Source organism: Anaeromyxobacter sp. Red801 (assembly GCF_049201065.2).
GTDB lineage: Bacteria > Myxococcota > Myxococcia > Myxococcales > Anaeromyxobacteraceae > Anaeromyxobacter.
In genome coordinates, this window is the sequence record NZ_CM181236.1 from 1631078 (window position 1) to 1685000 (window position 53923).

50 protein-coding genes and 1 pseudogene (1 of these 51 only partly in view) are annotated in these 53923 nt (G+C 76.2%); 39 read left to right on the forward strand and 12 right to left on the reverse strand.

Annotated elements, in window-relative coordinates:
- Together ACOQFB_RS07370 and ACOQFB_RS07375 are read left to right on the forward strand one after the other, a co-directional pair.
- Positions 1 to 403, forward strand: the 3' end of a protein-coding gene (locus ACOQFB_RS07370) for an aminotransferase class IV (protein ID WP_421609683.1). Its footprint begins 521 nt before the window's first position; only the last 403 of its 924 coding nucleotides appear in the window; its start codon lies off the left edge, out of view; its stop codon occupies positions 401 to 403.
- Between the two features lie 59 nt (positions 404 to 462).
- Positions 463 to 2292, forward strand: coding sequence for a SpoIID/LytB domain-containing protein (locus ACOQFB_RS07375; protein ID WP_421609682.1), 1830 nt, complete (start codon positions 463 to 465; stop codon positions 2290 to 2292).
- A 7-nt stretch (positions 2293 to 2299) separates the two neighbouring features.
- Here ACOQFB_RS07375 and ACOQFB_RS07380 read toward each other — a convergent pair whose 3' ends face one another.
- Together ACOQFB_RS07380 and ACOQFB_RS07385 are read right to left on the reverse strand one after the other, a co-directional pair.
- Positions 2300 to 2686 carry a rhodanese-like domain-containing protein gene (locus tag ACOQFB_RS07380; RefSeq protein WP_421609681.1) on the reverse strand — a complete coding sequence of 129 codons (387 nt, stop codon included), beginning with the start codon at positions 2684 to 2686 and terminating at the stop codon, positions 2300 to 2302.
- 83 nt (positions 2687 to 2769) lie between these two features.
- The gene (locus ACOQFB_RS07385; protein ID WP_421609680.1) at positions 2770 to 3027 is read right to left on the reverse strand and encodes a hypothetical protein; all 258 of its coding nucleotides are present in this window, start codon (positions 3025 to 3027) and stop codon (positions 2770 to 2772) included.
- A gap of 133 nt (positions 3028 to 3160) precedes the next feature.
- Here ACOQFB_RS07385 and ACOQFB_RS07390 point away from each other — a divergent pair, with 133 nt between their 5' ends.
- On the forward strand, positions 3161 to 4615 hold the full coding sequence (locus ACOQFB_RS07390) for a sigma-54-dependent transcriptional regulator (protein WP_059438187.1): 1455 nt from the start codon (positions 3161 to 3163) through the stop codon (positions 4613 to 4615).
- 58 nt (positions 4616 to 4673) lie between these two features.
- On the opposite strand, the gene ACOQFB_RS07395 is transcribed toward ACOQFB_RS07390, so the two are convergent.
- Positions 4674 to 4865 carry a hypothetical protein gene (locus ACOQFB_RS07395; RefSeq protein WP_059438188.1) on the reverse strand — a complete coding sequence of 64 codons (192 nt, stop codon included), beginning with the start codon at positions 4863 to 4865 and terminating at the stop codon, positions 4674 to 4676.
- Positions 4866 to 5156: 291 nt separating this feature from the next.
- On the opposite strand from ACOQFB_RS07395, the gene ACOQFB_RS07400 reads away from it, so the two are divergent.
- The 14 genes from ACOQFB_RS07400 to ACOQFB_RS07465 all read left to right on the forward strand — a co-directional run bounded on the left by ACOQFB_RS07400 (position 5157) and on the right by ACOQFB_RS07465 (position 20129).
- On the forward strand, positions 5157 to 5735 hold the full coding sequence (locus ACOQFB_RS07400) for a polysaccharide biosynthesis/export family protein (protein ID WP_059438189.1): 579 nt from the start codon (positions 5157 to 5159) through the stop codon (positions 5733 to 5735).
- A 40-nt stretch (positions 5736 to 5775) separates the two neighbouring features.
- Positions 5776 to 6900 (forward strand): hypothetical protein, encoded by a 1125-nt coding sequence (locus ACOQFB_RS07405; protein WP_059438190.1) that lies wholly within the window; start codon positions 5776 to 5778, stop codon positions 6898 to 6900.
- A 13-nt stretch (positions 6901 to 6913) separates the two neighbouring features.
- Positions 6914 to 8284 (forward strand): GumC family protein, encoded by a 1371-nt coding sequence (locus ACOQFB_RS07410; protein WP_059438191.1) that lies wholly within the window; start codon positions 6914 to 6916, stop codon positions 8282 to 8284.
- 23 nt (positions 8285 to 8307) lie between these two features.
- Positions 8308 to 9060 carry a CpsD/CapB family tyrosine-protein kinase gene (locus ACOQFB_RS07415; protein ID WP_059438192.1) on the forward strand — a complete coding sequence of 251 codons (753 nt, stop codon included), beginning with the start codon at positions 8308 to 8310 and terminating at the stop codon, positions 9058 to 9060.
- Positions 9057 to 9218 carry a hypothetical protein gene (locus ACOQFB_RS07420; RefSeq protein WP_237757976.1) on the forward strand — a complete coding sequence of 54 codons (162 nt, stop codon included), beginning with the start codon at positions 9057 to 9059 and terminating at the stop codon, positions 9216 to 9218. Before ACOQFB_RS07415 ends, ACOQFB_RS07420 begins: the two co-directional genes overlap by 4 nt.
- 84 nt (positions 9219 to 9302) lie before the next feature.
- Positions 9303 to 10694, forward strand: coding sequence for a sugar transferase (locus ACOQFB_RS07425; RefSeq protein WP_059438193.1), 1392 nt, complete (start codon positions 9303 to 9305; stop codon positions 10692 to 10694).
- Positions 10694 to 11704 (forward strand): gluconeogenesis factor YvcK family protein, encoded by a 1011-nt coding sequence (locus tag ACOQFB_RS07430; protein ID WP_421609679.1) that lies wholly within the window; start codon positions 10694 to 10696, stop codon positions 11702 to 11704. Before ACOQFB_RS07425 ends, ACOQFB_RS07430 begins: the two co-directional genes overlap by 1 nt.
- A 7-nt stretch (positions 11705 to 11711) precedes the next feature.
- A complete protein-coding gene (locus ACOQFB_RS07435) occupies positions 11712 to 12842 on the forward strand; it encodes a GNAT family N-acetyltransferase (RefSeq protein WP_421609678.1) in 1131 nt (376 codons plus the stop codon).
- Positions 12833 to 14023, forward strand: a complete 1191-nt coding sequence (locus ACOQFB_RS07440; RefSeq protein ID WP_059438197.1) for a DegT/DnrJ/EryC1/StrS family aminotransferase — start codon at positions 12833 to 12835, stop codon at positions 14021 to 14023. The genes ACOQFB_RS07435 and ACOQFB_RS07440 overlap by 10 nt, the downstream gene beginning before the upstream one ends.
- Positions 14020 to 15195, forward strand: a complete 1176-nt coding sequence (locus tag ACOQFB_RS07445; RefSeq protein ID WP_421609677.1) for a GNAT family N-acetyltransferase — start codon at positions 14020 to 14022, stop codon at positions 15193 to 15195. Before ACOQFB_RS07440 ends, ACOQFB_RS07445 begins: the two co-directional genes overlap by 4 nt.
- 18 nt (positions 15196 to 15213) lie before the next feature.
- Entirely contained in the window at positions 15214 to 16416 is a 1203-nt protein-coding gene (locus ACOQFB_RS07450) for a polysaccharide deacetylase family protein (protein ID WP_421609676.1), read from the forward strand.
- 80 nt (positions 16417 to 16496) lie between these two features.
- Positions 16497 to 17675: a glycosyltransferase gene (locus ACOQFB_RS07455; protein WP_421609675.1), complete on the forward strand. Its 1179-nt coding sequence runs from the start codon at positions 16497 to 16499 to the stop codon at positions 17673 to 17675.
- Between the two features lie 8 nt (positions 17676 to 17683).
- Positions 17684 to 18982: an O-antigen ligase family protein gene (locus ACOQFB_RS07460; RefSeq protein WP_059436745.1), complete on the forward strand. Its 1299-nt coding sequence runs from the start codon at positions 17684 to 17686 to the stop codon at positions 18980 to 18982.
- Between the two features lie 4 nt (positions 18983 to 18986).
- Positions 18987 to 20129, forward strand: a complete 1143-nt coding sequence (locus ACOQFB_RS07465; protein WP_421609674.1) for a glycosyltransferase — start codon at positions 18987 to 18989, stop codon at positions 20127 to 20129.
- A 9-nt stretch (positions 20130 to 20138) separates the two neighbouring features.
- On the opposite strand, the gene ACOQFB_RS07470 is transcribed toward ACOQFB_RS07465, so the two are convergent.
- The 6 genes from ACOQFB_RS07470 to ACOQFB_RS07495 all read right to left on the reverse strand — a co-directional run bounded on the left by ACOQFB_RS07470 (position 20139) and on the right by ACOQFB_RS07495 (position 26553).
- Positions 20139 to 20996, reverse strand: a complete 858-nt coding sequence (locus ACOQFB_RS07470) for a succinate dehydrogenase/fumarate reductase iron-sulfur subunit (protein WP_421609673.1) — start codon at positions 20994 to 20996, stop codon at positions 20139 to 20141.
- 7 nt (positions 20997 to 21003) lie between these two features.
- Positions 21004 to 22914 (reverse strand): fumarate reductase/succinate dehydrogenase flavoprotein subunit, encoded by a 1911-nt coding sequence (locus tag ACOQFB_RS07475; protein ID WP_059436748.1) that lies wholly within the window; start codon positions 22912 to 22914, stop codon positions 21004 to 21006.
- A 6-nt stretch (positions 22915 to 22920) separates the two neighbouring features.
- Entirely contained in the window at positions 22921 to 23586 is a 666-nt protein-coding gene (locus ACOQFB_RS07480) for a succinate dehydrogenase cytochrome b subunit (protein ID WP_421609672.1), read from the reverse strand.
- 129 nt (positions 23587 to 23715) lie between these two features.
- Positions 23716 to 24111: a response regulator transcription factor gene (locus ACOQFB_RS07485; RefSeq protein WP_421609671.1), complete on the reverse strand. Its 396-nt coding sequence runs from the start codon at positions 24109 to 24111 to the stop codon at positions 23716 to 23718.
- The gene (locus ACOQFB_RS07490; RefSeq protein WP_237757845.1) at positions 24108 to 25463 is read right to left on the reverse strand and encodes a sensor histidine kinase; all 1356 of its coding nucleotides are present in this window, start codon (positions 25461 to 25463) and stop codon (positions 24108 to 24110) included. Before ACOQFB_RS07490 ends, ACOQFB_RS07485 begins: the two co-directional genes overlap by 4 nt.
- A 58-nt stretch (positions 25464 to 25521) precedes the next feature.
- Complete coding sequence (locus tag ACOQFB_RS07495; RefSeq protein WP_421609670.1) at positions 25522 to 26553, reverse strand: PA0069 family radical SAM protein; 1032 nt, start codon at positions 26551 to 26553, stop codon at positions 25522 to 25524.
- Between the two features lie 216 nt (positions 26554 to 26769).
- On the opposite strand from ACOQFB_RS07495, the gene ACOQFB_RS07500 reads away from it, so the two are divergent.
- The 6 genes from ACOQFB_RS07500 (at position 26770) to ACOQFB_RS07525 (ending at position 32686) form a co-directional block, all read left to right on the forward strand.
- Positions 26770 to 28989, forward strand: a complete 2220-nt coding sequence (locus ACOQFB_RS07500; RefSeq protein ID WP_421609669.1) for a molybdopterin-containing oxidoreductase family protein — start codon at positions 26770 to 26772, stop codon at positions 28987 to 28989.
- On the forward strand, positions 28989 to 30464 hold the full coding sequence (locus ACOQFB_RS07505) for a cytochrome b/b6 domain-containing protein (RefSeq protein ID WP_421609668.1): 1476 nt from the start codon (positions 28989 to 28991) through the stop codon (positions 30462 to 30464). Before ACOQFB_RS07500 ends, ACOQFB_RS07505 begins: the two co-directional genes overlap by 1 nt.
- A 1-nt stretch (position 30465) precedes the next feature.
- Complete coding sequence (locus tag ACOQFB_RS07510; protein WP_059436754.1) at positions 30466 to 30981, forward strand: YeeE/YedE thiosulfate transporter family protein; 516 nt, start codon at positions 30466 to 30468, stop codon at positions 30979 to 30981.
- Positions 30982 to 30991: 10 nt separating this feature from the next.
- Positions 30992 to 31648: a YeeE/YedE thiosulfate transporter family protein gene (locus ACOQFB_RS07515; protein WP_059436755.1), complete on the forward strand. Its 657-nt coding sequence runs from the start codon at positions 30992 to 30994 to the stop codon at positions 31646 to 31648.
- The gene (locus ACOQFB_RS07520) at positions 31645 to 32301 is read left to right on the forward strand and encodes a rhodanese-like domain-containing protein (protein WP_059436756.1); all 657 of its coding nucleotides are present in this window, start codon (positions 31645 to 31647) and stop codon (positions 32299 to 32301) included. Before ACOQFB_RS07515 ends, ACOQFB_RS07520 begins: the two co-directional genes overlap by 4 nt.
- Positions 32302 to 32377: 76 nt before the next feature.
- On the forward strand, positions 32378 to 32686 hold the full coding sequence (locus ACOQFB_RS07525) for an ArsR/SmtB family transcription factor (protein ID WP_059436757.1): 309 nt from the start codon (positions 32378 to 32380) through the stop codon (positions 32684 to 32686).
- Between the two features lie 24 nt (positions 32687 to 32710).
- Here ACOQFB_RS07525 and ACOQFB_RS07530 read toward each other — a convergent pair whose 3' ends face one another.
- Complete coding sequence (locus tag ACOQFB_RS07530; protein WP_059436758.1) at positions 32711 to 33163, reverse strand: hypothetical protein; 453 nt, start codon at positions 33161 to 33163, stop codon at positions 32711 to 32713.
- 53 nt (positions 33164 to 33216) lie between these two features.
- Here ACOQFB_RS07530 and lpxB point away from each other — a divergent pair, with 53 nt between their 5' ends.
- From lpxB to serC, 4 genes are read left to right on the forward strand one after another with little or no spacing between them, the layout of a single operon-like run.
- Entirely contained in the window at positions 33217 to 34368 is a 1152-nt protein-coding gene (gene lpxB, locus ACOQFB_RS07535; RefSeq protein WP_059436759.1) for a lipid-A-disaccharide synthase, read from the forward strand.
- Entirely contained in the window at positions 34365 to 35114 is a 750-nt protein-coding gene (locus ACOQFB_RS07540) for a polyprenol monophosphomannose synthase (protein ID WP_059436760.1), read from the forward strand. Before lpxB ends, ACOQFB_RS07540 begins: the two co-directional genes overlap by 4 nt.
- A 57-nt stretch (positions 35115 to 35171) precedes the next feature.
- Positions 35172 to 35825, forward strand: coding sequence for a MarC family protein (locus ACOQFB_RS07545; RefSeq protein ID WP_012633898.1), 654 nt, complete (start codon positions 35172 to 35174; stop codon positions 35823 to 35825).
- A gap of 32 nt (positions 35826 to 35857) precedes the next feature.
- Entirely contained in the window at positions 35858 to 36985 is a 1128-nt protein-coding gene (serC, locus tag ACOQFB_RS07550) for a 3-phosphoserine/phosphohydroxythreonine transaminase (protein WP_421609667.1), read from the forward strand.
- A 64-nt stretch (positions 36986 to 37049) separates the two neighbouring features.
- Here the strand turns inward: serC and ACOQFB_RS07555 are convergent, their stop codons facing one another.
- Together ACOQFB_RS07555 and ACOQFB_RS07560 are read right to left on the reverse strand one after the other, a co-directional pair.
- Positions 37050 to 38150: an SO2930 family diheme c-type cytochrome gene (locus tag ACOQFB_RS07555; protein ID WP_421609666.1), complete on the reverse strand. Its 1101-nt coding sequence runs from the start codon at positions 38148 to 38150 to the stop codon at positions 37050 to 37052.
- Entirely contained in the window at positions 38147 to 39388 is a 1242-nt protein-coding gene (locus tag ACOQFB_RS07560; RefSeq protein ID WP_421609665.1) for a parallel beta-helix domain-containing protein, read from the reverse strand. Before ACOQFB_RS07560 ends, ACOQFB_RS07555 begins: the two co-directional genes overlap by 4 nt.
- Before the next feature lie 190 nt (positions 39389 to 39578).
- On the opposite strand from ACOQFB_RS07560, the gene ACOQFB_RS07565 reads away from it, so the two are divergent.
- The 12 genes and pseudogenes from ACOQFB_RS07565 to ACOQFB_RS07620 all read left to right on the forward strand — a co-directional run bounded on the left by ACOQFB_RS07565 (position 39579) and on the right by ACOQFB_RS07620 (position 53899).
- Positions 39579 to 41285: an AMP-binding protein gene (locus ACOQFB_RS07565; protein WP_059436763.1), complete on the forward strand. Its 1707-nt coding sequence runs from the start codon at positions 39579 to 39581 to the stop codon at positions 41283 to 41285.
- 224 nt (positions 41286 to 41509) lie between these two features.
- Positions 41510 to 43591, forward strand: a complete 2082-nt coding sequence (locus tag ACOQFB_RS07570; protein ID WP_421609664.1) for an elongation factor G — start codon at positions 41510 to 41512, stop codon at positions 43589 to 43591.
- Positions 43592 to 43658: 67 nt separating this feature from the next.
- A complete protein-coding gene (locus ACOQFB_RS07575; protein WP_421609663.1) occupies positions 43659 to 45494 on the forward strand; it encodes an ABC transporter ATP-binding protein in 1836 nt (611 codons plus the stop codon).
- Between the two features lie 3 nt (positions 45495 to 45497).
- Entirely contained in the window at positions 45498 to 46613 is a 1116-nt protein-coding gene (locus tag ACOQFB_RS07580; RefSeq protein WP_421609662.1) for a PHP domain-containing protein, read from the forward strand.
- Positions 46614 to 46626: 13 nt separating this feature from the next.
- Positions 46627 to 47916 carry a 3-deoxy-D-manno-octulosonic acid transferase gene (locus ACOQFB_RS07585; RefSeq protein ID WP_059436766.1) on the forward strand — a complete coding sequence of 430 codons (1290 nt, stop codon included), beginning with the start codon at positions 46627 to 46629 and terminating at the stop codon, positions 47914 to 47916.
- A complete protein-coding gene (gene waaF, locus ACOQFB_RS07590) occupies positions 47913 to 48911 on the forward strand; it encodes a lipopolysaccharide heptosyltransferase II (RefSeq protein WP_059436767.1) in 999 nt (332 codons plus the stop codon). Before ACOQFB_RS07585 ends, waaF begins: the two co-directional genes overlap by 4 nt.
- Positions 48908 to 50041: a tetraacyldisaccharide 4'-kinase gene (lpxK, locus tag ACOQFB_RS07595; RefSeq protein ID WP_421609661.1), complete on the forward strand. Its 1134-nt coding sequence runs from the start codon at positions 48908 to 48910 to the stop codon at positions 50039 to 50041. Before waaF ends, lpxK begins: the two co-directional genes overlap by 4 nt.
- A gap of 2 nt (positions 50042 to 50043) precedes the next feature.
- On the forward strand, positions 50044 to 50931 hold the full coding sequence (locus tag ACOQFB_RS07600) for a lysophospholipid acyltransferase family protein (protein WP_059436769.1): 888 nt from the start codon (positions 50044 to 50046) through the stop codon (positions 50929 to 50931).
- Positions 50932 to 51049: 118 nt separating this feature from the next.
- Positions 51050 to 52060, forward strand: a complete 1011-nt coding sequence (locus ACOQFB_RS07605; protein ID WP_059436770.1) for a bifunctional heptose 7-phosphate kinase/heptose 1-phosphate adenyltransferase — start codon at positions 51050 to 51052, stop codon at positions 52058 to 52060.
- Positions 52057 to 52548, forward strand: a complete 492-nt coding sequence (locus ACOQFB_RS07610) for an adenylyltransferase/cytidyltransferase family protein (protein WP_059436771.1) — start codon at positions 52057 to 52059, stop codon at positions 52546 to 52548. Before ACOQFB_RS07605 ends, ACOQFB_RS07610 begins: the two co-directional genes overlap by 4 nt.
- A gap of 83 nt (positions 52549 to 52631) precedes the next feature.
- A pseudogene (locus ACOQFB_RS07615) lies at positions 52632 to 53551 on the forward strand (glycosyltransferase family 4 protein); the annotation flags it as partial.
- 177 nt (positions 53552 to 53728) lie between these two features.
- Entirely contained in the window at positions 53729 to 53899 is a 171-nt protein-coding gene (locus ACOQFB_RS07620) for a Trm112 family protein (protein ID WP_011421660.1), read from the forward strand.
- Positions 53900 to 53923 lie beyond the last annotated feature (24 nt).

Genomic DNA, 53923 nt, shown 5'->3' on the forward strand with positions numbered 1-53923 from the left:
GCTCGCGGTGCGCGAGGCGCGCGCCGCGGGCGCGCACGAGGCGCTCCTGCTCGACGACGCCGGGATGGTGACGGAGGGCTCGTCGTCGAACGTGTTCGCGATCTCCGGCGGGCGGCTCCGGACCCCGCCGCTCGCGGCCGGGATCCTGGAGGGCGTGACGCGCGGGGTGGTGCTCCGGCTCGCGCGCGAGCTGGGCGTGCCGGCCGAGGAGGCGCCGCTCCGCGTGGACGCGCTGGAGGCGGCGGACGAGGCGTTCCTCACCTCGACGATGCGCGAGATCCTGCCGGTGGTGCGGGTGGGGGCGAGGTCGATCGGGGCCGGGCGCCCCGGCCCGGTCACGGAGCGGCTGCACCGGGCCTTCCGCCGGCTCGCGGGCGGGCCTGCCGGGCTCGGCCCGGGGTGAACGTCCCGTCGCCGAGGGGATCGCGCGCCGCGCCCGGCTCGGCGTAAGCTGGCCCGCTCATGGGCCGACTCCTCGCCGTGCTCCTCGCCGTCGCGCTCGCCGCCGACGCGGCCCCGACGGCGGTGGAGGCGCCGGAGCCGATCGCGCCGGTGGAGCCTCCCGCGGTGCCGGCGGCGGAGCCCTCCGCGGCGCCGGCGGCGGCCGCGCCGCCCGCGGAGCCCGCCTCCGCGGCGACCCCCGCCGCGCCGCAGCCGGAGCCGGCCCTGCCGCTCCCGCTCCCGCCGCCCGACGCCACCGTGCTCGCGCCGCCGCCGGCCGCCGACCTCGCCGATCCGCTCGACCTGCTCTGGGGGCACCGGCTGGAGTTCGCGCCGGGCGGCGAGCCGCTCGTCACCATCCGGCTCATGGAGGGCCAGCGCGAGATCGCGTTCCGCCCGCTCGCCCCGGCGCGCGTGCTCCTGCGCGGGGGCGGCGAGCTCCGGGTCGAGGCCGGCACGCGGCTGCGGGTCGTCGCGCGCGAGGCCGTCCCGGCGGTGCTGGCGTGGCGCGCCCTGCTCGAGGAGGCGCCGCTCGCCGATCGCGCGCGCCTCGAGGCGCAGGCGCAGGCCTGGCGGGTCCGCGGCGTGCGCGCCGAGACGCGCGTGGCGGGCGCGGTGTACGGCATCGCCGGGCGCGTGGTGGACAACCGCCGCGCGCTGCTGCTGGTCGACGGCGACGGCACGCAGGCGGGGGCGCGCGCGGTCGTGGAGACGCTCCGGGCCGCGCACGGCACGCGGGCCACGCTGCACGCCACGCTGGTGGGCCGGCCGTCCGGGCGGCTCGAGCTGCGCGGGGAGGGTGGGGCGCCGCTGGGCGAGGCGGACGCCGCGCTCACGCTCGCGGTCGAGGGCGAGGCGGGGTTCCTGGTGGAGGGCGTCGAGCACGAGCACGGGCGCGCCGGCCGGGCCCGCGAGGACCGCACCTACCGCGGCCGCCTGTACCTCACGCTCGACGCGGGCGGCGCGCTCGCGGCCGTGCACGGCGTGCCGCTCGAGGAGCTGCTGCGGGGGCTGGTGCCGAGCGAGATGCCGGCCTCGTCGCCGCGCGCGGCGCTGGAGGCGCAGGCGGTGACCGCCCGCTCCAACGTGCTGGCGCAGATCGGCACGCGCCACCTGACCGATCCGTTCATGCTCTGCGCCGAGGTGCACTGCCAGGCGTACCGCGGCGACGGGGCCCGCACCGGCCGCACCGACGCGGCGGTGCTCGCGACGCGCGGCGAGGCGCTGTTCGGCCGCGCCGACCGCACCCTGGTGAACGCGGTCTACTCGGCGATGTGCGGCGGCCACGGCGAGCACAACGACGCGGTGTGGGACGGCACGCCGGACCCGAGCCTGCGCGGGCGGCCCGATCTCCCGCCCGGCGCGGCGGCGCGCTGGCCGGTGGGCCTGGGCACCGACGCGCTGCTGCGCCGGTTCCTGGTGGCGGGCTCCGAGGCCTACTGCGCGCGCGCCACGGGCGCGAGCCGCGGCCGCTTCCGCTGGACGCGCCGGCTGGATGCGGCGGCGCTGGCGCGGGTGGGCGCCGAGCTCGGGATCGGTCCGGTGACCGCGCTGCGCGTGACGGCGCGGGGCGTGTCCGGCCGCGCGCGCGAGCTGGAGGTGACGGGCGCGGCGGGGCGGGCCGAGGTCCGCGGAGAGCTGCGCATCCGCCGGCTGCTCGGGGACCTCCCCTCGGCGATGTTCCTGGTCGAGCCGGAGCCGGGCGGCGCGCTGTCGCTGCGCGGGGGCGGCTGGGGACACGGCGCCGGGATGTGCCAGTGGGGCGCGGTGGGGCGCGCCGAGGCCGGGCAGGACCACCGCGAGATCCTCCGCGCCTACTACTCGGGCGCCGAGGTCTCCCGCATCTACTGACTGTAATCTACCGGGTGGACTCGAGCGGCCCCGGCCACGCGTCGGCGCGCTGGAGGTCGTGGAGCCGCGAGTAGCCGAGCTCGCGGAGCGCCTTCGCCGCGATGGCGCTCCGGCGGCCGCTCCGGCAGTAGAGCACGAGGGTGGCGTCGCGGTCCGGGAGCTCGCCGGGCGCGCGGCGCGCGATCTCGTCGTACGGGATGTTGACCGCCCCCGGCGCGTGGCCGGCCGCGAACTCCTGCGGCGTGCGCACGTCCACCAGCCGGGCGCCGCCGTCCACCAGCGCCTTCGCCGCGGGACCGTCCACCACCGGGGCGGCGGGCGGGCCGGCGGGCGCGCGGCTGCAGGCGGTCAGGGCGGCGACGACGAGGGCGGCGGCGAGGCGGGCTCCGGACATGGCGTGGGCTCCGAGGATGGGTGGCTGCAGGGCGAGAGCCGCGGTGGGGCGCGGAGGTTCGCCGCGCCACCGCAGGGGGCCGCTCAGCGCCGATCGAGGTCGTCGAGGTGGAGGGTGTGGGTGCGGCGGCGGCGGCGCAGCGACAGCAGCGCGAGGCCCGCCGCCACCAGCGCGAGCACGCCCACCAGGGCCTCCACCAGCGCGATGCGCTGCAGCAGCACCGGGTCGCCGCCCGGCGTGCGGGCGCCGTCCCAGGCCTGCCACGCCCTCACCAGCATGAACGCCCCGCCCACGAGGAGCAGCACCGCGCGGAGCAGGACCCTCGGTCGCGACAGTCGCACGCGGGAGGTATCGCACGGAAGCCGCGCGCGCGCACGCTCGCTCGGCCGCCGCCGCGATCGGGCCGGTGCCGGGCGTCGGAGGTGGCGCCAGCTTCTCCTCGGCGGCACTCCGCCGCCACTGAACGGAAACCGGATGGACAACGACTGCACCGTGCTCGTCATCGAGGACGACGACGAGGCCCGGGCACCCCTGTGCGAGTTCCTCGGCGCGGCCGGCTACCGCGTGCGCGCCGCCCGCGGCGGCGGCGAGGCGCTGGCCGAGCTGGGCGCCGCGCCGGCGGGGGCGGTGCTGCTCGACCTGGTGATGCCCGAGCCCGACGGCTTCGAGGTGCTGCGCCGGGTGCGCGAGCGGGACCCGGCGCTGCCGGTCATCGTGCTGTCGGCCCTGTCGCAGACCGAGGACGTGGTGCGCGCCATGAAGCTCGGCGCCACCGACTACCTGCCGAAGCCGTTCGATCCCGCCGAGCTGGAGCTGGTGCTGCGGCGCGCGCTGGACGGGCGCGGGCGGGCGCGCGCGGACGCGGCGCGGAGCGGGGCCGTGGCCGAGGCGCCGGACCCCGGCGCCATCCCGCTGCTCTCCGGCGCGATGGACCGCGTCCGCGAGCTGGTGGAGCGGATCGCGGACACCGACGTGCCGGTGCTGCTGGTCGGCGAGAGCGGCGTGGGCAAGGACGTCATCGCGCGGCGCATCCACGCGGAGAGCCGGCGCGCCGCGCGGCCCTTCGTGAAGATCAACTGCGCCGCGCTGCCGGGCGAGCTGCTCGAGAGCGAGCTGTTCGGCCACGAGAAGGGGGCGTTCACCGGCGCGCACGCGGAGAAGCCCGGCAAGTTCGAGCTGGCGCACGAGGGGACCATCTTCCTCGACGAGATCGGCGAGATGGACCCGCGGCTGCAGGCCAAGCTGCTCCAGGTGCTGCAGGACGAGGAGTTCTACCGGGTGGGCGGGAAGCGGCCGGTGCGGGTGGACGCGCGCGTGGTCGTCGCCACCAACCGGAACCTCGAGCTGGCCATCCGGCAGGGCAGCTTCCGCGAGGACCTCTTCTACCGCCTCAACGTGGTGACCGTCCGCGTGCCGCCGCTGCGCGAGCGCAAGGAGGAGATCGGGCCGCTGGTCCGGCACTTCGTGCGGAAGTACCGCGAGCGCTACCAGGGCGGGCTGGAGGAGGTGCCGCCGGAGGTGATGGAGCGCTTCCACGCGTACGACTGGCCGGGCAACGTCCGCGAGCTGGAGAACCTGGTGCGGCGGCTGGTGGTGCTGCGCGATCCGGCCATGGTGCTCGGGGAGCTGGGCGCGCCGCGGGCCGCGGCGGCCGGGCCGGCGCCGGTGAACGTGGCCGCGAACCACGTGCGGCCCGGCGCCCCCGCGCTCCACGCCGCGCTCCCGGAGGACGCGCCGCTGAAGGACGTGGCTCGCCGGGCGGCGCGGATCGCCGAGCGCGAGGCGATCCTGCGCGCGCTCATGCGCACCGGCTGGAACAAGCGGAAGGCCGCGAAGCGGCTGCAGGTGAGCTACAAGGCGCTGCTCTACAAGATCAAGGACTGCGGGATCGTGGACCCGCGCGACGCCGCCACCGTGGACGAGGCCTGACGCGGGCGCCGGGACCGCGCCGCCCCCGGCTCGCGCGGCCGCGCGCGGCGCCGCGCCGCTATGCGGCCGCCTCCTTCGTCGCGATGGCGCGGGTGCGCCGCGGCCGGGGCCCCGTCCGCGCGCTCACCGCGAGGAAGCCGAAGCCCAGCCCGATCAGCACCGCCGGCTCGATCCAGGGCAGCGGGAACAGCCTGCAGATCATCATCCCGGCCCCGAACAGGCCGATCGTCCACGCCGCCGCCCTCAGCATCGGTCCCCTCCGGCGCGCGCTGGCCGACTGCCGCCGCCGCGTCCTCCCGAACGTTCGGGCGTCCAGGCGCGCGCGGCAACGCGGGCACGGCGGTTCCGCGCGCGAGGAAAAACATTCGCCTGCGCCGCCCGCGCCGTTCCGCGACGGCGGGCGCCCGGCCGCGCGGCCCGGCCCGGACCGCCCGCCGAGCGCCGGTTCTCGCCGGCCGTCGCGCCGCGGGCGGGCCGGTGGCATGCGCCGTGCTCGGTGCGAGCGCGTCCGATTGGCGGAGAGCCGCACCGGGGGAACGGAATGGCGCGTGGCAACGTGGCGATGACGGCGGTCCTGCTCCTGTCGGCGGCGTGCGCGGGGAAGAGCGCGTCCGAACGGGCCGGCACACGCCCCGATGCGGGCGAGTACCGCATCGGGCGCGAGGACGTGCTCGAGGTGGTGGTGTGGCACGAACCGGAGCTGACCCGGGTGGTGCCGGTGCGCCCCGACGGGCGCATCTCGCTCCCGCTCGCCGGCGAGGTCGAGGCGGCGGGCAAGACGCCGGCGGAGCTGCAGACCGGCCTGAGCAAGGCGCTCGGGACGTACATCAAGGACCCCGCGGTGGCGGTGCTGGTGCGCGAGATCAACGCCGCGCGCGTGTTCGTGCTGGGCGAGGTGGCGCGGCCGGGCGGGTTCCCGCTGCGCGGCCCGATGTCGGTGGTCCAGGCCATCGCGCTGGCCGGGGGGCGCACGCCCTACGGCGGCGACGAGGTGGTGTGGCTCCGGCAGAAGCCGGACGGCGGCGCCGATCGCGTGCGGCTGTCCTTCGACGACCTGGTGAAGGGGGAGGCGGCGGGTGCGCTCTGGCTCAAGGGCGGTGACGTCCTGTACGTGCCGTAGGGCGGCGCGGCCTCCGGCGGAGCGCGGGCGAGGACGGGCGATGGGTGCGCGGCGCGGGCTCGGGGTCGCGGTGCTGTGGGCCGCGCTCCTGGCGCCGGCCGCGCGGGTGGCGGCGGTGACGGTGGCGGAACCCATCGCCCGTCTGTCCCTGGAGGGCGGCTACGACTCCAACGCGCTCTACCTGGGGCAGGGCGGGGATCGCACCGGGCGCATCTCGCCCGACGTGGGCTTCCGGCTGCTCGACCACCTGTTCAAGCTCACCGCCACCTACGGCGGCGACTGGCTGGTGTACGAGCGGCTCGCGTCGCACGGGATCTGGAACCACCGCGGCGCGCTCGACCTGGAGGCGGCCCCCACGCGCCGGTCGCGGGTGACCGCGACGGCGCGCGGCGGCTATGCCTTCGACCCGGTCGGCCTGGCGCAGATGGGCATCTTCCGCACGGGCCAGCGCTCCGCGTGGACGGTGCAGGGCCGGGGCCGCGCGGAGTGGGACGCGTCGCGGCGGCTCGAGCTGGCGCTGACCGCGACGGAGCGGACGGTGGTGTTCTCCGACCGGAGCGGCGGCGCGATGCACGCCCCCGGCGCGGAGGCGCTGTGGCACGCGAGCGAGCGGCTCGCGGTGGGCGCGGCCTACGCGGCGGGGCTGTTCCAGGGCTTCGACCCGGCCGGCGACTCGCTGGCGTGGTCGCAGGGACTCCGCGCCAGGGCCCGCTACCGGATCACCCGCATGCTGGAGGTGGACGGGTACGCGGGGCCGGCCATGTGGATCGGGACGCGCGACCACGCGCTCGTGCCCGAGGCGGGGGCGGAGCTCCGGCTGGCGCGGCGCGAGCTGGACCTGCGCGTGGCGGTGGCGCACGGCCTGGGGATCGGATCCACCGCGCGCCCCGGCCTGGTGGACTCGGCGGAGGTCGGCGTGGTGCGCAGGTTCGGTCTGCGCTTCGACGTGCGGGGCGACGGCGGGCTCTGGCACTCCGGGGAGGTCCCGAGCGGGCGGAACTCGACGCTCGGGTACGCGGCCTCGGGGGAGGCCGGGATGATGCTGGGGGGCGGGGTCCGCGTCGCCCTCGGCGTGACGCACTTCGCGCGGATCGACGATCCGTCGGCGGACCTTCGGAGGACCACCGTGGGCATCCGGCTCGGGTGGACGCTGCCGGCGCGGTGAGGGGATACGGGACATGGAGCGGACCTACACGATTCACGACCTGTTCGCGGCGCTCCGGCGGCGGAAGGTGATCGCGCTGGTGGTGTCGGTCATCGTGCTCGCGACGGGGGCGGCGCTCGCGCTGCTCACGCCGGCGGAGTACACGGCGTCCTCCACCGTGCAGATCGAGCCGCGCCGGCTCCCGGTGGACTTCTTCCCGGCCCAGGGCGTCGCGCCCTTCGAGGACCGGATGCGGACCATCAAGCACGGCATCCTGGCGCGGCCGGTCCTGGAGAAGGTCGTGAGGGAGACCGACTTCTTCCCGGACCTGCGCGGCGACCTCGACCGGGCGGTCGAGAAGCTGCGGCGCCAGGTCGAGGTCCGGCTCGAGGGCGAGGTGCCCGGCGGCCCGCCCGCGCTGCTCTTCGTGGTGGAGGTGCGCGGCGCCGATCCACGCAAGGTGAAGGCCGCGGCGGAGCTGCTCCCGCGCTCCTACGAGGAGATGACCCGCGAGGTCCTGGCCAGCCAGGCGCGCGCGCTGCGCGAGACGCTCGACGCGCAGGCGACCGAGATGTCGAAGGCGCTCGCCGACCACGAGCGCAAGATCCTCGGCTTCAAGCTGGAGCACGCCGCCGAGCTGCCGGAGATGATCGACACGAACGCGCGCGCCGCCGCGCGCGCCCAGGCGCTGGTGGAGATGCACCTCTCCGCGATCGCCGACGCCCGGCGCCGCCGCAACACGGTGCTGGCGTCGATCCCGGAGGGCCCGAGCGCGCCCGGCATGAGCGAGGCCGCGCTCGACGCCGCGACGCGGCGGGTGCAGGCGGCCGAGGCGGCCTACGGGCCGGAGCACCCCGACGTGCGCCGCGCGCGGCGCGAGCTGCAGGAGGCGCAGGCGCGCCGCGACGAGGAGCTCGACGGCTACCGCAAGGGCCGGGTCTCGGAGCAGCTGGCGCGCCTCGACGAGGAGGTCGCGGAGCACCAGCAGGCGCTGACCGGGCTCCAGGCCGAGCTCGCCTCCTACCAGAAGCGCGTCGAGGCCGCGCCGCGCTGGGGCCAGGAGCTGGCGGCGCGCTCGCGGGACTACGAGGTGCTCCGCGCGAAGTACGTCTCGACCGTCTCCCGGCGCGCCGACGCGGCCGCCGCCGAGCAGCTCCTCGCGGCCGACGGCCAGGCGCTGTTCCGCGTGATCGAGCCGGCGCTCGCGCCCACGCGCCCGTCGGCGCCGGATCGCGGCCGCATGCTCCTGCTCGCGCTGCTCGCGAGCGTCGCCGCCGGCCTGGCCGCGGCCGGCCTGGCGGAGTGGCTCGACGGCTCCATGCGCGGTCCCGAGGACGCGGCCGCGCTGGGGGTGCCGGTCCTCGCCGCCATCCCGCGCATCGGGCCCCGCAGCCACGCGTCGTGAACCCGTCACCCGGAGCGAACGCCATGATCCCCGCCGAGACGCTGAACGCCGCCTTCCCGACCCTCGCGCCGGAGAGCCGCCTGGTCGCGCTGGACGCGCCGGACTCGCCGGCCGCGGAGCAGTACCGCGTCCTGTACCAGCGCGTGCTCCGCCTCGCCGCCCGCCGCCCCATGCGCGTCCTGGCCATCACCTCCGCCGGCCGCGGCGAGGGGCGCACCACCACCGCCGCCAACCTGGCGCTGACCGCCGCGCAGGAGGGGCGGGCGACGATCCTGGTCGAGGCCGACCTGCGCCGGCCGGTGCTGGCCGCGCGCTTCGGGCTCGCGCCGCGGGCCGGCCTGGCCGAGGTGCTGGAGGGCGCGGCCGAGCTGGCGCAGGCGGTGGTGCGGGTGGGCCCGCTGGCGGTGCTGTGCGCCGGCGACCCGCGGGACCCGGCCCAGGCGCTCCGCAGCCCGCGCGCCATGGCGGTGATGGACCAGCTCCGCGCCGCCTACGAGCACGTCATCCTCGACGCGCCGCCGGCGCTGGCGGGCGCGGACGGCGACCGGCTCGCGCAGGCGGCGGACGCGGCCCTGCTGGTGGTGCGCTCGGGGACGACCCCGCGCCAGGTGGTGCGGCTCGCGCTGGACGCGCTGGGTGAGCGCGCGGCCGGCGTGGTGCTGAACGGGGTGGACGCCGGGACCGTGGCGCACGGGCGCTGGATCTACGGCGACCCGGCGGCGGTCGCGCCGCCGCCGCCCGCGGTGCCCGACGCCCGGCGCGTCGAGCCGCTGTGAGCGCGGTCGCGCTCGTCGCGGTGGATCGCGAGGTGGGGGGCGGCGCCGGTCCGGCGTTCGCGGGCGGCTTCGCGCTCGCGCTCGCGCTGGCGGCTGCCGCCGTCGCCGTGGCGCGCCTGCTCGCGCGCCGTCGGGGCACCGGGTCGGAGCGGCGATGAGGAGGGCTTCTCGCGGGTGATGTGCGGAACGCGGGCAGATCCCAGCTTTCCGTGGGGCCGCGGGGGCGGTCGGGGGGAGGGTGGGTGGTCCGGGTCTTCAACCATTGGTTCTCGCCGCGCAAGGCGTTCTACTTCTTCGCGGAGGAGACCGTGCTCGTGGTGGCGCTGCTCGCGGGCGCGTCGCTGGGACCGGTCGCCGCGCAGGCCACCGGCGCCGCCGCGCCCATCGCGCCGGCGGTGCTGCGCGCCGGCCTCGCCTCGCTGTTCTTCGCGGGCGCGCTCTACCTCGGCGATCTCTACGACCTGCACGCGGCGGTGCGCGACCGCGCCGACGGGCGGCGGCTGCTCCGGGCGCTCGGGGTCGCGACCATCGCGCTCGCCGTCGCCGACCTCTCGCTCGACCTGGTGCTCCCGGGCTGGATGCTGCACCGCTCGGTGGTGCTCGCCGCGGCGGGCGGCGCGCTCGGCGTGATCGGGGCGCGCGCGCTGATGCCCGCGGTGGTGGGGGCGCCCACCCGCGTGCTGTTCCTGGGCGCCGGGCCGCGCGCGCGCGACCTGGCGCGGGCGGTGGAGCGCGAGGCGGACGGCCTGTGGGCGGTGGCCGGGTTCGTGGTGCCGGAGGGCAGCCGCACGCCGGCGGTGGTGCCGCCGGAGGCGCTGCGGCAGGGGCCGGTGCTGGAGGTGGTGCGGCAGGCGCGGGCGCAGGTGGTGGTGGTGGCGATGGAGGACCGGCGCGAGGGGCTGCCGGTGGACGCGCTGCTCGCGCTGCGCACCCGCGGCCTGCGGGTGGTGGACGACGTGGGCTTCGCGGAGGCCACCCTCCAGCGCATCCCGCTGGCGCTGGTCCGGCCGAGCGCGCTCATCTTCGACGAGGGCTTCCGGGTCTCGCGCCTGACCCGCACCGTGAAGCGGGCGCTCGACCTGGGGGTGTCCGCGGTGGGCCTGCTGCTGGGCGCGCCGGTGATGGCCGCGGTGGCCGCCGCCATCTGGCTCTCCGACGGCCGCCCGGTGCTGTACTCGCAGGAGCGCACCGGCCGCGGCGGCCGCCCGTACCGGATCTGGAAGTTCCGCACCATGCGCCGCGACGCCGAGAAGCTCGGCGCCGCGTGGGCCACCGACGACGACCCGCGCGTCCTGCCGGTGGGCCGCTTCCTGCGGCGCGCCCGGCTGGACGAGCTCCCGCAGCTCTGGAACGTGCTGGGCGGGCACATGAGCCTGGTCGGCCCGCGGCCGGAGCGCGCCGTGTTCCTGTCCGAGCTGAAGGCGCGCTGGCCGCTGTTCGCGCTGCGCGAGCTGGTGAAGCCCGGGCTGACCGGCTGGGCGCAGCTCCGCTACGGCTACGGCTCGACCATGGAGGAGCAGGCGAAGAAGCTCGAGTACGACCTGTACTACATCAAGAACACCACCCTGTTCCTCGACCTGGTGTGCCTGCTCGCCACGGCCAAGGTGGTGCTGCTGGGACGGGGGGCGCGGTGATGAGGGTGCTCGAGGAGCGGGTGGAGCGGCGCGCGGCGGCGCCGGCGGCGCGGCCGCTGCGGGTGGTGGCGGCGGGGGGCGGCACCGGCCTGCCGCGCGTGCTGGCGGGGCTGGCCGGCGGGGTGGACGAGGACGGCGCGCGGGTGGCGGTGACCGCGCTCGTGACCACCGCCGACGACGGCGGGAGCTCCGGCGAGCTGCGGCGCCGCTACGGCGTGCCCGCGACCGGCGACGTGCGCCGCTGCCTGGTGGCGCTGGCCGGCGGCCTCAGCCCGCTCGCGGCGCTGTTCCAGCACCGCTTCGAGGGCGCCGGCGCGCTGGCCGGCCACACGGTCGGGAACGTGGTCCTCACCGCCCTGGCGCAGCGGCACGGGGACTTCGCGAGCGCGGTCGAGGAGGCCGCCGCGATGCTCGGCGCGCGGGGCCGGGTGGTGCCGGCGGCGGACGGCCCGGTGGAGCTGGTCGCGTCGCTGGAGGACGGGCGCGAGGTGGTGGGGGAGTCCGCCATCGCCGCCGCGGGCGGGCGCATCGCCGCGCTGCGGCTGGCGCGCCCGACACCGGCGCCGCGCGAGGCGCTCCAGGCCATCCTCGAGGCGGACCTGGTGGTGCTCGGGCCGGGCAGCCTGTACTCGAGCGTGCTCGCGAGCCTGCTCCCCGACGGCGTCGCGCAGGCGCTCCGCGCCACCGCCGCCACCCGCGTGCTCTGCGTGAACCTGGTGACCGAGCCGGGCGAGACCGACGGGCTCGACGCCGCCGCGCACCTGCGGGCGGTCCGGCGGCAGGCGGGCGACGTGGTGGACGTGGCGCTGGTGCACCGGGGGCCGCAGCCCGCGGCGCACCGCGCGGCGCTCGAGGCCCGGGGCGCCCGCCCGGTGGAGGTGGACCGCGCCGCGCTCGAGGCGCTCGGGGCGGTGCCGGTGGCGGCGGACCTGGCCTCGGCGTCCGAGCCCGGCCGCCACGATCCGCAGAAGCTCGCGGCCGCGCTGCTCGCGCTGGCGCGCGCCCGGTAGGAGACCCATGCCCGGCACCGCCACGCTCCCCGTCGCGCCCGCCCTCCGCCGCCTCCCGTACCGCGTCGAGGCGCTGGAGGGGCGCCGCGCCTTCGACGCGCTCGAGCCGGAGTGGAACGCGCTGCTCGCGCGCGGGCCGGTGGACCTGCCCTACGTGCGCCACGAGTGGCTCGCCGCCTGGCTGGACGCGTTCGCGCCGCGCGCGCCGCTCCGGGTGCTGGTGGCGCGCGATCCGGCCGGCGCCGCGGCCGGCTTCGCGCCGCTCCTCGAGGAGCGGCGCAACGGCGCGACGTGGCTCGTGGCGCCCGCGAACGACCACTCCTGCCGGGTGGAGTGGGCGCTCGGCCCGGACGCGTCGGGCGCGGCGGCGGCGCTGTGGGGCCACCTGCGCGACCGGCTGCGCTGGGACGCGCTCCTGCTGCGCGACCTGCCCCGCGACGGCCCGACCTCGACGCTGCTCGAGCCGCTCGCGCGCGCGGACGGGCACCTCACCGGCCGCTGGGAGTCGCTGCGCACGCCCTACCTCGTGCTGGGCGGGGAGGGCGCGGAGGCGCGGACCTCGTCGAAGCTCCGCGCCAACCTGCGGCGGCGCGCGCGGCGCCTCGGGGAGCTGGGCGCGGTGGCGGTGCGGCGCGAGGACGGCCGCGGCGATCTGGAGGGCGCGCTGCGCGAGCTGTTCGCGCTCGAGGCCGCCGGCTGGAAGGGCGCGCGCGGCACGGCCATGGCCGCCGACCCGCGCACGCTCGCGTTCTACCGCCGCGTGGCCGGGGACGCGGCCCGCCGCGGCGCGCTCGCGCTCCGCGCGCTCACCCTCGACGGCCGCGCGGTGGCGGCGCAGCTCGGGCTGGTCCACCGCGGCGTCTACGCGCTGCCCAAGATCGCCTACGACGAGTCGCTCGCGCAGGTGTCGCCCGGCCAGCTCCTCCACCGCGAGGTGGTGGCGGAGTGCGAGGCGCGCGGCCTCGCGGAGCTGGACTTCCTCGGGCCGGACATGCCCTGGAAGCGCGACTGGGAGCCCCGGCACAGGCCCCATGACTGGCTCTACGTGTACCGGCCGTCGATCGCCGGGCGGGCCATGCACACCTTGAAGCACCGGGTCCGCCCGGCGGTGAAGGAGGCCCTCTCGTGGTGGCGGTGAGCCGAGCCATGGCGTTGCGCGGCGGGACGGCGGCCGGCCCCGCGCGGCGGCGCTACATCCCGGCCCTCCCCACGCTCTGGCCGGGCATGCTCTCGCCGCTGGCGGCCGACCGGCCGCCTCCCTTCCCGTTCGGCGCCCCGCGCATGGTGCGCTTCTACTTCGCCCGCAACGCGGTGTTCCACGCGGTGCGCCTGCTCGGGCTGGCGGGGCGCGAGGTGCTGGTGCCCGCGTACCACCACGGCGTGGAGGTGTCGGCGCTCGCCGCCGCCGGCGCCATCCCGGTGTTCGTGCGCGTGGACGGCCGCATGCGGCTCGACCTCGAGGACCTGGAGGCGCGCCGCGGGCCGCGCGCCGGCGCGATCTACGTCATCCACTACGCCGGCTTCCCGCAGCCCATGGACGAGATCCGGGCGCTGGCGCGGCGGGCGGGGCTGCCGGTGATCGAGGACTGCGCGCTGTCGCTGCTGTCGGCCGAGGGGACCCGGCCGCTCGGCTCCACCGGCGACCTCGCCATCTTCTGCTTCTACAAGGCGCTCCCGGTGCCGAACGGCGGCGCCCTGGTGGTGAACGCGCCCGGGATCGCGGCCGAGCTGCCCGAGCCCGGCGGCGCGCCGCTCGCCTCGACGCTGTCCCACGCGGCGGGCGCGCTGCTCGCGAACGCCGCGTTCCGGCTCGGCGAGGCGGGCGTGGCGCTCCGGGCGGCGGCGCGCGGCGTGGTGCGCACGGCGCGCGGCGCGTCCGGCCGCCTCCGCCCCGTCTCCACCGGCACGAGCACCTTCGACCCGGGCGCGGTCGGGCTGGGGATGAGCGGGCTCTCCGCCGCCATCGCCCGGCGGCTGGACGCGCGCGCGATCGTGGACGCCCGGCGGCGCAACTACTTCCTGCTGCTGGGGCGCCTCCGCGACCTCGCGCCGCCGCCGTTCACCGAGGTGCCCGCGGGCGTGGCGCCGCTGTTCTACCCGCTGCCGTGCGACGACAAGGCCGCGGTGCGCTCCCGCCTGGCCGCGCGCGGCATCGAGGCGGTGGACTTCTGGCGGACGGGCCACCCGCTCTGCCCGCCCGAGGCGTTCCCGGAGGTGACCGCGCTGCGGCGGCGCGTGCTGGAGCTGCCGGTCCACCAGGACCTCGAGCCGGAGGACATGGCCTACGTGGCGGCCTGCGTGCGCGAGGCGCTCGAGTGACGGCCTCTCACCCCTCCGTCGCGGTCCGCTGCTCGACCGACGCCGCGCGGCTCGACGCGCTGCGGCCCGAGTGGTCGGCGCTGCTCGAGCAGGCCGGCCTGCCGACGCCGTTCCTCTCGTGGGAGTGGCTCGCCGCCTGGCGGCGGCACTTCGGCGCGCGGCGGCCGCTCCGGATCCTGGAGGCGCGGGACGCGGCCGGCGCGCTGGCCGGGCTGCTGGTGCTGTCCGGGAGGCCGGGGCTCGGCGCGCGCCGCTGGCAGCTGCTCGGCAACGGCGTCACCGGCGCGGACGGGCTCGACGTGCTGGCGCGGCCCGCCGAGGCGAGCGCGGTGCGGGCGGCGATCGCGGCCGCGGCGCTCGACCTGGACGGCTGGGACGCGCTCGAGCTCGAGGACCTCCCCTGCGGCTCGCCCACCGTCGCCGCGCTCCGGGCCGCCGCGGCGGCGCGCGGCGTGCGGGCGCGGGTGGAGCGGCGCTTCGCCTGCCCGGGGTTCGCCGTGGCCGGGACCTGGGACGCGCACCTGCGCGGCATCCGGCGCCGCGAGACGTTCGGGCGGCGGGTGCGGTGGCTGGCGCGGCAGCCGGGCTACCGGATCGAGGTCGCCACGCGCCCGGAGGAGGCGCCCGGCGCGATGGCGGACTTCCTTCGCCTGCACCGCCTGCGCTGGGCCGGCGAGGGCGGCTCCTACGGCATCCCCCCCGGCGCCCCGGAGGCGTTCCACCTCGAGGTGGCGCCGCTGCTGGCCGCGCGCGGGTGGCTGCGGCTCTACCGGCTGTTCGTGGACGGCGAGGCCATCGCCGCGGTGTACGGGCTCGAGGCCGGGCGGCGCTTCCTCTACTACCAGTCCGGCTACGATCCGCGGTGGGCGTCGCGCAGCCCGGGCATGGTGCTGGTCGGGCGGACGGTCGAGGACGCGTACGCGCGCGGCCTCGCCGACTACGACTTCCTGCGCGGCGAGGAGCCGTACAAGCTCGACTGGGCGGCGGACCGGCGCGAGACCTGCGCGGTGCGCCTGCGCGCGCCCTCGCTGCGGGCGGGGACCGCCGCCGCCGCCGAGGAGGCCTGGCGCACCGCCCGGAAGCTCGCGCGGCGGGTGGCGCCGGAGCGCGTCTGGGGCGCGCTGCAGCGGGCGCGGCGCGCGCGAGAGGTGAACGCGGGGGCGGCGCCCTAGCCGCGCCCGGGGAGCCCGATGCCCGAGCGAGCCGACGGGAGCCCGCGCTGGATCGTCCGCCGCGCGCTGAAGGTGGCGGTGGCGGGCGCGCTGCACGCGGCGGGCGCCCATCGCGCGGTGGGGACCCTGCGCCGCCGGCAGGCGGGGGGCGCGCGGGTGCTGGTGGTCTCGTACCACCGCGTCACGCACGACTACCGGGCCAGCGCGCGCGAGGGGCTCGCCTCGCTGCTCGTGTCCGCCGACACCCTTCGCCGCCAGCTGGAGCAGCTCGGGCGGACGCGCGACCTCGTCAGCCTCGCCGACGCGCGCCGCATCCTGGCCGAGCCGCCCGGGACGTCGCGCGCGCGCGACGTCGTCACCGTCACGTTCGACGACGGGTACGCCGACGTCCACGGGGTGGCGCTGCCCATCCTGCGCGCGCTGGGCGCGCCGGCCACCGCGTTCGTGGTGACCGGGCTGGTGGGCACCGCGCGGCGGCTGCCGCACGACCGGATCTACGCGGCCCTCGCCGAGCTGGCCGCGCGCGGGATCCCGCCCGAGCGCGCCGGCCTGCCGCGCGCGCCGCAGGCGCTGCTGGACGCGTGCGCCCGCGCCGGGCCGGCCGCCACGCTGGACCGGCTCATCGCGCGCCTGCCGCACCCGCGCCTGCTCGAGGTGGCGGACGCGCTCGCGGCGCGCGTGGGCCTCGCCGACGCCGACCTGCCCGCGGGCACGCGGGTGCTGGACTGGGACGAGATCCGCGCGCTCCAGGCGGGCGGGGTGGAGGTGGGGGGCCACACGGTCACCCACGCGGTGCTGCCGCACCTGCCCGCCGCCCGGGCGCGCCGCGAGATCGCGGGGTGCCGGGACGCGCTGGCGGAGCGGCTGGGCCGGCCGCCGCGCACGTTCGCCTACCCGAACGGCTACCACACGCCGGCGGTGCGGCGGCTGGTGGCCGAGCTCGGGTTCGACGTGGCGGTGACCACCGAGGACGCGGAGAACGTGCGGGGCGGCGACCCGCTCGCGCTCCGCCGCAAGATGGTCTGGGAGAACACCACGCTCGGCCCGGCCGGCTACAGCCCCGCGCTGGCCGCCTGCAACCTCGAGGGCGTGTTCACCGCGCTCGGCCTCGTGCGTCCCGTGCCGGGCGAGTGGCGCGCGCTGGCCGACGCCGAGGAGGAGCGCGCCCGCCCGGCCGGCCGCTCCCCCGGCCCGCGCGGCTCGCGCGTCGCGGCGGGGTGACCGGCGTCGCGCGCGTCGCGCGGGGCGCCGCCCCGTTCAAATGCTCGCCGCCGGGGGCCCCGCGCACCCAGCTTGTCTGCGTGGCGGCGCTCACTGGGCGGGACATCGTCTGCTTCTCGAACGACTGGGATGGGGATCCGCTCTCCAAGACGCACATCATGCGGATCCTGGCCCGGGACAACCGGGTGCTGTGGGTCAACTCGCTCGGCAACCGCGCCCCGCGCGCGACCACCGCCGACGCCGCGCGCATCTGGAAGAAGCTGCGCGACGCGGCCCGCGGGCTCACCGAGCCGGAGCGCAACCTGCACGTGCTCGCGCCGCTGTACGTCCCGGCCTACGGGCTCGCCGCGGTGCGCCGCCTGAACCGCGCGCTGCTGCGGCTCCAGGTGCGCGCCGCCATGCAGCGGCTGGGGTTCGGCCGGCCCATCTCCTGGAGCTTCCTGCCCAGCGCCGCCGCGGTGGCGGGCACGCTGGGCGAGGCGCTGGTGGTCTACCACGTGGTGGACGAGTTCTCGGCCTTCAGCGACGCGAGCGCGCACGTGGCCGAGCTGGAGGCGCGGCTGCTCCGGCGGGCCGACCTGGTGATCGCGTCGTCGGAGCGGCTGCTGGCGGCGAAGCGGCTGATCAACCCGCGGGCGGTGCTGGTCCGCCACGGCGTGGACCACGCGCACTTCGCCCGCGCGCTCGACCCGTCGCTGCCGGTGCCGGTGCCGCTCGCCGCGCTGCCCCGGCCGGTGATCGGGTTCTTCGGGCTGGTGGCGGACTGGATCGACCTGCCGCTGGTGCGCCAGGTGGCGGACGCGTACCCGCAGGCGTCGGTGGTGCTGCTCGGCAAGGTGATCACCTCCACCGCGCCGCTCGACGGCGCCCGCAACGTCCACCTCCTCGGCCGCCGCCCGTACCAGGAGCTGCCGGCCTGGTGCCGCGGCTTCGACGTCGCCATCACCCCGTTCCGCCGCAACGAGCTGGCGCTGGCGGCGAACCCGCTGAAGGCGCGCGAGTACGTCGCGGCCGGCCTGCCCAACGTCTGCACCGACCTGCCCGAGCTGCGGCAGGTGCCGGGCTGCACGGTGACCCGCACGCCGGAGGAGTTCGTGGCCGCGGTGGGCCGCGCGCTCCGCGCGGGCGGGCCGGACCCGGCGCGCTCGGCGCTGGTCCGGGCCGAGGGCTGGGAGGCGAAGGTGGACGAGCTGCGGGCGCACGTGGAGGCGGCCGAGCGCGGCGCGGTGCCCGCGCGCATCCAGGCGGTTCCGGGCTAGGGGGCGGCATGCGGGCACGGGCGGACGCGGCGGCGCTGGACGCGGCGCTCCTGGCGCGGGAGGCGGGGCTGGAGCGCTCGGCCGCGCGGTGGAGCCGGACCGCGCACGCGGCCGCGCTCGGGTTCGTGGCGATGCTGTACTCGAGCCCGATGTACTGGTGGCCGGAGCTCGAGCGGCTGCGCCTGGGGTTCGTCACGATGGCGCTCTGCGCCGCGGCGGTGGTGGCGCACCGGCTCTCCTCGGGCGAGCGCATCCGGCTGGGCGGGGGCGGCAGCCTGCTGCTGCTCGCCTACCTCGCGTTCATCCCGCTCTCGCTCGGCTGGACGCTGTCGCGCCCGGACACGCTCCACGCCATCGTGGACGGCACGAAGATGGCAGTGGTCTTCGTCGCCATCCAGAACGCGCTGGACGCGCCCTCGCGCCTGGCGCGCTTCCTGCGCGTGGCGGCGCTCGCCTCGCTGGGGCCGGCGCTGGGCGGCGTCTGGGTCTGGGCCAACGACGACCACCTGGTGGAGGGCTTCCGGACGCACTGGCGCGGGCTGTACGGCGATCCGAACCGGCTGGCGATGAGCCTGGTGGCGGTGCTGCCGTTCGCGCTGCTCGGGGCGATGCGCGCCCGCCGGCCGGCGGCGCGGGTGCTGTTCGCGGGCGTGGTGGCGGCGCAGGTCGCGGCCATCGTGCTCACGCACTCGCGCTCGGGCGCGGTGGCCGCGGCGCTGGCCGCGCTCCTGTTCCTCCTGCGCGGCCGCGGCGCGGCGCTCCGGGGGCCGCTGGCCGCCGGGGCGCTGCTCGCGGGCGTCGTCGCGCTCGCGCCGCAGTCTTTCTGGGAGCGGTCGCGCACCATCGCCGACTACCGCGACGACGCCTCCGTGGCGGGCCGCGAGCACGCCTGGAAGGTGCTCGGCAACATCGTGGACGAGCGGCCGCTGTCCGGGGTCGGCGCGGGCGCGTTCCTGGCGAGCTGGGCGCGGTACGCGCCGCTCGAGGCGGGCGGGCGGCGCTACGTCGCCCACAACCTCCTGCTCGAGATCGTGGGCGACCTCGGGATCCTCGCGTTCCTCCTGTTCGCGGCCTTCGTGGCGTGGCTGCTCTGGCAGACCTGGCGCGCCGGCGACGATCCGCTGGTGGGGGCCGAGGCGCGGGCGGTGTTCGCCGGGCTCGCCGGCTACCTCGTCTGCGAGATGGCCAACGGCTACTCGCTCTCGTGGTTCCTCTACTTCCTGTTCGCCTGCGCGGTGGCGGCCGTCCGGCTGGCCCGCGTGCGCGCGGCGGCCGGGGAGCGGCCGTCGCCGGCGCCGGCCTGGTGACGCCGTGCCCGGGCCGCGGCGGATCCTGATCTTCCAGAACCGCTTCCGCATCGGCGGCCAGGAGCGGCAGACGGTCCTGAACGTCCGGTCGATGGACCGCGCGCGCTTCGAGCCGGTGGTGGCGGTGCTGCACCTCGACGGCGACCACCTGCAGGACCTGGAGGTCGCGGGCGTGCGGCCGGTGGTCTTCGACGTCGGCGGGCGCATGATCCGCCCCAACACCGCCTGGCAGCTCGCGCGCATCGTGCGCTTCGTCCACGCCGAGCGGATCGCGGTGATCCACGCGCAGGACGTCTACACCAACGTGCTCGGGGCCCTCGCGGCGCGCCTGGCGCGGGTCCCGATGATCGTCACGCGGGTGGACCTGGGGCACCACCTCGAGGGCTACCGCCGCCCGCTGCTGCAGGCGGCCTCGCGCGTGGCCGACCGGGTGCTGGTGAACGCGCTCTGCATCCGGGATCTCGCGGTGCGCGAGGGGGTGGAGGCCGACCGGGTCGCGGTGGTGCGCAACGGGGTGGACCTGGAGGAGCTGGACCGGGAGGCGCGGCGCGCGCCGGAGCACCCGGCGCCGGAGCCCGGCGCGGTGGTGTGCATCGCGAACATGCACCATCCGGTGAAGGGGCAGTCCGACCTGCTGATGGCGATGCGCGAGGTGCTGCGCGCCCGGCCGGACGCGCGCCTGGTGCTGGTGGGCGAGGGCGTGCGGCGGCCCCTGCTGGAGCGCCTGGCGCGCCGCCTCGGCATCGCGGACCGGTGCCACTTCCTCGGCCACCGGCTGGACGCGCCGGCGCTGCTCGCGCGCGCGGTGGCCGGCGTGTCGGCGAGCTACGCGGAGGGGATCTCCAACGCGATCCTCGAGAGCATGGCCATGCGGCTCCCGGTGGTGGCGACCCGCGTCGGCGGCACGCCGGAGGTGGTGCGCGAGGGGCAGAACGGCTTCCTCGTGCCGCCCGGGGCGCCGGCCGCGCTGGCGCGCCGGCTCCTCGACCTGCTGCGCGACCCGGCGCTGCGGCGCCGCATGGGCGAGCGGGGCCGGCGCATCGTGGAGGAGGAGTTCGGGCTCGCGCAGATGCGCCTCTCCTACGACGCCCTCTACCACGACCTGACCGAGGACCCGACGCCGCGCATCGTGGCCGGGGTGGGGTGAGCGCCGGGCTCAGCGCTCGGCCGGCTCCTCGGCGGGCTCGGCGGTCTCGCGCGCGCCGGGCGGCTGCGCCTCGTAGCGGCGCATCGGCGAGGTGACCGGCAGGACGGTGAGCGGCTCGCCCGCGGCGCGGGAGAAGGCCGCGCGCAGGAAGTCGCGGTTCATCCGCGCGATCACCTCGAGCTGGATCCCGGCCGGGCAGACGGCGGCGCACTCGCCGATCGAGGTGCAGTGGCCGAAGCCCTCGGCGCGCGCCTGCTCCGTCATGGAGCGCACGCGGAGCGGGCGCTCGGGCTGGCCCTGGGGCAGCAGCGACAGGTGCGTGATCTTGGCCCCGGTGAACAGCGCGGCCGAGGCGTTCGGGCAGGCCGCGACGCAGGCGCCGCAGCCGATGCACGCGGCGGCCTCCATGGCGCGGTCGGCGTCGGTCTTCGGGACGGGCAGGGCGTTCGCGTCCGGGGCGCCGCCGGTCCGCACCGAGACGTAGCCACCGGCGGCGACGATCCGGTCGAGCGCGCCCCGGTCCACCACCAGGTCCCGGAGCACCGGGAACGCGGCGGCGCGCCAGGGCTCCAGCCGCAGGACGTCGCCGTCGTGGAAGTGGCGCATGTGCGTCTGGCAGATGGTCGCGTTCCGGAGCGGCCCGTGCGCCTCGCCGTTCACCAGGAACCCGCAGGTGCCGCAGATCCCCTCGCGGCAGTCGGAGTCGAAGGCCACCGGCATCTCGCCGCGCCGCACCAGCGCCTGGTTGAGCACGTCGAGCATCTCCAGGAACGACATGTGCTCGTTGACGTCGCCGACCTCGTACCGCACGAAGCGGCCGTCCGCCCACGGGTCCCGCTGCCGCCAGATCTCGAGGACGATGCGCACGCGCCCCTCACTTGTAGCTGCGCTGCTGGAGCGGCACGTACTCGAACGCGAGCGGCTCCTGGTGCAGCACCGGGGCCTCGCCCGGCCCCCTCCACTCCCAGGCCGCGACGTAGGCGAAGCGCGCGTCGTCGCGGAGCGCCTCGCCGTCGGGCGTCTGGTGCTCGACCCGGAAGTGCCCGCCGCAGGACTCCTCGCGGTGCAGCGCGTCCCGGCACAGGAGCTCCGCCAGCTCCAGGAAGTCCGCCACCCGCCCGGCGCGCTCCAGCTCCTGGTTCAGCTCCTCGCCGGTGCCCGGGACCCGCAGGTCGCTCCAGAACGCCTCCCGGATGCGCGGGATCCCGGCGAGCGCGTGCTCCAGCGAGGCGCGCGAGCGCGCCATCCCCGCGTCGGCCCACAGGAGCGTGCCCAGCTCGCGGTGCAGGTCGTCGGCGGTGCGCCGCCCCCCGATGGACAGCAGCCGCGCGGTGCGCGCCGCCACCTCGCGCTCCGCGTCGCGGAACGCCGCGTGCGAGGTGTCCACCTTCGCCTGCCCCCGCGCCAGGTGGTCGCCCACCGTGTACGGGACGACGAAGTAGCCGTCGGCGAGCCCCTGCATGAGCGCGCTCGCGCCCAGCCGGTTGGCGCCGTGGTCGGAGAAGTTCGCCTCGCCCAGCACGAACAGGCCCGGGATGGTGCTCTGCAGGTCGTAGTCCACCCACAGCCCGCCCATCGTGTAGTGCACCGCGGGGTAGATCCGCATCGGCACCTCGTGCGGATCGTCGCCGGTGATGCGCTCGTACATCTCGAACAGGTTGCCGTAGCGCTCGTCGAGCACCCGCCGCCCGAGCCGCGCGAACGCGTCGCGGAAGTCGAGGTAGACGCCCAGCCCGCCGGGCCCGACGCCGCGCCCCTCGTCGCAGACCGTCTTCGCCGCGCGCGAGGCGATGTCGCGCGGGGCGAGGTTGCCGTAGGTCGGGTACATCCGCTCCAGGTAGTAGTCGCGCTCGGCGTCCGGGATCTGGCCCGGCGGGCGCCCGTCGCCGCGCCGGGCGGGCACCCAGACCCGCCCGTCGTTGCGGAGCGACTCGCTCATGAGCGTGAGCTTCGACTGGTACTCGCCGGAGCGCGGGATGCAGGTGGGGTGGATCTGCGTGTAGCAGGGGTTCGCGAACAGCGCGCCCTTGCGGTGGGCGCGCCAGACCGCCGTCGCGTTGCAGCCGCGCGCGTTGGTGGAGAGGTAGAAGACGTTGCCGTAGCCGCCGGTCGCGAGCACCACCGCGTCGCCGGCGTGCGAGCGCACCGCGCCGGTGACGAGGTCGCGGGTGACGACGCCGCGCGCCCGCCCGTCCACCAGCACCAGCTCCAGCATCTCGCAGCGCGGGTGGCTCACCACCTTCCCGGCCGTCACCTGGCGCTGCAGCGCCTGGTAGGCGCCGAGCAGGAGCTGCTGGCCGGTCTGGCCGCGGGCGTAGAACGTCCGCGAGACCAGCGCGCCGCCGAAGGAGCGGTTCGCGAGCAGGCCGCCGTACTCGCGGGCGAACGGCACCCCCTGCGCCGCGCACTGGTCGATGATGTTCACCGACAGCTCGGCGAGCCGGTGGACGTTCGCCTCGCGCGAGCGGAAGTCGCCGCCCTTCACGGTGTCGTAGAAGAGCCGCGCCACCGAGTCGCCGTCGTTCTGGTAGTTCTTCGCCGCGTTGATGCCGCCCTGCGCCGCGATCGAGTGCGCGCGCCGCGGGCTGTCCTGGTAGCAGAACGTCTCGACCTCATAGCCCAGCTCGGCGAGCGACGCCGCCGCGGACGCGCCCGCCAGGCCCGTGCCCACCACCAGGATCCGGTGCCGGCGCTTGTTGGCGGGGTTGACCAGCTTCAGCTCGTACTTGCGGCGCTCCCACTTCTGCTCGATCGGCCCCGCGGGGATCTTCGCGTCGAGCGGCATGCGCGCCTACCTCACCACGCCCACGACGACGGCGAGCGGGATGGCGGTGAAGCCGATCGCGAGGAGCCACGCCACCGTCACCGCGAAGCGCTGCAGGCCGGGCAGGCTCCGCCGCGTGGCCAGGCCGAGCGACTGGAACAGCGACCACATGCCGTGCCAGAGGTGGAACCCGAGCGCGATCATCGCGACGACGTAGATCGCGACGCCCAGCCCGCGGCCGAAGGTGGCGAGGACGTTGTGGTAGACCTGCCCCGGGCGGAAGTCCGGGTTCACCACGCCGAGCGTCAGGTCGAGCAGGTGGTACACGACGAAGCCGAGGATGAGGAGGCCGCTCCAGATCATCCCGCGCGCCGCCGGCGTGGAGGCCACCGGCCGGTAGGTGGCGTAGTCCACCGGCCGCGCCTCGCGCCGCAGCACCGAGAGCTGGAGGCCCGCCGCGACGTGCACCAGGAACGCGAGGAGCAGCACCGCGCGGACCGACCAGAGCAGCGCGGGCGAGATCCGGAGCAGCTCCGCGTAGCGGTCGAGCTTCGCCGCCCCCTGGAACACCTGCAGGTTGCCGAGCAGGTGCCCGACCACGTACGCGAACAGCACCAGGCCGGTCACCGCCATCAGCGCCTTCTTGCCGATGGGGGAGCTCCACAGCGCCGCGGCGCGCGAGGGCCGCGGCACCGGGCGGGCGATGGGTCTGGATCCGGCGGCCACGCGCTCAGACGGTGGGACCAGGTGCGCGGGGAGGCGACCACCCAACGGGATGGCCGCGGCCGGGCTCCGCCGCCGCGGCGTGCGGGTGAGCGGGCGTCAGTGCAGCGAGCGCGTGGGCGCGCCGCCCTCGTCCCCGCCGGCGAGCTGGCGCTCGACGGTGTAGAGCACGTCGTCGAGGTCGAACGGCTTGGCCAGCCAGTCCTCGGCGCCGATCTCCTCCGCGCGCAGCCGGGCGTTCTCGGCGGCGGTGACCACCACGATCGGGCAGGCGCGGCCGTAGCGGGCGCGGAACTCGCGGGCGAACTCCCACCCGTTCATGACCGGCATGCGCATGTCGAGCAGGATGACGCCGGGCATCTCGTCGGCCACCGCCGCCAGCGCGGCCCGGCCGTCGGGGGCGGTGCGCACCCGGTGACCCGCGTCTGCGAGGACCATCTCGAGGAGGGACGACAGGTCCTGATCGTCCTCCACCACCAGCACGCTGCGCCTCACGAGGCCTCCTGCGCCGCGAGCGGCAGGCTGAAGTGGAACGTGGAGCCCTGGCCGGGGACGCTCTCGAACCACATCCGGCCGCCGTGGCGGGTGACGATCTCGCGGCTCATGTCGAGCCCCAGGCCCAGGCCGCCGTAGTCCTGGTCGGTGCCGGCGTGGGCGCGGTAGTAGCGCTCGAAGATGCGCGGCTGGCGCTCGGGCGGGATCCCCAGGCCGTGGTCGGCCACCGAGACCACCACCTCGCCGTCCTGCGTCTCCACCCGCACGTGCACCGGCCCGCCCGCGGGCGAGAACCGGATGGCGTTGTCGAGCAGGCTGGTGAGCACGCGCAGGATCCGCTCGCGGTCGGCGTGGACCACCGCCGGCGCGGGCGCCTCCGCCTCGAGCGCGTGGCCCGGCGTGGACGGGCGCGCCTCCTCGATGGCCTCGGCGACGAGCGACGACACGTCGAAGGTGTCGCGGCGCCCCTCGCCGGGCTGCAGGCGCAGGCGCGAGGTGTCGAGCAGGTGCTGCACGAGGCGGTTGAGGCGGTCCACCTGGCGCTGGATCACCGTCAGCCCCGGATCCCCCGGCGCGCGCTTCTGCATGAGCTGCGCGTAGGCCTTCACCACCGCGAGCGGCGTCTTGAACTCGTGCGCGGCGGTCGCGAGGAACTCCTCGCGCATCTCGTCGAGCCGCCGGGCGGCGGTGACGTCGCGCAGCACCGCCACCGCCAGCCGGCGGTGCCCGGCGCCCTCCACCGGCGCGGCCGAGACGCTGAAGTACACGTCGGTGCCGTCGGCCCGCCGCGCCATCGCGTCGTAGGCCTTGATGCGCTCGCCGGCGAGCGCCCGCACCGCCGCGTAGCGGTCGTAGGGCACGGGGGTGCCGTCCAGGTACCGGAGGTCGAAGCGCCGTCCCCAGTCGCGGAGCGGGACGAGCAGGTCCTCCTTCGCGGCGACTCCGAGCAGCTCGACGGCCGCGCGGTTGGTCTCGACGATGCGACCCTCCTCGTCCACCAGGAGCACCGCGTCCACCATGCTGTCCACGGTCGCGCGCACCTCGGCGCCGAGCGTGCGCAGCCCCAGGTCGCCGCGCCGGATCAGCTCGAGCAGCAGCGCGGAGGTGACCACCACGAAGAACGCGCCCTTGACGGTCTGCGCGCGGGCGCGCAGCACCGGATCCGGCACGAGGTGGACCAGCAGCGCGTCGGAGAACGCGATCCAGAGCAGGCTGACGAGGGCGTAGGCCGCCACGATGCGGCCCGGCGACCAGGCGGTCCGGCCGCGCCACCACCGCGAGCCGTGCGCCGGCGCCGTGCCCGCCGGGGAGGCGAGGGGCCTCTCCCCACCGGCCTGGGTCCCGATCCGCACGAGCCCTGTCTAGCGGGAGATCCCGAGAAAGTCACCCGCCTGGGAGGGGTTCGGGTCTTCACGTTGGGTCAAAGAGCCCCAGCTGTCCCCCGGTGCCGGGACGCCGGAATGGGGACGGCCCGTCGAGCCCCGGCTCGGGGCGGTCCAGCCCGAGGCGGGAGGCGTGGCGCGCGAACACCTGCGCGACGAGCGCCGCGTAGGCCCCGGTGCCGCGGCGGCGGGTGGAGAAGGCCCCGTCGTACGCGCGGCCCTCGCGCGTCTCGCGCACCAGGTGCATCACGCGCGCGGCGGCCTCGGGGAGCGCCGCCCGCAGCCGCTGCTCGAAGACCGGCGCCACCGATCCGGGGAGGCGCAGCAGCACCCACGCGGCGCGCTCGGCGCCCGCCTCCCGCGCCGCCGCCAGGACCCTGGGGACCTCGTCGTCGAGCCCGGGGATCGCCGGGGCCACCAGGACGCCGGGCGAGAGCCCCGCGCGCGCGAGCCGCTCGATGAGGCGCAGCCGCCGCGCGGGGGAGGGCGCCCACGGCTCCAGCGCGCGCGCCAGCGCCGGGTCCAGGAACGGCAGGCTCACCGAGACGAGCACGCGCGAGGACCGCGCCAGCTCCTGGAGCAGGTCGAGATCGCGCTCCAGCAGCGCCGACTTGGTGACCACGCGGATCGGGTTCCGGTACGCGGCGCACACCTCCAGGCAGCCGCGCGTGAGCCGCAGCTCCGCCTCGATCGGCTGCCACGCGTCGGTCCCGCCGGAGAACGCCACCTCCTCGCCCTTCCAGCCGGGCCGGTCGAACGCGGCGCGGAGCAGCTCGGGCGCGCGCCGCTTCACCACGATGCGCGTGTCGAAGTCGGTGCCCGCGCCCATGCCCAGGTACTCGTGCGTCGGCCGCGCGTAGCAGTACGCGCACGCGTGCATGCACCCGCGGTACGGGTTCACGCTCCAGCGGAACGGGATGTCCGGGCTGTCGTTGCGGGAGAGGACGTCGCGGGTGGCGTCCTCGAGCAGCGTGATCCGGGCCGGCGGCGGTCCGTCGTCCCACTCGATCTCGGCGGCGGCCCACGGGTTGGGCGGGTTCCAGGCGGCGCGAGGCTTCATCCCGGATGCGTACCGGAACGGACGTTCAGGCTCAAGGCCCGGGCGGGCGCGAGCTTTTCGCGGGGGCGCGCGCAAGCGCTGCGGCGCCGGGCCGGCGGACGCAAGCGCTGCGTGCGTGCGGAATCACACGAGAAAATCGATTCCGGGCGAGAATCGGCGCGGGCCCTTCGCGGCTCCATCGCAGCGGCCGGCGGTGCCGCCGGCGGGGAGCGCGAGATGGCGGAGGACGGCGTGCGCATCGGGCGGAGGACGTTCCTGGAGCTGGCGGCGGCGGGCGCGGCCGCGGGCGCCGCGGCGGCGCCGGGGCGCGCGGACGCGTTCGGCCTGGCGCAGGCCGACGACGCGCTGCCGCCGGAGCGAGAGGTCCCGACGTTCTGCGAGCTGTGCTTCTGGAACTGCGGCGCGGTGGCCCGCGTGCGGAAGAACCGGGTGCTCTCGTTGCGCGGCCACCCGCGCTACCCGAACGCGAACGGCAAGCTGTGCGGTCGCGGGCAGGCCGGGGCCGCCTCGGTGGTGGACGGGGACCGGCTCACGCACCCGATGATCCGGACCGGCGCGCGCGGCGAGGGGAAGTTCCGGCGCGCCGGCTGGAACGAGGCGTACCAGGTGATCGCGCAGGGCTTCCGCGCCATCAAGGCGCGCCACGGCGCCGAGGCGCTCGCGCTCTTCTACCACGGCAGCGGCGGGCCCCTGCTCCGGCAGCTGCTGGTGGCGTACGGCTCGCCGAACTACGCGGGCCCCTCGTACGCACAGTGCAAGGGGGCCCGCAACGTCGGCTACCAGCTCACCTTCGGCGAGAAGCTGGTCTCGCCCGAGCCCATCGACCTCGAGAACGCGCGCGCCGTGGTGCTGTTCGGCTCGCACCTCGGCGAGAACGCGCACAACGGCCAGGTGCAGGAGCTGGTGAAGGCGCGCGCCCGCGGCGCGTCGCTGGTGGTGCTGGACCCGCGCCTCTCCACCGTCGCCTCCAGGGCCGACGTGTGGCTCCCCATCCGCCCGGGCGGCGACACCGCGGTGATCCTGGCCTGGCTGCACCTCCTCGTGGCCGAGCGGACGTACGATCGCGCCTTCGTGGAGGCGCGCACCACCGGCTTCGACCGGCTGGCGGCGCACGTGGCGCCGTTCGACCCGGCCTGGGCGGCGGAGCGCGCCGGCGTGCCGGCGCAGCGGATCGTGGACGCGTATCGCCTCATGGTGAAGGCGATGCCGGCGGTGGTCGTCCACCCGGGCCGGCACACCGCCTGGTACGGCGAGGAGGACACCCAGCGCGCCCGCGCCCAGGCCATCCTCTCCGCGCTGCTCGGCGCGTGGTGGCGGCCCGGCTCCACCTACCGGACCGAGCGCGCCGCGGTCGGCGACTACCCCACGCCGGACTTCCCCGACCTGCCCCGCAACGTGGACCAGGCCGCCGGCCGGTTCCCGTTCGCGGAGGAGGTCACCACCAACGGCATCCGCGACGCCACCCGCACCGGCAAGCCGTACCCGGTGAAGGGCTGGTTCGTGCACGGGACCAACCTCGTGCAGGCGATGCCCAACGTCCGCGAGACGCGCGAGGCGATCGCGAACCTCGACATGCTGGTGGTCTGCGACGTCGCGCCCACCGAGATCACCCAGTACGCCGACGTGCTGCTCCCGGAGGACACCTACCTCGAGCGCTACGACGACCTCTCGCTCGGCTTCACGCGCACGCCGTACGTGGGCCTGCGCCAGCCGGCGGTGGCCTCGCCGCACGACACGCGCCCGGCGTGGCGCATCGCGAAGGAGCTGGGGACCGCGCTCGGCGTGGGCGACTTCTTCCCCTGGGCGACGTTCGAGGACTACCTCGAGGTCCGGCTCGCCTCCGCGGGGCTGTCGCTCGACGCGCTGAAGCGCGACGGGATCGCGCTCGTCCCGCGCAAGACGCCGCTCTACCTCGGCGACGGCGAGGACTACCGGTTCCACACGCCGTCCGGGAAGGTCGAGCTCTGGTCGCAGCGGCTCGCCGACGCGGGCTTCGATCCGCTCCCGGTCTGGAAGGGCCCGCCGCCGCCGCCGCCCGGGCGCTTCCGGCTGCTCTACGGCCGCAGCCCGCTCCACACGTTCGGCCGCACGCAGAACAACCCCATCCTGTTCGACCTCGAGCCGGAGAACACGCTCTGGATGAGCCCGGGGGACGCGGCCGCGCTGGGGCTCGCGGCCGGGGAGCGCGTGATGGTCGGGAACGCCCACGGCGGCGAGACCGGGCCGCTGCCGCTGCACGTCACCGAGCGGATGCCGGACGGCGCCGTGTACATGGTCCACGGCTTCGGCCACTGGGCCCACCGGCTCCACCGCGCCCGCGGGCGGGGCGGCGACGACACGGCCGTGATCGACGACTACGCCGTGGACCCGATCAGCGGCTCGACCGGCATGCGCACGCAGCTCGTCACGGTGCGCCGCGCGGCGGAGGTGGCGTGATGGCCCGCCACGCCCTGCTGATCGACCTCGACCTGTGCGTCGGCTGCAAGGCCTGCGTCTCGGCCTGCAAGGAGCAGTGGGACTCCGGCCCCGGCGCGGCGCGCGACTGGGTCCACACCTTCGAGACCGGCACGCGCGCCGGCGGCGACCTCGCCGTCACGTTCTACCCGGGCACGTGCATGCAGTGCGAGGCGCACCCGTGCACGGTGGACTGCCCGACCGGCGCGACGTCCGTGGACGCGAACGGCGTGGTGGTGGTGGACGCCGACGTGTGCATCGGCTGCGGCAACTGCGTCGCGGCCTGCCCGTACGGCGCCCGGCACGTGGACCCGGTGAAGAAGGTGGTCGAGAAGTGCAACCTCTGCGCGCCGTTCGTGGCGCGCGGCGAGCAGCCGGCCTGCGTCGAGACCTGCCCGGCCGGGTGCCGCGTCTTCGGCGACCTCGACGACCCCGGTTCGGCCGTGTCCGTCGCCGCCGCGGCGCGGGGCGCGCGCCCGCTGGCGGTGCCCGGGATCGACGTGCGCCCGCGCACGCTCTACGCCGGCGACCGCCCGCGCGACCTCGTGCTCGCCCAGGGGATCGCCCGGCCGCCGCGGACCGGCTGGCTGACCTCGGCCTGGGACGGCGCGGCCCGGCCGCTGACGCGCGCGGTGGTCCCCGGCCTCGGCGCGCTCTCGATCGGCGGGGGCCTGCTGGTGAACCTGAAGGCGCGCGTGGACCGCGTGCGCCGCGAGGAGGCCGAGGGCGCGTGCGCGCTGCCGCCGCCCCCGCCGCGCACGCTGCACCGCCACCCGGCGGGCCTGCGCGCGCTCCACTGGCTGAACGCGCTCTCCTGGATCGCGCTGCTCGTCTCCGGCGCCGGCCTGCTCTCCGCGGCGCGCTTCGCGCTCCTCGGGCCCGCGGTCGCCGACGCCATCGCCGGGGCGCTGGGCGGGCGGGCCTCGCTCCTCCGGCTCCACGTGGTGTGGGGGCTGGCCTGGGCCGCGGTGGTGATCCCGCTGTTCCTGCTGTTCAAGGGCGGCCTGCGCCACGTCTGGGAGGACGTGCGGGTGACCCGCGACGACCTCGCCTGGCTCGTCCGGAAGCCGCTCGCCCTGGCGGGCGCGTGGCGCGGCCCGCTGCCGCCGCAGGACAAGTACAACGCCGGCCAGAAGCTGTTCGCGGTGCTCGTGCTGATCGCCACCGCGACCATCGTCGCGAGCGGCCTGGTGATGACGTTCCACCTCGGGCCGGCGCCGGTGGTCTCGGCCGCGGTCGTGGTGCACGGGCTCGCCATCGCGCTCGTGGCCGCCGGCCTGGCGGTGCACCTCACCATGGCGGTGGTCATCGCCGACGAGCGCCCGGCGCTGCGCTCGATGCTCACCGGCCGGATCGACCTCGCCCACGCGGCCCGCCACAGCGCGAAGTGGGTGGCGAGGGCCGCGAACGAGCCGCACCCCGGGGCGCCTGGCGCCGCGGACGCGAAGGAGGAGTGACGTGGAGCAGCGACCGTACTGGAACCCGTACAAGGCCGGCTTCCTGCTGGGCCTGGTGCTCCTCGGCAGCTTCGTGCTGACCGGGCGCGGCCTGGGCGCGAGCGGGTCGTTCAAGCACGTGGTGGCGGCCGGGCTGCACGCCGTGTCGCCGACCTGGACCGAGGAGAACGTCAGCGTGGGCCGGTTCTTCGCCGATCCGTCGCGCGCCTCGATGGACGACTGGATCGTCTGGCTCACCGCCGGCACGCTGCTCGGCGGCGCGGTCGCCGTGATCACCGCGCGGCGCTTCAAGGCCGAGACGGTGATGGGCCCGCGGGCCGACCGGCGCTGGCGCTGGGTGCTGGCGGGGGCGGGCGGGGCGCTGGCCGGCTTCGGGGCGCAGCTCGCCCGCGGCTGCACCAGCGGCCAGGCGCTCACCGGCGGCGCGCAGCTCGCGCTGGGGAGCTGGCTGTTCATGTTCTGCGTCTTCGGCGGCGCCTACGCCCTCGCGTGGTTCGTCCGCCGCCAGTGGATCTAGGAGGCACGCCGTGGAAGGCCCTCTCTCCGTCGTCCTCCGGTTCTCCCACCCGGTCGAGATGATCGTCTCGGTGCTGGTGGGCATGGGCTTCGGCTTCGCGCTGGAGCGCGCCGGCTTCGGCACCGCCCGCAACCTCGCCGCCATCTTCTACGGCCGCGACTTCCGCGTGCTGCGGGTGATGTTCACCGCCATCGTCACGGCGATGATCGGCGTCTACTTCCTCGACCTCGCCGGGCTCGTGCCGATCTCCACGCTCGGCATCCTCGACACGTTCCCCGCCGCCCAGGCGGTGGGCGGGCTCCTGGTCGGCGCCGGCTTCATCGTGGGCGGCTACTGCCCGGGCACCTCGCTGGTCGGGGCGGTCTCGGGCAAGCTCGACGCGCTGCTGTTCATCGGCGGCCTGCTCGTCGGCACGCTGGTCTACACGCTCGGCGCCGACACGTTCGCGCCGCTCGCCGACGCCGGCGGGCGCGGCCGGGTGCTGCTGCACGAGTGGCTGCGCCTCCCGTCCGGCGTGGTGGTGTTCGCCGTGGCGCTGTTCGCGGTGGGCGCGTTCTGGGCGGTGGGCCGCATCGAGCGGCGGGTGAACCGCCGCGCCGCGCCGGCGGGGCAGGGGCCGCAGTCGGTGCCGGCCGGCGCCGCCGCCGCGGAGAGGAGGGCGCCGTGAGGATCACGAACCGGACCGGGGCCGCCGCGCTCGTCGGCGCGGCCGCCGCCTACCTCGTGCTGGCGCTCGCCACCGGGCACTCGGCCCGCGCCGAGCTCCCGCCCGACCTGACGCCGCCGCCGGCGGACGCCGCGCTCGACGTGTGGAAGGCCGCCGCCGGCGTGGTCCAGGCGGCGGGGCGGGCGGCGGTGCTGGACGTGCGCCCCGCCGACGCCTACGCCCGCTACCACCTCCCCGGCGCGGAGAGCCTGCCGGGCGCGTCCGCCGAGGACGTCCTGGCCCGCGCCCGCGGCCGGCCGTTCACGCTCGTCTACGCCGGCAAGGACGACGTCGCGCTCCGGCTCGTGCAGGAGGCGCGGCGCGCCGACGCCGGCGCGCGGGTCCACTACCTCGTGGACGGTGCGCGCGCCTGGTACCTGGCGCTGGCGCTGCCGGTGCCGCTGTTCGCCGAGGGCGCGCCGCCCGCGGGCTACGCCGAGGCGCTGGCGACGGCGCAGGCCGCCCTGGCGTCGCCGGGCGCCGACCGCGTGGCGCCGGGCCTCGAGGCGCTCCAGACGCTGGCGCGGCTCGACTTCCGGCCGGATCTGCTGAAGGCCGGCGGAAAGCCGAAGGCGGGGGGCGCGAAGAAGAAGATCTCCGGCGGCTGCGGGTAGCGGACACGTCCCGGGGCCGGCCGGCGCGGCACCTCGCCGCGCCCTTCCCGGGCGGGGCTGCCGATAGAGTCGGGCGGTGTCCGCACCCCCGCCGCTTCCCGTCTTCGCCGACCCCGCGCGCGCCGAGCGCGTCGCCGCGGTGCTGAAGGCCGTCGCCCACCCGCTGCGCCTGCGGCTCGTGGCCCTGCTCTGCCAGGGGGACGAGACCGTCGGCGGCCTGGCCGGGCGGCTCGGCGCCGATCCGGTCATCGTCTCCCAGCAGCTCCGCGTGCTGCGCGATCACGGCCTGGTCGCGGCCGCGCGCGACGGCGGGTTCGCGCGCTACCGCATCGCGGAGGAGAACCTGCGCGGCCTGGTGCACTGCATGGAGCGCTGCCGCCGGTGAGGGGCCCGCCCCGAGGCGCGCCGCCTACGGTCGGGAGCGCGCGCCGGGGAGGGGACCGGGCTCGCGGGCGCCCATCGAGGCGAGCCCGAACGCCAGGAAGTACATCACGGCCACCAGCGGCGCGGTCCGCGCGAACTCGGAGGGCGGGCCGAACAGCGTCTCCGGGTGGCCGCTCGCCGCGATGCGGGTCAGGAACGCGTAGAACGACTGGCGCATCGCCGCGGCGGCCGCGCCGTAGATCACGATCCAGCCCAGGCCGCGCAGGCGCCAGCCGAACAGGAAGCAGACGATGATCTCCGGGACGACCTGGGCGCCGAGCATCCAGGGCGGCACCTCGGGCGACACCGCGATCCACGGCAGGATCATCTGCTCGTGGATGACGTAGTGCTCGAGCAGGAGCGCGAGCAGCAGCGCGCCCAGCGTGGCCCCGAGCCACCCCACCTCGCGCCCCCGCGCGCCGGCGGTTCCCCCATCCATGTGCGACAGCACATCACGGATCGGCCTCCGGGGCCAGACCGTCCAGGGGCGGCGTGCTATATAGCCCGCGCTTGACGGACCGGATCCTGATCGTGGCGGGCGAGGCCAGCGCGGACCTTCACGCGGCCCGGACCCTCCACGAGCTGCAGCGCCTGCGCCCCGGGCTCACCGCGTTCGGGGTGGGCGGGCCGCGGCTGCGCGAGGCGGGGCTCGAGGCGCTCGCGCCGGCCGAGGACATCTCGGTGATGGGCCTGGCCGAGGTGCTGCCCCGCATCCCGCGGATCCTCGGGATCCTGCGGATGCTCGGCCGCGCCGCCGCCGAGCGCCGACCCCGGGCCGCGCTCCTGGTGGACCTGCCGGACTTCAACCTCCGGCTCGCCGCGCGCCTCAAGAAGCTCGGGATCCCGGTCGTCTACTACGTGTCGCCGACCATCTGGGCGTGGCGGCAGGGCCGCGCCAAGCAGATCGCGCGCGTGGTGGACCGGATGCTCTGCATCCTCCCGTTCGAGGAGCGCTTCTACGAGGGCACCGGCGTGTCGGCGCGCTTCGTCGGCCACCCGTTCGCCGAGCGGCCGCCGCCCGCGCCCCCGGAGGCCTACCGCTCGGCGCTGGGCCTCCCCGCCTCCCGGACCACCATCGCCATGGTGCCCGGCAGCCGGCCCTCGGAGCTGAAGCGGCTGCTCCCTCCCATGCTCGAGGCCGCCGAGCGGCTTCGCGCGGCCCACCCCGACGCGCAGTTCGTGGTCCCGGTGGCGCCCACGCTGGACCGCGCCGCGCTCGAGCCGTACCTCGCGGCCCACCGCACGCTGGAGGTGCGCCTGGTGGACGGCCGCACCGAGGAGGTGGTCGGCGCGAGCGACGCGGCGCTGGTGAAGAGCGGCACCGCCACGCTGGAGGCGGGGCTGATGCTCCGGCCCATGGTGGTGGTCTACAAGCTGTCCTGGCTGTCCTACGCGGTCGCGCGGATGCTGGTGAAGATTGCGCACGTGGCGCTGGTGAACATCCTGGCAGGGAGGGGGATCGTCCCGGAGCTGCTGCAGCGGGACGCGAGCCCCGAGCGGATGGCGGCGGAGGTGGAGCGCCTGCTCGGCGACCGCGCCGCGCGGGAGGCGCAGATCGCGGCGCTCCGCGAGGTGCGGGCGTCGCTGGGCGAGCCGGGCGCGCCGCTCCGGGTCGCCGAAGAGGTGCTGGGGGTGATGCGATGACGCAAGGGCGCGCGCTGGTGTGCCTGCCGACCTACGAGGAGCGGGACAACCTCGAGCCGATCCTCCGCGCGATCCTCGAGGCCGCGCCGTCGGTCGAGGTGCTGGTCATCGACGACAACTCGCCCGACGGGACCGGCCAGCTGGCCGACGCCTTCGCCGCGCGCGACCCGCGCGTGCACGTGCTCCACCGCGCCGGCAAGGAGGGGCTGGGCAGGGCGTACCTGGCCGGCTTCGCCTGGGCGCTGGAGCGCGGCTACGACCTCGTGCTGGAGATGGACGCGGACTTCTCGCACGACCCGAGGTACCTGCCCGCCCTGCTGGCCCGCGCCGCGGACGCCGACCTGGTGCTCGGCTCCCGCTACGTGCCGGGGGGCGGCACCGTGAACTGGGGGCTGGGGCGGAAGATCATCTCGCGCGGCGGCAGCCTCTACGCCCGCACCATCCTGGGCGTGCGCGTCCGCGACCTCACCGGCGGCTTCAAGTGCTTCCGCCGCGAGGTGCTGGAGGCCATCGACCTGGCCTCGGTGGAGTGCTCCGGCTACGCCTTCCAGATCGAGCTGACGTACCGGGCCATCCGGCGCGGGTTCCGCGTGGCCGAGCTCCCCATCGTGTTCGCCGACCGGCGGGTGGGGCAGTCCAAGATGTCCCGGCGCATCGTGCTCGAGGCCATCCGCAAGGTGTGGGCGATCCGCTTCTCCGCGTTCGCGCGCTCCGAGCCGCGCCCCGGCCTGCCGCCGGCCGTCTGATCCGGGCGCCGCTCCGCGCTTTCCCGCCCACCGCGGGCGAGGTAGGCTGCGCGCCCGATGGCCCTGCAGCTCGCGACCCTCTGCTTCGTCTCCTTCTCGGCCCTGTTCTTCGTGGTCGATCCGTTCTCGGCGGTGCCGTTCTTCCTGGCGCTGACCCGGAACGACGATCCGCGCCGGCGCCGCGAGATCGCGCTCCGCGCGTCGGTGACCGCGTTCGCCGTGCTCGCCGCGTTCGCGCTCACCGGCGAGTGGATCTTCCGCCTCCTCGGCATCGGCCTGCCCGCGTTCAAGGTGGCGGGCGGGGTGGTGCTGCTGCTGCTCGCGCTGGACATGGTGCGCACGCAGCCGTCCCGGACCCGGATCACGCAGGGTGAAGTGGACGCCAGCGCCGACAAGGAGGACGTGGCCATCGTCCCGCTGGCCATGCCGCTGCTGGCCGGCCCGGGCTCCATCGCCACCGCCATCGTGCTGATGGTGCGCGCGCGCAGCGAGGACTGGTGGCACCCGCTGCCGGTCCTGCTCGCCATCGCGCTCACCTGCCTGGCCAGCTACCTCATCCTTGCGGGTGCGGCCCGGACCGAGAAGGTGCTCGGGCGGACCGGCCTCGCCATCCTGGAGCGCGTCGCGGGCCTGCTGCTGGTGGCCATCGCCGTCCAGTTCATGATGGACGGGCTCGCGGAAGGGTTGCCGCGGACCTTCCGGCTCCAATAAATCCCCGGTCCCCATCCACCCCCGAGGAGACCATGCCCCGCGTGAAGAACTTCAATGCCGGCCCCGCCGCCCTCCCACTGCCCGCGCTGGAGCGCGCCCGCGACGAGTTCCTCGACTTCGCCGGCAGCGGCATGTCGGTGATGGAGCACTCGCACCGCGGCAAGGAGTACGAGGCGGTCCACGACGAGGCGCTGGCGCTGCTCCGCGAGCTGCTGGGCGTGCCCGACGGCTACGACGTGCTGTTCGTGCAGGGCGGCGCGTCGCAGCTCTTCGCGCAGATCCCGATGAACCTCGTCGAGAAGGGCCGCGGCGCCGACTACCTGGTGACCGGCGCCTGGGGCGAGAAGGCGTTCTCCGAGGCGAAGGCCGCCACCGCCATGCTGGGCGCCTCGGCGCGCCTGGCCGGCACCACCGGCGAGGGCGACGGCAAGGAGAAGCGCTACGTCCGCGCCGCCACCGCCGCCGACCTGCAGGTCTCGCCCGACGCGGCGTACCTGCACCTCACCTCCAACGAGACCATCCACGGCGTGCAGTTCGCCGTGGACCCGGCCCGGCCGTTCCCGGACGCCGGCAAGGTCCCGCTGGTCGCGGACATGTCGTCCGACTTCCTGTGGAAGCCGGTGGACGTGTCCCGCTTCGGGCTCATCTACGCGGGCGCGCAGAAGAACATCGGGCCCTCGGGCGTGGTGGTCGTGATCGTCCGCAAGGACCTGGTGGCCGCCGGCCGCAAGGACATCCCGAAGATCTTCCAGCTCCGCACGCCCGCCGAGAACAAGTCGCTCTACAACACGCCGCCCACGTTCGGCATCTACATGATCCGGAACGTGCTCGCGTGGCTGAAGGGGCTCGGGGGCCTCCCGGCCATGGAGGCGCGGAACCGCGCCAAGGCCGGGAAGCTGTACGGCGTCATCGACGCGAACGCCGGCTACTACCGCTGCCCGGTGGAGCGGGAGAGCCGCTCGGTCATGAACGTCGTGTTCCGGCTGCCCACCGAGGCCGACGAGGAGCGCTTCGTGAAGGAGGCCAAGGCGAAGGGCATGGTGGGGCTGAAGGGCCACCGCTCGGTGGGCGGCATCCGCGTGTCCACCTACAACGCGGTCGAGCCCGCCTGGCTCGACGAGCTCTGCGCGTTCATGCAGGAGTTCGCGAAGCGCGGCTAGCGCCGCCGCCGCGCCGCGCCCGCCGGGCCCGGTCCCTCCGCGCGAGGGCCGGGCCCGTCGCCGTTCAGGGGCAGGGCTGCGCGGGCAGCTCGGCGATCCACTGCCGGACCAGCGCCAGGCCCTCCTCGCTCACCACGCTCCGGCCGAGCTGCGGCATGACGGCGGCCGGGTCGGTCGCGGCCACGCGGTACGCGAGGATCGACGCGTCCGGGTCGCCCGGCACGACGTCGTAGGCGAGGCCGCCCGACCCGGGCCCGGCCGCGACCGGCGGCTTGCAGACGCCGAGCTGGTACGGGTCGGTCACCCCGGTCCCGAGGTAGAGGCCGGTCGTCCGCGCCAGCCCGCCGGGCGAGTGGCAGAAGGCGCAGTTCACCTCGAGCCAGGCGCGCGCGCGCTCCGCGACGGTCCCGGTGGCCGGATCGTTCCAGACCGGGAGGCGCGGCGCCTCCGCGGGCGCCGGCGCGCCCTCCAGGATCCCGGCCGCGGTCCAGTGCGCGAGCTGGTTCTCCGTTCCCGAGGGATACGCGTGGGTGCGGTTCAGGTTCCGTGCGGTGGGGCCGAGCAGGTGCAGCCCGCCGTCGGGCGTGTCGGCGTGGCAGCGCGCGCACTGCGTGACGCTCGGGACGAGGTAGCTCGCGGTCACGGCCGCGCCGGACGGCGTGACCAGCGGGAGCTGCAGCACCGCGCCGCCGGGCTGGAACGTCGCGTCGGTCTGGGCCGCGTTCCACAGGTACGGGTAGCCGCGCCAGCCCTGCGCGGTGCGGACGAGCAGCCGCGTCTCCAGGAGCCGCAGCCCGACCGTCGGCGACCGGAGGTCGGGCGGGAGCGCGAAGGTCTTGGTGACGATCGCGCCGACGGGCAGGTCGAGCGGCGCGTCCGCCGTGTACGCCGCGCGCGTGCCGGGCGGCAGCCACACCGTGCGGGTCTTGAGCGCGTAGTCCGAGAACAGCGGCGTGTTCAGCTCGTAGGGGACGACGCCGGGCCGTGGCGCGACCGTCCCGCCGCCCGCGGCCTCCACCAGGCAGAGCTCGGAGAGCCGCTGCGCCGGGCGGTCGGGGTCGAAGCCGGCGCCGGGCGGGCTGCACGGGCCGGCGGGCGCGCCGGAGGAGCCGCCGCCGCAGGCGGCCACGGCGGCCGCGAGCGCCAGCGCCGCGGGGCGCCTCACGGCAGGACGACCGCCGGGAGCGGGTCGAGCGTGCAGCGGAACGCGGTGTCGTCCGGGTTCGGCGCCCACGGATCGCTCGCCGCGCCCAGGCTGAGCCAGGACGCGCCGGCGGCCACGCAGATCTCCTGCGGGTTCTCCCCGGAGCCGGTGGGATCCGGGATGCCGTCCCACACCACGTCCGGCAGGTCGGTGCCGAGCGCGGTCCGCACCTGCGCGAGCGCCGCGCCGAGCGGGGTGGCCTCGTCCGGCGCGGTGCCGTTCCCGGTGATGGTGTTGCCGTGCACGTGCACGCGGCGCGGGAAGGGATCGTAGCCGTCGGGCGGCGCCTGGCCGGTGAGCAGGTAGCTGATCACGCCCACCGCGGCGGTCTGGTTCCCCTGGATGGTGTTCCCGAACACCTCCACGTCGTGGTTGGCCATCACCACGACGCCCGAGCCGGCCGGGACGATGGCCACGATGCCGCCGGCCGGCGCGAAGTTCGCGTGGTCGTTGTCGAGGATGCGGTTGTCGAACACCCGCACCGCGTGGCCCCCCTGCTGCGGCAGGCCGGGCAGGTCGAACACCAGCACGCCGGCGGTGTTGCCGTGCAGGTGGTTGCCGTGGACGTCGGCGTCGTAGCTGTTCTCGATCTCGACGCCGGCGACGTTGCCGGTGGCCTCGTTGTTCCGCACCACGATGTTCTGCGACTGGCCCACGTAGATGCCGGTGTCGGTGGCCCCCGACGTGAAGCAGCCCTCGATGAGGACGTCGGTGGACTGCACCGGGTAGATCCCGTAGCCGCCGTGGGTCGAGAGGTCGGGGCGGGTCCAGGACACACCCACGTTGCGGATGGTCACGCCGGTCGAGCCCACCACCTTCACGCCGTTGCCGGCCGTGTCGCGGATGGAGAGGTCGCTCAGCGTGAAGGCGTCGCCGCTCGCGCCGACGCCCTCGGCGCCGACCTGGGCGGCGAAGTCGAGCACGGTGGCGTCGCGCCCGGCGCCGCGGATCGTGACGCCGTTCGCGGTCACCTCGAGCGCGTTCGTGAAGCGGAACGTGCCCGGGCCGAACACGAACGTGGCGCCGTCGGGGGCGAGCGCCACCGCGCCCTGGATCCGGTCCTCGGTGGTGCCGGCCGGGAACGCGGTGCACGGGGCGGCCACCCCGGCGCAGGGATCGGCGGGCTTCGGCTTCGAGTCGGAGCCGCAGGCGAGGAGCAGCGCGGCGGCCAGGGATGCGGCGAGCGGGCGAGCGGTCATGGTCACGCTCCGTAAGAAGCACCCCGCACCGTCCGCAAGATCCACCGGCGAGGGTCCGGAAGGTCAACCCCAAGGAGTGAGGCGTGCCGCGGTGCGGCACGGATCCCGGAGGGGGCGACGCCGCTGCGCCGTCGCGCGCACCGCCCGGGGCGCTGGCACACTCGATCCACCCCACGAGCGAGGAGCCCGCATGTCGTCGACCGACGTCTTCCGCCGCGCCCGCGACTTCCTGGTCAGCCACCGCGAGGACTACGACACCGCGTACCGCGACTTCCGCTGGCCGGTGCTCGACCGGTTCAACTGGGCCCTCGACTGGTTCGACATGATCGCGGACGGCAACGGCCGCACCGCGCTGCACATCATCGAGGACTACGGCGCCGAGCTCCGGCTCTCCTACGTCGAGCTGGCCGAGCGCTCCAACCGCGTGGCGACCTACCTGCGCCGCCACGGCGTGGAGCGCGGGCACCGCGTGCTGATGATGCTGCCGAACTGCGTGCAGATCTGGGAGGTGATGCTCGCCTCGATGAAGCTGGGCGCGTGCGTGATCCCCGCCACCTCGCTCCTCACGCCCGAGGACCTCCAGGACCGCATCGAGCGGGGGCGGGTGGGGCACGTCATCACCGACGCCGCCGGGACCGAGAAGTTCCGCGTGGTGAACGGCAACTTCACGCGGCACGTGGTGGGCGAGGCGGTGCCGGGCTGGATGCAGTACGAGGACGCCTACGACGAGGGCTCGTTCTTCCTGCCCCACGGCGAGACGCTGGCCTCCGACCCGGTGCTGCTCTACTTCACGAGCGGCACCACCGCGAAGCCGAAGCTGGTGGTGCACACGCACAAGAGCTACCCGGTCGGCCACCTCTCCACGATGTACTGGATCGGCCTGCGCGAGGGCGACAAGCACCTCAACGTCTCGTCCCCGGGCTGGGCGAAGCACGCCTGGTCGAGCTTCTTCGCGCCGTTCAACGCCGGCGCCACGGTCTGCGTCTACAACTACGCCCGCTTCAGCGCCGCCCGCACGCTCGAGGTGCTGGCGCGGCACGAGATCACCACCATGTGCGCGCCGCCCACGGTGTGGCGCATGCTGATCCTGGAGGACCTGGCGAAGCACCGGGTGAAGCTCCGCGAGCTGCTCAGCGCGGGCGAGCCGCTCAACCCGGAGGTGATCGAGAAGGTGCGGCAGGCCTGGGGCATCACCATCCGCGACGGCTACGGGCAGACCGAGACCACCTGCCAGATCGGCAACTCGCCCGGCCAGAAGCTCAAGCCCGGCTCCATGGGCCGGCCGCTCCCCGGCTACAAGATCGCGCTCCTCGACGAGGAGGGGCGCCCCGCGCCGGAGGAGGGCGAGATCTGCATCGACCTCGAGGCCCGGCCGGCGTCGCTCATGGCGGGCTACGAGGGCGACGTGAACTTGAACGACTTCGTCACCCGCCACGGGCACTACCACACCGGCGACGTCGCCACCCGCGACGAGGAGGGCTACATCACCTACGTCGGCCGCTCCGACGACGTGTTCAAGAGCTCGGACTACCGGATCAGCCCGTTCGAGCTGGAGAGCGCGCTCATCGAGCACGACGCGGTGGCGGAGGCGGCGGTGGTGCCGAGCCCGGACGAGGTGCGCGGGCTGCTGCCCAAGGCGTTCATCATCCTGAAGCCGGGGCGCGCCCCGGACCGCGAGCTGGCGCTGGAGATCTTCCGGTTCCTGCGCCGCCGGCTGGCCCCGTACAAGCGCATCCGCCGCCTGGAGTTCTCCGAGCTGCCCAAGACGGTGTCGGGGAAGATCCGGCGGGTGGAGCTGCGGCGCCGCGAGCAGGCGCGCGCGCCCTCCGCGCCCCGCGGCCCGCTGGAGTTCTGGCAGGAGGACTTCCCCGAGCTGACCGCGGGCGAGGCGCGCTGAGCGCCGGCGCTGCGGCGTCCGGCCGCGGGCGGGGCGGGACGCCCGGGGCCGCGCGGGGCGGGTCGGCCGCGCGCGCCCGCGCGCTGCGAAAGAAGCCGTGGCGCGGGTGGGGGGACCCGTAGCATGCTAGGCCGACGCCGCCGGCGTCTCCACGCGCCGGCTTCCGGGCAGCGAACCTCACGCCCCGCACGCTCCGGCGCGACGGGCTGATGGAGACCGACGCCATGGCGAACACCCGCGTGATCCGCACCTTCTCGATGCTCGGCGCCGACGGCGCCGGGAAGACCGCGCTCGTCGAGGCGCTGCTGCGCGTCGCCGACGCGAAGCGCGCGGCGCCCGACGGCTCGACGGCCCGCCTGGACGCCGAGCCCGAGGAGAAGAAGCGCAACTTCACGCTCTCGCTGCACCCGGAGAGCTTCGAGGAGAACAGCCGGTCGTTCCACGTGCTCGACTGCCCCGGCTTCGCCGCGTTCCTCACCGAGGTGGAGTGGGCGCTGCAGGTCACCGACGGCGCCATCCTGGCCATCTCCGCGGCGGACGGCGCGCACAACCGCTCCGAGCGGACCTACGACGTGCTGGCCGAGTCCGGGCGCCCCGCGTTCGCGGTGATCACCCGGCTCGACCACGAGCAGGCCGACTTCCACGAGGCGCTCGAGGACATCGAGAGCTCGCTCAAGGTGAAGGCCATCCCGCTGCAGCTGCCGGTGTTCGGGCCGGACCGGGTCAAGGGGCTCGCCGACCTCGTCACGATGAAGCTGCACGCCTGGGACGGGAAGGGCTTCGGCCAGTGGACCGAGGCGGAGATCCCCGCCGAGGCGCGGGAGGAGGCGGAGCGCCTGCGCACCGCGCTGGTCGAGGCGGCGGCCGAGTCCGACGACGAGCTGCTCGGGAAGTACCTGGACGGCGCGCCGCTCGCGGAGGAGGAGATCCTGCGCGGCCTGGCCGCGGGCGCGGCGGCGCAGCGCTTCCTGCCGGTGGCGTGCGCCGGCGCGAAGTCCGGCGTGGGCGTGCGCGAGCTGCTCGACCTCGCCGTGCGGATCCTGCCGGGGCCCGAGGCGCGGGTCGTGAAGGGCAAGGACGTCCACGGCAAGGAGACGGTGCGCAGCGCCGCGCCGGACGCGCCGTTCTCGGCCCAGGTCTTCAAGACCACCATCGACCACTTCGCCGGGCGCATCGACTACCTGCGGGTGTTCTCCGGCACGCTCCGGGCCGACGCCACCGTGGTGAACCCGCGGACCCGCACCGAGGAGCGCATCGGGCACCTGTACCGGACCGACGGCGCGCAGACCGTCGAGGTGAACGAGGCGGGGCCGGGCGACTTCGTGGTGCTGGTGAAGCTCAAGGACGCGCACACCGGCGACACGCTCTGCGACCGCGACGTGCCCATCGCGCTGCCGCCGTTCGCGCAGCACGTGCGGCCGGTGTCCTACGCGGTGCACGCCAAGGCCGGCGACGACAAGGCGGCCGCCGCGCTCCAGAAGATCATCGAGGAGGACCCGTCGCTCGAGCTGACGCGCTCGACCGAGACCGGCGAGATGCTGCTCCAGGGCATGGGCCAGGCGCACCTGGACGTCACGGTGGAGCGCGCCAAGCGCAAGCACGGCGTGGAGATCACGCTCACGCCGCCGAGCCCGGCCTACCTCGAGACCATCACGGCGGCCGCCAAGGCGCAGGGCAAGTTCAAGCGGCAGACCGGCGGCCACGGGCAGTACGGCGACGCCCACGTCGAGCTGCAGCCCAAGCCCCGCGGCGAGGGCTTCGAGTTCGAGGACGCGATCGTGGGCGGCGTCATCCCGCGCCAGTTCATCCCGTCGGTGGAGAAGGGCATCCGCGGCGCGCTCTCCTCCGGCCCGCTGGCCGGCTACCCGGTGGTGGACTTCCGGGCCCGGCTGGTGTTCGGCAGCTACCACGACGTGGACAGCTCCGACATGGCGTTCCAGGTCGCCGGCTCGATGGCGTTCAAGAAGGCGGTGCTCGAGGCCCGGCCCATCCTACTCGAGCCCATCATGAAGCTGGAGGTGCGCGTCCCCGAGGAGTACGTGGGCGCGGTGATGGGCGACCTGAACAGCCGGCGCGCCAAGGTCCAGGGCATGGAGCCGCTGGCGCGCGGCGTGCTCATCCGCGCCACCTGCCCGCACGCGGAGGCCATGAGCTACGACGCCGACCTGCGCTCGCTCACCCAGGGCGTGGGCTACTTCACCATGGAGCCCTCGCACTACGACCCGGTCCCGCCGCACATCGCGCAGAAGATCATCGAGCGGCGGCGCGCCGACGGGAAGGTGAAGGGGGTGGAGGAGGAGAAGTAGCGGGCGGCCGGCCGGGCCCGACCGCAGCGCTGCACCGGGGGGCGATCTGGACTAGGATGGCCCCTCCTTGCGCGCCTACCTTCGCCTCTTCCGCTTCGTCCTGCCGTACAAGGGACGGCTCCTGGCGGCCATCGCCTGCATGGCGGTGCTGTCCATCACGACCGCGGTCTACGTCAACCTGCTCGGCCCCGCGCTCCAGTTCCTGTTCACCGGGGACACGGGCGCGGTGGCCACGCTGGGCAAGTTCCTCCCCGACTCCGTCGACCTCGAGGGCCTGCTCGCCCACACCGACCGCGCCGCCATCCTGGCGGCGCTGCCGGTGGTCATCGTGCTCGTCTCGGTGGTGAAGGGGTTCGCCTACTTCGGCCAGTTCTACCTGATCGGCATGGTCGGCCAGCGGGTCATCGCCGACATCCGCAAGGCGCTGTTCGATCACCTGCTGAAGCTCTCGCCGGGCTTCTACACGCGGCGCCACTCGGGCGACATCCTGCAGCGCTTCTCCGCCGACGTGCTGGCGGTGGACGTGGCGGTGTCGAACGCCGTGCCGAGCTACGTGCGCGACGGGCTCACCGTGGTGGTGATGCTGGTGAACTGCTTCGTGCTCGACTGGCGCATGTCGCTCATCGCCTTCGGCGCGGTGCCCGCCACGCTGCTCCCGGTGGTGCGGCTGGCGAAGCGGCTGAAGCGGGTGACCAGCCACGCGCAGAAGACCGGCGGCGAGCTCTCCGAGATGGTGCAGGAGGCGGTCAGCGGGATGCGGGTGGTGCAGGCGTACGGGATGGAGGCCTGGGAGTCCCGCCGCTTCGCCGACGCGAACGCGCGGCTCATCCGCATCCTGCGGCGCAGCTTCCTGGTCCGCGCGTTCTCCTCGCCGCTCATGGAGATCATGGGCGCGGCCGGCCTGGCCGCGGCCATCTGGTGGGTGGGCGGCCGGATCCTGGCGGGCGAGCTGGAGGCGGCGAAGTTCTTCTCGTTCGTCGCGGCGGTGCTGCTCCTCTACACGCCGGTGAAGCAGCTCGGGCGCATGGGGCAGATCGCGATGCAGGGGGCCGCGGCCGGCGACCGCATCTTCGAGATCCTCGACACGCCCAGCGCCGTGCCCGACGCGGGCCGCGCCGCGCTCGCGCCGTTCCGCGAGGCCATCCGCTACGAGGACGTCTCCTTCTCTTACGGCGAGCGGCCGGTGCTGACCGGCTTCTCGCTCGAGGTCCGCAGGGGCGAGGTGGTGGCGCTGGTGGGCGCCTCCGGCGGCGGCAAGACCACCGTCGCGAACCTGCTGCCGCGGTTCTGGGACCCGACCGCCGGGCGCATCACCGTGGACGGCGTGGACCTGCGCGAGGTGACGCTCGCGAGCCTGCGCGCGCAGCTCGCGCTGGTGACGCAGGAGACGGTGCTGTTCAACGACAGCATCCGCGCCAACATCGCCTACGGCCGGCCCGAGGTGTCGCAGGCCGACGTGGAGCAGGCGGCCCGGCTGGCCCAGGCGCACGAGTTCATCCGCGCGCTGCCGCAGGGGTACGACACGGTGGTGGGCGAGAAGGGTGTGCTGCTGTCCGGCGGCCAGCGCCAGCGCATCGCCATCGCGCGCGCGTTCCTGAAGGACGCGCCCATCCTCATCCTCGACGAGGCCACGAGCGCGCTCGACGCCGAGAGCGAGCGCGAGGTGCAGCGGGCGCTCGACTCGCTGATGGCCATCGAGGGCGCGAGCCGCCGCACCACGCTGGTGATCGCGCACCGGCTCTCGACCATCCGCAACGCCGACCGCATCGTGGTGATCGCCGGCGGCAGGGTGGTGGAGGCCGGGGACCACGCCACCCTGGTCGCGCGCGGCGGCGAGTACGCGCGCCTCCACCGCATCGCGGAGGGCGCGGAGCGGCAGGGGGCCCGCGCCGGCGCGGTCTAGCCGATGCGGCGGCTCCTCGCGCTCGCGCTGGCCGCGGCGGTGGTCGGCTACCTCGCGTTCGGCGCGGTGGCCTGGCAGCGCCGCGGGCTGCGGGAGGCGCAGGCCAGCCCGGCGCTGGCCGCGGCCGAGGCGCGCGGCGCCTGGCACGTGCACACCACCGCGAGCGACGGGCGCGGGACGCTCGACGAGGTGGCCCGGGCGGCCCGGGCCGCCGGGCTGCGCTTCGTGGTGGTCTCGGACCACGACGTCCTGGCGCCGGCCGAGCCCCGCTACCAGGACGGCGTCCTGCTCGTCCCCGCCACCGAGGCGTCCACGCGCCAGGGGCACGTGGTGGCGCTGGGCGTGTCGCGCGCGCTCACCCGCGCCGAGCGCGACGGCGACGCGCTCGCCGCCATCCGCGCGCTGGGCGGGCAGGCGGTGATCGCCCACCCGCTCCACCCGCGCCGCGCGTTCACGGGGTGGGGCGGCGGGGCGTGGCGCGGCCTGGAGGTGATCTCCAACGACACGGCGTGGTACCGGGCGCTCGCCGACCGCGACCTTCGCCGCGTGCTCGAGGCGCTGGCGGTGCTGCCCTGGGACCCGCCGCGCGCGGTGCTGGCGCTGCTGGACGACCCCGCCGACGAGCTGCGCCGGCTGGACGGCGAGCTGCGCCGCGCGCGGGCCGCGGCCGGGGCCGGTCCCGCGCCGGCGCACGTGCTGCTCTGCTCCGCCGACGCGCACGGCTACCCGGGGTACGCCGCCGCGTTCGGCGCGTTCTCCATGCACGTGCCGGTGACCCTGGGCGGCGACGCCGCGCGCGACGCGGCCGCGGTCCGCGCCGCCCTGCTGGACGGCCGCGCCGCGTGCGTCCTCGACGGCGTCGCGCCGGCCGCGGGGGTGCGGCTGACCCCCACGGCGGAGGGGGCGCTCTCGCTGTCGCTCCACGGCGCCGCGGCGGGGTCCCGGACGTACACCCTCCTCCACGACGGGGCGCCGGCCGGGCGCTTCGAGGCCGCGCGCGACGGCAGCGCCGGCGGCACCTTCCGCTGCGGCGGCCGGTGCCCGCCGGGCGACTACCGCGCCGAGGTCGCGCTCGACGGGCGTCGCTGGATCTTCACGAACCCGGTCCGCATCGAGTAAGAAGCGGCCAGCCGTGCACCTCGTCTACGCCATCGCCACCTACCTGCTGTTCGTGATCGGGCTGCCGTTCCTGCTCACGCATCCCAAGCTGCGCCACGGGATCCCCCAGCGGCTCGGGCTGTACAAGCGCTCGCTGGACCGGGGCCGCGGCAGCCCGCGCATCTGGCTGCACGGGGCGAGCGCCGGCGACCTGCTCTCGCTCCAGCCCATGATGGCGGAGCTGAAGGCGCGGATGCCGGGGTGCTGCGTGATCGTCAGCACCATGACGAACAGCGGCCTCGCCATGGCGCGCAAGAAGCTGGGCGGCCTGGCGGACGTGGTGGTGTACGCGCCGTACGACCTCCCGGGCGCGACCCGCCGGGCGGTGCGGGCGCTCGAGCCGGACCTGCTCGTGCTCGAGTACACCGAGATCTGGCCCAACCTGATCCGCTCCGCCCACAAGGCCGGGGTGCGCATCGCGCTCACCAACGGCCGCTTCAACCCGGAGAACCTCTCGCGGTACCGCGCGCTGTTCCTCGCGATCGGGAACCCGCTGCGCCGCATCGACTGCTTCCTGATGCGCTCCGACGAGGAGGCCGAGCGCGTGCTCGCGCTCGGGGCCGCGCCGGACCGGGTCTGGGTGACGGGCAACACCAAGTTCGACGCGCTGGTGCTGGACGCCGCCGAGGGCGGCAAGGCCGAGGCGCTGCGCGCGGAGATGGGGCTGCACGCGGGCGCGCCGGTGCTCATGGCCGGCTCCACGCACGAGGGCGAGGAGGAGCTGATCCTGGAGGCGTACCGCAAGCTGCTGGCGCGCCACCCGCGGCTGCAGCTCGTGGTCGCGCCGCGCTACGTGGAGCGCTCCGGGCGCATCATGGCGCTCGCCGCCGAGGCGGGGCTCTCGGTGCGCCTGCGCAGCGGCGGCGCGGCGGCCGGGCACGCGCAGGTCACCGTGCTCGACACCATCGGCGAGCTGGCGGCCGCCTACGGGCTGGCCACGCTGGTGTTCGTGGGCGGGAGCTTCGTGACCCGCGGCGGCCAGAACGTGCTCGAGCCGGCCGCGCAGGGGCGGCCGGTGCTGTTCGGCCCGCACATGGAGAACTTCAAGGACTCGGTCCAGGTGCTGCAGGGCAGGGGAGGCATCCAGGTCGCCACGCCCGAGAAGCTGCTCAAGGTGGCGGACGAGCTGCTCTCGCGCCCCGATCAGCTGCAGGAGCTGGGCGCGCTGGCGCGCCGCTCGGTGGGGGCCATCCGCGGCGCGAGCGCGCGCAACGTGGACCACATGCTCTCGATCCTGCCGCGCGGGAAGGTGGCCGCCGCGTGAGCGATCCCTCCAGCATCCTCGTCATCCGCTACAGCGCGATGGGCGACGTGGTGCTCGCGACCAGCCTGCTGGAGCCGCTCCGCGCGCGCTTCCCATCCGCGCGGATCGAGTGGGTCACCGACGCGCTCTACGCGCCGCTGCTGGAGGGGCTGCCCGAGCTCGCCGCGGTGCACCGGCTGGCGCGGGAGGGCCCGAACGCCGCGCTGCCGCTGGCCGCCCGCCTGCGCGGGCGGTTCGACGTGGTCATCGACCTGCAGAACAAGGTGCGGAGCGCGGTGGTGGCCCGCGCCGCGGCCCCGCTGCGCACCGCGTTCAAGCGGCGCACCGCGCTCCGGGCGCTCCTGTCGGTGTTCGGCTCCGACCCGCCGCTGGTCCGCGCGCACCAGACGCAGCTCTACGGCGAGGCGGTGGCGTCCCTCGGCGTGAGCGGCCCCGGGCCGCTCAAGATCGCGCTCTCGCCGCAGGCGCGCGCGCTCGCCGCCGACGCGCTGCAGGGCGTCGAGGCGCCGGCGGTGGCGCTCGCCCCCGGCGCGCGCTGGGCCACCAAGCGGTGGCCGGCCGAGCGGTTCGCGGCGGTCGCCGACGCGCTGCACGCCGAGGGCGTGCGCATCGTGCTGTGCGGCGGCCCCGGCGACCGCGACGCGTTCGCGGCGTTCCGCGCCGCCACCCGCGCGAAGGTCGCGGCCGACCTGTCCTTCCTGCCGCTCGACGCGCTCGCCGCCGCCATCGCCCGCGTGCAGCTCCTCATCGCGTGCGACTCGGGCCCGGTGCACCTCGCGACGGCGGTCGGCACGCCGGTGCTGGCGCTGTTCGGGCCGACCTCGGTCGCGCGCTGGGGTCCCCCGCCGCCCGGGCGCGCGCTCTCGCTCGGCCTCTCCTGCTCGCCCTGCTCCAACCACGGCGGCGACTACTGCCCCGAGGGCCACCACCGCTGCCTGGCGGACCTGGCCCCGCAGGCGGTGCTGGCCAGCGCGCGAGAGATGCTGCGGCGATGAGCGGGCTCGAGGCGATCTGGTGGCGCGAGCGGCCCGGCGCCCTGGGGGCGCTGGCGGGCGCGCCGCTGCTGCTCGCCGAGGCGCCGTTCCGCGCGGCCGCGGCGCTCCGGGGCGCGCTGTACGACCGCGGGGTCCTGCCGGCCGCCCGGGCCGGGGCGCCGGTCGTCTCCATCGGCAACCTGGCGGTGGGCGGGGCCGGCAAGACGCCCGCCGCGCTGGCGGTGGCGGCGCGCCTGGCCGCCCGCGGGCGCCGGGTGGCGATCCTCTCGCGCGGCTACGGCGCGGCGCGCGCGGACGCCCGGGTCGCGTCCGACGGCGCGGGCGCCCTGCTGCCCGCGGCCGAGGCCGGCGACGAGCCGGCGCTGCTCGCGCGGCGCCTCCCCGGCGTGGCGGTGCTGTGCGGGCCGCGCCGCGCCGAGCTGGCCCGCACCGCGGTGGAGTCGCTCGGCGCCGACGCGCTGGTGCTCGACGACGGCTTCCAGCACCGCGCGCTCGCGCGGGACCTCGACGTGGTGGTGCTCGACGCCTCGAACCCGTTCGGCAACGGCCACCTCCTGCCGCGCGGGCCGAACCGCGAGCCGCCGAGCGCGCTGCGCCGCGCCGGGCTGGTGTGGCTGTCGCACGCGGACCGGGCCGCGCCGGAGCGGCTGGAGGCGCTGCGCGCGCTGGCCCGCGACGCGACCGGGCGCGCGCCGGTGGAGTCGCGCCACGCCCCCACCGCGCTGCTCGACGGCGCGCTGCGGGAGGCGGGGGCGCTCGAGGCGCTCCGGGGCCGCCGCGTCGCCGCGCTCTCGGGCCTGGCCCGGCCGGCGGGCTTCCTCCGCACGCTCGAGGCGCTCGGCGCCGAGGTGGCGCTCGCCCGCGCCTTCCCCGATCACCACCGCTTCACCGAGGGCGAGCTGGAGGCGGTGCTCCGCGAGGCCGCGGCCGCGGGCTGCGCCTGGGTGGTCACCACCGAGAAGGACGCGGTCCGCCTCGAGCCCGCGCTGGCCGCGGCGGCGGCGGACCGGCTGCGCGTCGTCCGGGTGGACGCGGAGCTCCTGCGCGGCGCGGACGTCCTCGAGGCCGCGCTCGACGCGGCGCTCGCCGCCCCCCAACCCCGACCGGCGCCGCGCGCCCCGGTGGCCTGAACATGCGCCTGCTCGGCTGGATCTTCGCCCGCCTCCCGTACCGCTGGATCATGGCGCTCGGCGCCGCGCTCGGCGCGCTGGTCTGGGGGCTCGGCATCCGTCGCCGCGTGGTGCTCGAGAACCTGCGGCTCGCCTTCCCCGACCGCCCCGAGGCGGAGCGCCGGGCGATCGCGCGCGCCACCTACCGGAACCTGGGGCAGATGATCCCGGAGTTCCTGCGGGTGCCGGCGCTGGCCCCGGCGGACCTGGAGCGGATCTTCGAGGTGGAGGGCTGGGACCGCTTCGAGGCGGCCCGCGCGCGAGGGAAGGGCGTCATCGCCTGCACCGGGCACTTCGGCAACTTCGAGGTGCTCGCCGCCGCCATGACCCGGCGCGGCGTGCCCATCACCATGATCTCGCGCCCCATGGGCAAGTCCGGCGCCAACGACGGCTGGCGCAAGGCGCGCGAGCGGGCCGGCGTGGAGGACCTCGTGGTCCGCCGCGGCCAGACGCTCCAGGCCGCCACCCGCTCGCTCAAGGCGGGCCGCGTGCTCGGCTACGTGATCGACCAGAACCAGCCGCGCCGGCGCGCGGTGTTCCCCACGTTCTTCGGCGTGCCGGCGGCCACCGCGGCGACGCCGGCGGTGCTGGCCATGCGGACCGGGGCGGCGGTGGTGTTCACGGTCTCGGTGCCGCTCGGCGACGGCCGGCACAAGGTGGTCATCGAGGGGCCGATCGACCCGCCCGACACCGGCGATCGCGACCGCGACGTGGTCGCCTTCCTCCAGGAGCTGAACGACCGCCTGGAGCGCCACGTCCGCGCGCACCCGGATCGCTGGTACTGGCTGCACCGCCGGTGGAAGACGCGCCCGGACGGCGAGGGGGCCGGGAGCGCGGGCGCGGTCGCGTGACGCAGCCTCCCGCCGCCCGGCGGCGCGCGCGTGTAGGGCGCGCGGGCACCCGGCGTGGAGGGGCGCGCCGCGAGGTGCGCGATTGACGGGCCAAACCCGCGCGCGGTAGGAAACGCGCGTGCGCCGCCCCAGGGAACCCGAGCTGCCCTCGCTCGCCAGCCTCCTGCCCCGCTTCCCGGAGCGCGAGGTGGTGGTGGTGGGCGACTTCGTGGCCGACGAGTACGTGTACGGCGAGACCGAGCGGATCAGCCGCGAGGCGCCGGTGCTCATCGTCCGCTACGAGTCCTCCGAGCTGAAGGCGGGCGGGGCGGGCAACGCCGCCGCGAACCTGGCCGCGCTGGGCGTGAAGGTGCGCGCGGTCGGCGTGGTGGGCGACGACGGCGTGGGCGGCGCGCTGCTCCAGGAGCTGACCGGCCTGGGCGTGGACGTGAGCGGCATCCAGCGGGTGCCCGGCCGCGAGACCGAGGCCAAGACCCGCATCCTGGCGGGCGGGCGCTCCACCCGGCGCCAGCAGATGATCCGCCTGGACCGGGCGCCGCGCGCGCCGCTCCCGGCCACCGCCGAGCGCCGGCTCGTGAAGGAGCTGGAGCGGGCCGGGCGCCGCGCCGGGACCGTGCTGGCGAGCGACTACGGCTCCGGGGCGCTCGGTCCGGCCGCCATCGAGGCGCTCCGCGCCCTGAAGCGCGGCGGCGTCCCGGTGTGCGTGGACTCCCGCTACAACCTGCGCGCGTTCACCGGCCTCACCATGGTGAAGCCGAACGAGGTCGAGCTGGAGACCGCCTCCGGCGTCTCGCTGGCGCAGCCCGGCGGGCTGGAGAAGGCGGCGCGGGCGCTGCTGAAGCGCGTGGACTGCGACGTGCTGCTGGTGACGCGCGGCCGGAACGGCATGTCGGTGTTCCGCCGCGGCGCCCCGCCGGTCCACGTGCCGGCGCACGGCAGCCAGGACGCCGTGGACGTGACGGGCGCCGGGGACACCGTGGCGGCCACCTTCAGCGCGGGCCTCGCCGCCGGGGGCGACCCCGTCGCGGCGGCCCGGCTCGCGAACGTGGCCGGCTCGCTGGTGGTGCAGAAGCCGGGCACCGCCACCGTCTCGCGCGAGGAGCTCCAGGCGGAGCTGCTCCGGCCGTGAGCCGCCTCGCCCGCAAGCGCGTCGCGCTCGAGGACCTGCCCGCGGTGCGCGCCCGCGCCACCGCCGCCGGGCGCTCCGTGGCGCTCGCGAACGGCGTGTTCGACCTGTTCCACGTCGGCCACCTCCGCTACCTGGAGGGCGCCCGGGCCGAGGCCGACCTGCTGGTGGTGGCGGTGAACTCGGACGCGTCCACCCGCGCGAACAAGGGCGACGGCCGCCCGGTGGTCCCGGAGGCCGAGCGGGCCGAGATCGTGGCCGCGCTCGAGTGCGTGGACCACGTGGTGCTGTTCGACTCGAAGGACGTCGTCCCGGTGATCCGGGCGCTGCGGCCCGACGTGCAGGTGAAGGGGACCGACTACACGCCCGACACCATCCCCGAGGCCGCCGAGGTGCGCGCCTACGGCGGCCGGGTGGCGGTGGCCGGCGACCCGAAGGACCACTCCACCACCGAGCTCATCGCGAAGCTCGACGCCACGCGGAAGGGATGAGCGCGCCGGTGCGCGCGAGCGGGGCCCCCATGCGCGTGCTGGAGCTGCTCTCGTCCGCGTGGTGGACCGGCCCCGCCGAGCCGATGGCCTCGGTCGCGCGCGAGCTGCGCGCCCGCGGGCACCGCGTGGAGGTGGCGGTGGACGCGGTGCGGGAGGGGAACCTGCGCGAGGCGCTCCGGGCGCGGGGGTTCCCGCCGCGCGAGGACCTCGCGCTCTCCACCAGGTCCGGGCCGATCGCCTACCTGCGCGACGTGCGCCGCCTGGCCGCGGCGGCGCGCGACTTCGACGTGCTGCACGCGAACTTCTCGCACGACCACGCGCTCGCGCTCCTGGCGCTGCGCCGGCGCGGCGGACGGCGGGTGGTCCGCACCGTCCACTCGTCGCGCTCGCTCCGCACCGATCCGCTCCAGCGCCTGCAGCACCGGGCCACCGACGGCCTCGTCGCGGTGTGCGAGGCGCACGCGCGGGCGCTGGTGGAGCGCTTCGGGCTCCCGGAGGAGCGGGTGCTCGCGACGCGCGGCGCGGTGGACGCGGAGGCGTTCCGGCCCGACGGGCCGGACCTGCGCGCGGCGCTCGGGATCGAGGCCGGCGCGCCGGTGGCCGGGATCGTCTCGCGCATCAAGCCCGGCCGCCGCCACGAGGACCTGGTGGACGCGTTCCGGGACGTCGCCGACCGGCTGCCCGAGGCGCGCCTGGTGATCGTCGGCCGGGGGGAGGGCGAGGAGGCGATCCGGGTGCGCGTGGCGCACCGCGGACTGCAGCGCCAGGTCGTGTTCGCGGGCTACCGCACCGGCCCGGAGCTGGCCGCGGCCTACCGGACGTCGACGTGAACGTGCTGCTGGCGGAGGGCAACGACGGGACCTGCCGCGCGCTCCTGGAGGGCATGGCCGCGGGCCGGCCCGGCGTGGCCTACCGCTTCGGCGCGCCCGCCGAGGCGATCGTGGACGGCACCACCGGGCTGCTCGCGCCGGAGGGCGACGTCCCCGCGCTCGCCGCCGCGCTGCTCGAGCTGCTCGGGGCGCCGGCGCGGGCCCGCGCGCTGGGCGCGGCCGCGCGCGAGCGGATGGCGGCGGTGTTCACCGAGGCGGCGCGCGGCGAGGCGGTGGAGCGCTTCCTCGCGCAGGTGCTCGCCTTGCCGCCGGCCCGCGGCGCGGACTAAGCTCCGCGCGGAGGAGCACGCATGGCGCTGTCGCCCGAGCTGAAGGACATCCTGGCCTGCCCGAAGTGCAAGGGCGAGCTGGAGTTCCGCGAGGCGGATCACGAGATCCGCTGCAACCGCTGCCGGCTCGCGTTCCGCATCGAGGACGACATCCCGGTGATGCTCCTCGACGAGGCGCGCCCGCTCCCGTGAGCCGGGGGCGGCCCGCCCGCGGCT

Coding starts and splice junctions, on each gene's coding strand:
- ACOQFB_RS07505 (WP_421609668.1), top strand. CDS start 28,989: ATGGCCCGCCACGCCCTGCTGATCGACCTCGACCTGTGCGTCGGCTGC.
- ACOQFB_RS07435 (WP_421609678.1), top strand. CDS start 11,712: ATGCCCGGCACCGCCACGCTCCCCGTCGCGCCCGCCCTCCGCCGCCTC.
- ACOQFB_RS07500 (WP_421609669.1), top strand. CDS start 26,770: ATGGCGGAGGACGGCGTGCGCATCGGGCGGAGGACGTTCCTGGAGCTG.
- ACOQFB_RS07600 (WP_059436769.1), top strand. CDS start 50,044: ATGCGCCTGCTCGGCTGGATCTTCGCCCGCCTCCCGTACCGCTGGATC.
- ACOQFB_RS07545 (WP_012633898.1), top strand. CDS start 35,172: ATGGCCCTGCAGCTCGCGACCCTCTGCTTCGTCTCCTTCTCGGCCCTG.
- ACOQFB_RS07405 (WP_059438190.1), top strand. CDS start 5,776: ATGGGTGCGCGGCGCGGGCTCGGGGTCGCGGTGCTGTGGGCCGCGCTC.
- ACOQFB_RS07375 (WP_421609682.1), top strand. CDS start 463: ATGGGCCGACTCCTCGCCGTGCTCCTCGCCGTCGCGCTCGCCGCCGAC.
- ACOQFB_RS07570 (WP_421609664.1), top strand. CDS start 41,510: ATGGCGAACACCCGCGTGATCCGCACCTTCTCGATGCTCGGCGCCGAC.
- ACOQFB_RS07530 (WP_059436758.1), bottom strand. CDS start 33,163: ATGGATGGGGGAACCGCCGGCGCGCGGGGGCGCGAGGTGGGGTGGCTC.
- ACOQFB_RS07450 (WP_421609676.1), top strand. CDS start 15,214: ATGCCCGAGCGAGCCGACGGGAGCCCGCGCTGGATCGTCCGCCGCGCG.
- ACOQFB_RS07395 (WP_059438188.1), bottom strand. CDS start 4,865: ATGCTGAGGGCGGCGGCGTGGACGATCGGCCTGTTCGGGGCCGGGATG.
- ACOQFB_RS07475 (WP_059436748.1), bottom strand. CDS start 22,914: ATGCCGCTCGACGCGAAGATCCCCGCGGGGCCGATCGAGCAGAAGTGG.
- lpxK (WP_421609661.1), top strand. CDS start 48,908: ATGAGCGGGCTCGAGGCGATCTGGTGGCGCGAGCGGCCCGGCGCCCTG.
- ACOQFB_RS07565 (WP_059436763.1), top strand. CDS start 39,579: ATGTCGTCGACCGACGTCTTCCGCCGCGCCCGCGACTTCCTGGTCAGC.
- ACOQFB_RS07400 (WP_059438189.1), top strand. CDS start 5,157: ATGGCGCGTGGCAACGTGGCGATGACGGCGGTCCTGCTCCTGTCGGCG.
- ACOQFB_RS07540 (WP_059436760.1), top strand. CDS start 34,365: ATGACGCAAGGGCGCGCGCTGGTGTGCCTGCCGACCTACGAGGAGCGG.
- ACOQFB_RS07430 (WP_421609679.1), top strand. CDS start 10,694: ATGAGGGTGCTCGAGGAGCGGGTGGAGCGGCGCGCGGCGGCGCCGGCG.
- ACOQFB_RS07560 (WP_421609665.1), bottom strand. CDS start 39,388: ATGACCGCTCGCCCGCTCGCCGCATCCCTGGCCGCCGCGCTGCTCCTC.
- ACOQFB_RS07460 (WP_059436745.1), top strand. CDS start 17,684: ATGCGGGCACGGGCGGACGCGGCGGCGCTGGACGCGGCGCTCCTGGCG.
- ACOQFB_RS07390 (WP_059438187.1), top strand. CDS start 3,161: ATGGACAACGACTGCACCGTGCTCGTCATCGAGGACGACGACGAGGCC.
- ACOQFB_RS07495 (WP_421609670.1), bottom strand. CDS start 26,553: ATGAAGCCTCGCGCCGCCTGGAACCCGCCCAACCCGTGGGCCGCCGCC.
- ACOQFB_RS07620 (WP_011421660.1), top strand. CDS start 53,729: ATGGCGCTGTCGCCCGAGCTGAAGGACATCCTGGCCTGCCCGAAGTGC.
- ACOQFB_RS07380 (WP_421609681.1), bottom strand. CDS start 2,686: ATGTCCGGAGCCCGCCTCGCCGCCGCCCTCGTCGTCGCCGCCCTGACC.
- ACOQFB_RS07580 (WP_421609662.1), top strand. CDS start 45,498: ATGCGGCGGCTCCTCGCGCTCGCGCTGGCCGCGGCGGTGGTCGGCTAC.
- serC (WP_421609667.1), top strand. CDS start 35,858: ATGCCCCGCGTGAAGAACTTCAATGCCGGCCCCGCCGCCCTCCCACTG.
- ACOQFB_RS07415 (WP_059438192.1), top strand. CDS start 8,308: ATGATCCCCGCCGAGACGCTGAACGCCGCCTTCCCGACCCTCGCGCCG.
- ACOQFB_RS07410 (WP_059438191.1), top strand. CDS start 6,914: ATGGAGCGGACCTACACGATTCACGACCTGTTCGCGGCGCTCCGGCGG.